Annotated in this window: 52 protein-coding genes (1 of these 52 running past the window's edge); 14 read left to right on the top strand and 38 right to left on the bottom strand. The window is 42.3% G+C overall.

Annotated elements, in window-relative coordinates:
• The 3 genes from nagE to HHO41_RS07135 form a co-directional block, all read right to left on the bottom strand.
• Positions 1 to 1188, bottom strand: partial view of an N-acetylglucosamine-specific PTS transporter subunit IIBC gene (gene nagE, locus HHO41_RS07145; protein WP_169096955.1) — the 5' portion only. It extends 273 nt beyond the left edge of the window; 1188 of the gene's 1461 nt are visible here — the first part of the coding sequence; it begins with the start codon at positions 1186 to 1188; its stop codon lies beyond the left edge, outside the window.
• A 114-nt stretch (positions 1189 to 1302) separates the two neighbouring features.
• On the bottom strand, positions 1303 to 2121 hold the full coding sequence (locus HHO41_RS07140; RefSeq protein WP_169096953.1) for a PRD domain-containing protein: 819 nt from the start codon (positions 2119 to 2121) through the stop codon (positions 1303 to 1305).
• A 40-nt stretch (positions 2122 to 2161) separates the two neighbouring features.
• Complete coding sequence (locus tag HHO41_RS07135; RefSeq protein ID WP_169096951.1) at positions 2162 to 2647, bottom strand: PTS sugar transporter subunit IIA; 486 nt, start codon at positions 2645 to 2647, stop codon at positions 2162 to 2164.
• Between the two features lie 376 nt (positions 2648 to 3023).
• Here HHO41_RS07135 and nagA point away from each other — a divergent pair, with 376 nt between their 5' ends.
• The 4 genes from nagA to nagB all read left to right on the top strand — a co-directional run bounded on the left by nagA (position 3024) and on the right by nagB (position 6857).
• The gene (nagA, locus tag HHO41_RS07130; RefSeq protein ID WP_169096949.1) at positions 3024 to 4214 is read left to right on the top strand and encodes an N-acetylglucosamine-6-phosphate deacetylase; all 1191 of its coding nucleotides are present in this window, start codon (positions 3024 to 3026) and stop codon (positions 4212 to 4214) included.
• 19 nt (positions 4215 to 4233) lie between these two features.
• On the top strand, positions 4234 to 4956 hold the full coding sequence (gene phnF / locus HHO41_RS07125; RefSeq protein WP_169096946.1) for a phosphonate metabolism transcriptional regulator PhnF: 723 nt from the start codon (positions 4234 to 4236) through the stop codon (positions 4954 to 4956).
• A gap of 178 nt (positions 4957 to 5134) precedes the next feature.
• Entirely contained in the window at positions 5135 to 5872 is a 738-nt protein-coding gene (locus HHO41_RS07120) for an SIS domain-containing protein (RefSeq protein ID WP_169096944.1), read from the top strand.
• 250 nt (positions 5873 to 6122) lie between these two features.
• Entirely contained in the window at positions 6123 to 6857 is a 735-nt protein-coding gene (gene nagB, locus HHO41_RS07115; protein ID WP_169096942.1) for a glucosamine-6-phosphate deaminase, read from the top strand.
• 62 nt (positions 6858 to 6919) lie between these two features.
• On the opposite strand, the gene HHO41_RS07110 is transcribed toward nagB, so the two are convergent.
• The 5 genes from HHO41_RS07110 to prfA form a co-directional block, all read right to left on the bottom strand.
• Positions 6920 to 7972, bottom strand: coding sequence for an L-threonylcarbamoyladenylate synthase (locus HHO41_RS07110; RefSeq protein ID WP_169096940.1), 1053 nt, complete (start codon positions 7970 to 7972; stop codon positions 6920 to 6922).
• Between the two features lie 155 nt (positions 7973 to 8127).
• The gene (locus HHO41_RS07105) at positions 8128 to 8571 is read right to left on the bottom strand and encodes a GNAT family N-acetyltransferase (RefSeq protein WP_169096938.1); all 444 of its coding nucleotides are present in this window, start codon (positions 8569 to 8571) and stop codon (positions 8128 to 8130) included.
• 70 nt (positions 8572 to 8641) lie between these two features.
• Entirely contained in the window at positions 8642 to 9583 is a 942-nt protein-coding gene (spoIIR, locus tag HHO41_RS07100; protein WP_169096936.1) for a stage II sporulation protein R, read from the bottom strand.
• A gap of 288 nt (positions 9584 to 9871) precedes the next feature.
• Complete coding sequence (gene prmC, locus HHO41_RS07095) at positions 9872 to 10765, bottom strand: peptide chain release factor N(5)-glutamine methyltransferase (RefSeq protein WP_169096934.1); 894 nt, start codon at positions 10763 to 10765, stop codon at positions 9872 to 9874.
• Positions 10758 to 11831 carry a peptide chain release factor 1 gene (gene prfA / locus HHO41_RS07090; protein ID WP_169096932.1) on the bottom strand — a complete coding sequence of 358 codons (1074 nt, stop codon included), beginning with the start codon at positions 11829 to 11831 and terminating at the stop codon, positions 10758 to 10760. Before prfA ends, prmC begins: the two co-directional genes overlap by 8 nt.
• A 464-nt stretch (positions 11832 to 12295) precedes the next feature.
• Between prfA and HHO41_RS07085 the strand changes: the two genes are divergently transcribed.
• The 5 genes from HHO41_RS07085 to HHO41_RS07070 all read left to right on the top strand — a co-directional run bounded on the left by HHO41_RS07085 (position 12296) and on the right by HHO41_RS07070 (position 16986).
• Positions 12296 to 12946, top strand: a complete 651-nt coding sequence (locus tag HHO41_RS07085) for a TorD/DmsD family molecular chaperone (protein ID WP_169096930.1) — start codon at positions 12296 to 12298, stop codon at positions 12944 to 12946.
• A complete protein-coding gene (locus tag HHO41_RS07080) occupies positions 12947 to 15112 on the top strand; it encodes a DMSO/selenate family reductase complex A subunit (RefSeq protein ID WP_348981233.1) in 2166 nt (721 codons plus the stop codon). It abuts the gene before it with no gap.
• On the top strand, positions 15063 to 15320 hold the full coding sequence (locus HHO41_RS22715; protein WP_348981232.1) for a molybdopterin dinucleotide binding domain-containing protein: 258 nt from the start codon (positions 15063 to 15065) through the stop codon (positions 15318 to 15320). Before HHO41_RS07080 ends, HHO41_RS22715 begins: the two co-directional genes overlap by 50 nt.
• A 108-nt stretch (positions 15321 to 15428) precedes the next feature.
• The gene (locus tag HHO41_RS07075) at positions 15429 to 16004 is read left to right on the top strand and encodes a DMSO/selenate family reductase complex B subunit (protein ID WP_169096928.1); all 576 of its coding nucleotides are present in this window, start codon (positions 15429 to 15431) and stop codon (positions 16002 to 16004) included.
• 67 nt (positions 16005 to 16071) lie between these two features.
• Positions 16072 to 16986, top strand: a complete 915-nt coding sequence (locus HHO41_RS07070; protein WP_248278396.1) for a 4Fe-4S binding protein — start codon at positions 16072 to 16074, stop codon at positions 16984 to 16986.
• 537 nt (positions 16987 to 17523) lie between these two features.
• Here the strand turns inward: HHO41_RS07070 and HHO41_RS07065 are convergent.
• From HHO41_RS07065 to HHO41_RS07025, 9 genes are all read right to left on the bottom strand, one after another.
• Positions 17524 to 17961 carry a hypothetical protein gene (locus HHO41_RS07065; protein ID WP_169096924.1) on the bottom strand — a complete coding sequence of 146 codons (438 nt, stop codon included), beginning with the start codon at positions 17959 to 17961 and terminating at the stop codon, positions 17524 to 17526.
• Positions 17962 to 18130: 169 nt separating this feature from the next.
• Entirely contained in the window at positions 18131 to 18760 is a 630-nt protein-coding gene (locus tag HHO41_RS07060; RefSeq protein WP_169096922.1) for a thymidine kinase, read from the bottom strand.
• Positions 18761 to 18957: 197 nt separating this feature from the next.
• On the bottom strand, positions 18958 to 19158 hold the full coding sequence (rpmE, locus tag HHO41_RS07055; RefSeq protein WP_169096920.1) for a 50S ribosomal protein L31: 201 nt from the start codon (positions 19156 to 19158) through the stop codon (positions 18958 to 18960).
• Between the two features lie 274 nt (positions 19159 to 19432).
• Positions 19433 to 20698: a transcription termination factor Rho gene (rho, locus tag HHO41_RS07050; protein ID WP_211171071.1), complete on the bottom strand. Its 1266-nt coding sequence runs from the start codon at positions 20696 to 20698 to the stop codon at positions 19433 to 19435.
• A gap of 406 nt (positions 20699 to 21104) precedes the next feature.
• Positions 21105 to 22064 carry a class II fructose-bisphosphatase gene (gene glpX, locus HHO41_RS07045; protein WP_169096918.1) on the bottom strand — a complete coding sequence of 320 codons (960 nt, stop codon included), beginning with the start codon at positions 22062 to 22064 and terminating at the stop codon, positions 21105 to 21107.
• A 110-nt stretch (positions 22065 to 22174) separates the two neighbouring features.
• Positions 22175 to 23461 (bottom strand): UDP-N-acetylglucosamine 1-carboxyvinyltransferase, encoded by a 1287-nt coding sequence (locus tag HHO41_RS07040; RefSeq protein ID WP_169096916.1) that lies wholly within the window; start codon positions 23459 to 23461, stop codon positions 22175 to 22177.
• Between the two features lie 375 nt (positions 23462 to 23836).
• A complete protein-coding gene (gene fsa, locus HHO41_RS07035) occupies positions 23837 to 24478 on the bottom strand; it encodes a fructose-6-phosphate aldolase (protein WP_169096914.1) in 642 nt (213 codons plus the stop codon).
• Positions 24479 to 24651: 173 nt separating this feature from the next.
• A complete protein-coding gene (locus tag HHO41_RS07030) occupies positions 24652 to 25509 on the bottom strand; it encodes a class II fructose-bisphosphate aldolase (RefSeq protein ID WP_169096912.1) in 858 nt (285 codons plus the stop codon).
• Positions 25510 to 25786: 277 nt separating this feature from the next.
• A complete protein-coding gene (locus HHO41_RS07025) occupies positions 25787 to 26158 on the bottom strand; it encodes a response regulator (RefSeq protein WP_169096910.1) in 372 nt (123 codons plus the stop codon).
• A gap of 233 nt (positions 26159 to 26391) precedes the next feature.
• Between HHO41_RS07025 and HHO41_RS07020 the strand changes: the two genes are divergently transcribed.
• Entirely contained in the window at positions 26392 to 26916 is a 525-nt protein-coding gene (locus HHO41_RS07020) for a DUF2529 domain-containing protein (protein WP_169096908.1), read from the top strand.
• Positions 26917 to 27024: 108 nt separating this feature from the next.
• On the opposite strand, the gene HHO41_RS07015 is transcribed toward HHO41_RS07020, so the two are convergent.
• From HHO41_RS07015 to HHO41_RS06970, 10 genes are all read right to left on the bottom strand, one after another.
• A complete protein-coding gene (locus tag HHO41_RS07015; RefSeq protein WP_169096906.1) occupies positions 27025 to 28629 on the bottom strand; it encodes a CTP synthase in 1605 nt (534 codons plus the stop codon).
• A 437-nt stretch (positions 28630 to 29066) separates the two neighbouring features.
• On the bottom strand, positions 29067 to 29630 hold the full coding sequence (rpoE, locus tag HHO41_RS07010) for a DNA-directed RNA polymerase subunit delta (RefSeq protein ID WP_169096904.1): 564 nt from the start codon (positions 29628 to 29630) through the stop codon (positions 29067 to 29069).
• Between the two features lie 102 nt (positions 29631 to 29732).
• Positions 29733 to 29945, bottom strand: coding sequence for a hypothetical protein (locus HHO41_RS07005; protein ID WP_248278395.1), 213 nt, complete (start codon positions 29943 to 29945; stop codon positions 29733 to 29735).
• Between the two features lie 274 nt (positions 29946 to 30219).
• Positions 30220 to 33489, bottom strand: coding sequence for a fused isobutyryl-CoA mutase/GTPase IcmF (gene icmF, locus HHO41_RS07000; protein ID WP_169096902.1), 3270 nt, complete (start codon positions 33487 to 33489; stop codon positions 30220 to 30222).
• Entirely contained in the window at positions 33486 to 34136 is a 651-nt protein-coding gene (locus HHO41_RS06995; protein WP_169096900.1) for a TetR/AcrR family transcriptional regulator, read from the bottom strand. The genes icmF and HHO41_RS06995 overlap by 4 nt, the downstream gene beginning before the upstream one ends.
• A 304-nt stretch (positions 34137 to 34440) precedes the next feature.
• Positions 34441 to 35580: an acyl-CoA dehydrogenase gene (locus tag HHO41_RS06990; protein WP_169096898.1), complete on the bottom strand. Its 1140-nt coding sequence runs from the start codon at positions 35578 to 35580 to the stop codon at positions 34441 to 34443.
• Positions 35581 to 35813: 233 nt separating this feature from the next.
• Positions 35814 to 36950: an acyl-CoA dehydrogenase gene (locus HHO41_RS06985; RefSeq protein ID WP_169096896.1), complete on the bottom strand. Its 1137-nt coding sequence runs from the start codon at positions 36948 to 36950 to the stop codon at positions 35814 to 35816.
• 34 nt (positions 36951 to 36984) lie between these two features.
• The gene (locus HHO41_RS06980) at positions 36985 to 37836 is read right to left on the bottom strand and encodes a 3-hydroxybutyryl-CoA dehydrogenase (protein WP_169096894.1); all 852 of its coding nucleotides are present in this window, start codon (positions 37834 to 37836) and stop codon (positions 36985 to 36987) included.
• Between the two features lie 514 nt (positions 37837 to 38350).
• Complete coding sequence (locus HHO41_RS06975; RefSeq protein ID WP_169096892.1) at positions 38351 to 39538, bottom strand: acetyl-CoA C-acetyltransferase; 1188 nt, start codon at positions 39536 to 39538, stop codon at positions 38351 to 38353.
• A gap of 385 nt (positions 39539 to 39923) precedes the next feature.
• Complete coding sequence (locus HHO41_RS06970) at positions 39924 to 42035, bottom strand: (Fe-S)-binding protein (RefSeq protein ID WP_169096890.1); 2112 nt, start codon at positions 42033 to 42035, stop codon at positions 39924 to 39926.
• A gap of 222 nt (positions 42036 to 42257) precedes the next feature.
• Here HHO41_RS06970 and HHO41_RS06965 point away from each other — a divergent pair, with 222 nt between their 5' ends.
• Entirely contained in the window at positions 42258 to 43589 is a 1332-nt protein-coding gene (locus tag HHO41_RS06965; RefSeq protein WP_248278394.1) for a phospholipase D-like domain-containing protein, read from the top strand.
• A 64-nt stretch (positions 43590 to 43653) separates the two neighbouring features.
• On the opposite strand, the gene HHO41_RS06960 is transcribed toward HHO41_RS06965, so the two are convergent.
• The 5 genes from HHO41_RS06960 to speE all read right to left on the bottom strand — a co-directional run bounded on the left by HHO41_RS06960 (position 43654) and on the right by speE (position 48238).
• Complete coding sequence (locus tag HHO41_RS06960) at positions 43654 to 43833, bottom strand: XapX domain-containing protein (protein ID WP_169096888.1); 180 nt, start codon at positions 43831 to 43833, stop codon at positions 43654 to 43656.
• Between the two features lie 193 nt (positions 43834 to 44026).
• A complete protein-coding gene (gene argS, locus HHO41_RS06955; protein ID WP_169096886.1) occupies positions 44027 to 45697 on the bottom strand; it encodes an arginine--tRNA ligase in 1671 nt (556 codons plus the stop codon).
• On the bottom strand, positions 45694 to 46158 hold the full coding sequence (locus HHO41_RS06950) for a YwiB family protein (RefSeq protein ID WP_169096884.1): 465 nt from the start codon (positions 46156 to 46158) through the stop codon (positions 45694 to 45696). Before HHO41_RS06950 ends, argS begins: the two co-directional genes overlap by 4 nt.
• A 292-nt stretch (positions 46159 to 46450) precedes the next feature.
• Entirely contained in the window at positions 46451 to 47323 is an 873-nt protein-coding gene (speB, locus tag HHO41_RS06945) for an agmatinase (RefSeq protein ID WP_169096882.1), read from the bottom strand.
• Between the two features lie 84 nt (positions 47324 to 47407).
• Positions 47408 to 48238 carry a spermidine synthase gene (gene speE, locus HHO41_RS06940; RefSeq protein WP_169096880.1) on the bottom strand — a complete coding sequence of 277 codons (831 nt, stop codon included), beginning with the start codon at positions 48236 to 48238 and terminating at the stop codon, positions 47408 to 47410.
• 299 nt (positions 48239 to 48537) lie between these two features.
• Here speE and HHO41_RS06935 point away from each other — a divergent pair, with 299 nt between their 5' ends.
• A complete protein-coding gene (locus tag HHO41_RS06935; protein ID WP_169096878.1) occupies positions 48538 to 50619 on the top strand; it encodes a transglycosylase domain-containing protein in 2082 nt (693 codons plus the stop codon).
• A gap of 252 nt (positions 50620 to 50871) precedes the next feature.
• Here the strand turns inward: HHO41_RS06935 and HHO41_RS06930 are convergent, their stop codons facing one another.
• Entirely contained in the window at positions 50872 to 51384 is a 513-nt protein-coding gene (locus HHO41_RS06930) for a YwhD family protein (protein WP_169096876.1), read from the bottom strand.
• Positions 51385 to 51458: 74 nt separating this feature from the next.
• Entirely contained in the window at positions 51459 to 52124 is a 666-nt protein-coding gene (locus HHO41_RS06925) for a site-2 protease family protein (RefSeq protein ID WP_169096874.1), read from the bottom strand.
• 253 nt (positions 52125 to 52377) lie between these two features.
• Between HHO41_RS06925 and HHO41_RS06920 the strand changes: the two genes are divergently transcribed.
• Positions 52378 to 52563, top strand: coding sequence for a 2-hydroxymuconate tautomerase (locus tag HHO41_RS06920; protein WP_169096872.1), 186 nt, complete (start codon positions 52378 to 52380; stop codon positions 52561 to 52563).
• Between the two features lie 79 nt (positions 52564 to 52642).
• Here HHO41_RS06920 and HHO41_RS06915 read toward each other — a convergent pair whose 3' ends face one another.
• The 3 genes from HHO41_RS06915 to HHO41_RS06905 form a co-directional block, all read right to left on the bottom strand.
• Positions 52643 to 53149: a YwgA family protein gene (locus tag HHO41_RS06915; protein WP_169096870.1), complete on the bottom strand. Its 507-nt coding sequence runs from the start codon at positions 53147 to 53149 to the stop codon at positions 52643 to 52645.
• Between the two features lie 49 nt (positions 53150 to 53198).
• Positions 53199 to 54497: an HD domain-containing protein gene (locus tag HHO41_RS06910; protein WP_169096868.1), complete on the bottom strand. Its 1299-nt coding sequence runs from the start codon at positions 54495 to 54497 to the stop codon at positions 53199 to 53201.
• Between the two features lie 140 nt (positions 54498 to 54637).
• Positions 54638 to 54862 (bottom strand): YuzB family protein, encoded by a 225-nt coding sequence (locus HHO41_RS06905; protein WP_169096866.1) that lies wholly within the window; start codon positions 54860 to 54862, stop codon positions 54638 to 54640.
• 381 nt (positions 54863 to 55243) lie between these two features.
• Here HHO41_RS06905 and HHO41_RS06900 point away from each other — a divergent pair, with 381 nt between their 5' ends.
• Positions 55244 to 56047 carry an RsfA family transcriptional regulator gene (locus tag HHO41_RS06900; protein ID WP_169096864.1) on the top strand — a complete coding sequence of 268 codons (804 nt, stop codon included), beginning with the start codon at positions 55244 to 55246 and terminating at the stop codon, positions 56045 to 56047.
• 503 nt (positions 56048 to 56550) lie between these two features.
• Here the strand turns inward: HHO41_RS06900 and lipL are convergent.
• The gene (gene lipL, locus HHO41_RS06895) at positions 56551 to 57399 is read right to left on the bottom strand and encodes an octanoyl-[GcvH]:protein N-octanoyltransferase (protein ID WP_169096862.1); all 849 of its coding nucleotides are present in this window, start codon (positions 57397 to 57399) and stop codon (positions 56551 to 56553) included.
• Between the last annotated feature and the right edge of the window lie 272 nt (positions 57400 to 57671).

Raw genomic sequence — 57671 nt, 5'->3', positions numbered from 1 at the left:
CACTTTTGCGGTAGCATCTTCATCTGCATCTTCATCGCGTCCTGGTGTCATTAAGTTAAACTTAGTAATCAAGAAGCGGAATCCGAAATAATAAATGACTGCAAACACTAAGCCTTGAACGATTAACATAAATGGCTGATTGGCAATCGGTATTTTTAAACTTAACACAAAGTCTACCAAACCAGCGCTAAAGCCAAACCCAGCTGTCCAATGGAACATCGCCGCTACAGCTAGAGAAAGACCTGTTAATAAAGCATGGATGAAATATAATAATGGCGCAGCAAACATAAAGGCAAATTCAAGCGGTTCTGTAACTCCCGTAAAGAATGACGCAACCCCTGCGGCAAGCATCAATGCGGCTACTTGCTTTTTCTTTTTGGTTTTAGCAGTATGATACATCGCTAATGCTGCTGCTGGTAAACCAAACATCATCACAGGGAAAAATCCTGCTTGATACATACCAGTAACGCCTTGTTCACCTTTACTTGCCCAGAAATTACCGATATCGTTAATTCCGGCGACATCAAACCAGAATACGGAGTTTAAGGCATGGTGTAATCCAATTGGAATGAGTAAGCGGTTTAAGAAGCCATAGATACCTGCACCTACTGCCCCTAAATCACTGATTGTTTTACCGAAGCTTACTAAACCTGAGAAAATCGCCGGCCATACAAAGTACAATACAAATGATGCAGCAAGCATAGCCAAAGCGGTCATAATCGGAACAAGTCGCTTACCACTGAAGAAAGATAAAGCATCAGGCAACTTCACATGGCTGAAGCGATTGTACATGATCGATGCGATAATCCCTGAGAAAATTCCAATGAATTGTGTACCGATTTTTGCAAAAGCAGGATTAACTGCTTCTGGCTCAATCCCTTGAAGCAATGCCACTGAATTGGTTGATAGTACAGTCGTTACAACAAGATATCCAACCAACCCGCTCAATGCCGCGGAGCCATCCTTGTCCTTCGACATTCCAAGTGCAACCCCAACGGCAAATAAAATTGCCATATTATCAATAATTGACCCACCTGCTTTGATTAAAAATGCAGCAACAGGGCTGTCTGCTCCCCAGCCTGTTGGGTCAATCCAATAACCAATCCCCATTAAAATTGCCGCTGCAGGCAATACTGCAACTGGCAGCATTAAAGAACGTCCTAATTTTTGAAGATATTTCATTAACATTTATGATTCCTCCTAACGTTTTGTTAAGATGTAATACGAAAAAATATAAACAGATAAATGCTTTAAAAAAATAAGTATGATTTTAAAAATGATGATGGTAAAAATATGAATCCATTAATGTTTCCGTAATCTTTCAATATGGAGCGTGATAAAAGCTAGTTCATGATCTGGTAGTTCTACTCCATGCATTTCCGCCAAATCCTTTGCCACACTTAAGGTACATTGATGAGAATGATGGAACTTCTTTATAATCATCTCTTGCATTTCACGATCCATCGTATGGTGTTCGTATTGGTTCACCCTCGTTAAAGCAAACCGCAAGTGGGTAATAAGGCGTTGATACGATAGGTCATCTTCATTCACCTTGATGTTCATGAATTCCATAATCCGATGAACCATATCTCTAATAATGGTGGTTTGTCTGACTGTTTGCCGCAGGTCACCTCCTTTAAGCTTCATCGTATGAATATGAAGGGCAATAAACGCTGCCTCGTCAACCGGCATCTCAATATTTAATGCCTTTTTGATATGCCCGATTGCCCAAATACCTACTTCGTATTCTTTTGGATATAAAATCTTAATTTCTTGGAGCAGCTTATTTTTTATGTGAATTCCATCCCGTTCTCTTTCAATCGCAAAAGAGATATGATCGGTAAGGACAATATGAATATGTTCATTTAATTGGGTGCCGAGAAACTCCTCAGCGTAAGAAATGATTTGCTCTGAAATAATAAAATGCTCGCCTGGAATTCGGCTAAGTAGCTGGCCTAGCTTTTCGTTTTCCTTCAATACAAATAACTTTTCAATTTTCTGGGGGTTAACGATATCATTTCTACTCTTTTGAAAAGCAACGCCTGCACCAATCGCAATTTTCTCTTCATTTCCATCAATTACGACCACAGCGTTGTTATTTAGTATTTTTGTAATTTTCATCGGTAGATCTCCTCGTATGAAATCGTCGTTCAATCCATTATTAACTGGAGGCTGTCAAGATGACTGACTTCCCGTGCTGGACCTCTTTTTCAGCGGTAACAGCATACGTTTTTTCGCTATTTTGGCTATTTGTAATCACAATCGGTGTGACGATATTTTTTCCATTAGCCTTCAAAAATTCCCAATCAACTTCTATTAATAAGTCGCCCATCGATACTTCGTCACCAAGCTTGACCGGCACATGAAAGCCTTGCCCCTTCAACGAAACCGTGTCCAAGCCGACATGAATGAGAATTTCTGTCCCATCCTTTGTTAAAATTCCTACGGCGTGCTTTGTATTCGCGATTTGAATAATGGTTCCGTTTACAGGAGCATACACATTTCCAGTTTCAGGAATAACCGCTACGCCCTCTCCCATCATTTTTTGACTAAAAACAGGGTCTGGAACTTCCTCAAGCGGAATGACTTTTCCATCAACAGGTGTGAATATTTGTAATTGGTCCTTTTTAAAAAATTTCCATGCCATTGCTGTTTACTCCTTATTATGAATTTATTCGTGAGGATTCAGTCACAAGTTTAAAATGAACACAAAAAGGCATGGGGTAAAATAAAAAGTCTACGAGCAACTTTTATTTACCACCATGCCTGATCGAATCAGTAACATGTGATCAATATTATGTTTATATAACATATTCTATCATCTAGTTTCGAAAATGCAAGGTGAAAAACGATTTATTTTATAGATATCTATACCAATCTTATCTTATTAAAGAAGAGAGTAATGGCTAAACACCAGTATATCAACGTTCAGCATCACCATACCTTTACTCTCTGTATTGGTATAGACAACCATACGATGTCAATGCTACTATAGGAATAGTTCAAGAAAGGATGGAATTCGAATGGGGACTCTTCACAATCATCGTACTTTATTCAAGAATGTCCAAATATATACGGAAACAAACATGATTGTAAATGGTTATATCAAAACAAATAACACGAAAATAATCGAAATAGGCAGTATGAACGACCTCAAAGACGAGGATGAATTTGAAATCGTTGAACTGCCTTCCAATTATACAGCCATTCCCGGGTTGATTGATATGCATATTCACGGCGTAAGTGGTGCCGATACGATGGATGGAACTTACGAAGCACTCGAGACGATGGTAACAGCACTTCCACAGGAAGGTACGACTAGCTTCCTCGCAACAACCATGACACAAGCGCAAACTTTAATTGAAAAAGCATTATTAAATGCCGGTCAATATATAAATGCGCAACCCGCACAGGGCTGTGCAGAGATCCTCGGGATTCATCTTGAAGGCCCATTCGTGAATCCAAAAATGGCTGGGGCGCAACCGATTCAGCATATCGTTGACCCTAACCTTTCATTATTTAATAAATGGCAGGATTTATCCAGGCAAACCATCAAGCAGGTTACAATTGCACCGGAACAATCAGGTGGCTTAGAATTAATACGTCATTTTAAAAAAACTGGCATTATCGCTTCAATTGGACACTCCAATGCGACGTATGATGATATGGATGAAGCCATTGCCGCCGGTGCCAATCAGCTAACCCATCTATATAACCAAATGCGCCCCTTGCATCACCGTGAACCAGGGGTCGTTGGTGCTGCCTTCTTACGCAAAGAATTAAAGGCGGAAATAATTTGCGATGGAATTCACGCTCGACCAGAGATGGTTAAGCTTGCCTATCAGCAAAAGCATAGTGATGGCTTAATTTTGATAACAGATGCCATGCGCGCAAAATGCCTTAAGAACGGTCAATACGATCTCGGCGGACAAACGGTTACCGTAACGGATGGAAAAGCTGTCCTTCATGACGGAACAATTGCTGGTAGTGTTTTAAAATTAGGACAAGCTTTGAAAAACATCATCGGCTTTACCGGTTGTTCACTGGCTGAGGCGATTGAGATGGCTTCGGTCAATCCAGCTAAGCAATTAAACCTATTTGATCGAAAAGGCAGCCTTGCCGTTGGAAAAGACGCTGACATCGTCATCCTTGATGATCAATTAGAAGTGTTTATGACTTTTTGCCGCGGCAAACTCGGCTTTAAAAAACAATAGAAAGGAGCTGTCCCTAGAAATGATCGATAAAAACTCTCCGATTCCAATATATTTCCAACTAGCAGAATCGATTAAAGAGCTAATCGAAAAAGGTGAGCTACGTCCCGGTGATGCACTTCCAGCCGAAAGAGAATATGCAGAGCAGTATCAAATTAGCCGGATGACCGTCAGACAGGCCTTCACCCAGCTTGTTAACGAAGGATATTTACATCGTTTACAAGGTAAAGGAACCTTTGTGTCTGAGCGAAAAATTGAACAGCCGCTTCAAGGTTTAACCAGCTTTTCCGAAGATATGAAACAAAGAGGCTACGAGCCAGAAAGCAGATTGCTCCATTTTGAAATTATCCCTGCTACCAGTAAGATTGCAGGTCAACTGTCGATTCAAGAACACGGACCAGTATATGAAATCAAACGGATTCGCCTAGCTGACGGGGTCCCCATGGCTTTAGAAACGAATTATATTTCTGCCAATCTCGTTAAGGGTCTAACCGAGCAAATTGTGAATCAATCACTTTATGAGTACATTGAAGGCCAATTACATTTACAAATCGACCGAGCTCAGCAAGTAATCGAATCATCGATTGCGATAGAAAGTGAAGCTAGCCTATTAAACATCAACAAGGGTGCTCCCGTCATGCTGATTCAAAGACAAACCTTTCTTCATGATGGCACCCCTGTCGAATTTGTAAAATCAACCTACCGTGCCGACCGCTATAAGTTCATGATTGAGATGAAGCGGTAATACGAAAAGCGGAAGCGGCTTGCCCAGGGGCGACAGGCATAAGACGAATCACGTAAGAGGCGTTAGCCTCTGAAGTGATTTGGCTTATGACCCCGAGCCCCTAGCCGCTGGAGCTAGACAAAATAGAAAAGCGGAAAGCGCCTAAGCTAGATACTAACCTATTCTCGGAGGCAACCCTATGTTTAATCTTTATTTTCAAAAACTTCAGGAACTATTAAGCATCGTTGAAAAAGAAGAAAAAGAGAAGATTAACAAGGCAGCAGCGGCAGTTTCAAGCTGTATTCAGCAAAATGGAATCATTCATATTTTTGGCTGTGGCCATTCTCATATGTTAGCAGAAGAGCTTTTTTACCGAGCTGGCGGACTTGTACCGATTAATCCAATTTTAATTGAAGATTTAATGCTCCATAAAGGCGCCGTTCGCTCTTCACAATTAGAAAAAACCAATCGATTTGCCGAGACATTTCTTGAGAATGTTTCCTTGAACAAAAATGATATCGTCATTGTTGTCTCAACATCCGGCCGCAATCCTGTTCCAATTGACGTCGTTGAATTCGCACGAAGCAATGGTGCTTATACCATCGCGATTACATCGTCGGCCTATGGTGCGAATGTTTCTTCACGCCATGAGAATGGGAAATTTCTATATCAAGCAGCTGACATGTACATTGATACTCATATTATCGTCGGTGATGCGTTGATGACCCACGATAATCTTAACGTTTCATTCGGCCCTGGCTCTACGGTGGTCGGGACAGCAATTGTGAACGGGATTATGGTTGAGGCAGTTAAATTGATGGTTAAAAATCAGTTTGACCCCCCCATCTTCAAAAGCGGTAATACCGATGGAGCGGAAGAACATAATCGGGAGCTCATCAATAAATATAAAAATCGTATTCCAATGCTAGAGCGATAATCGAATGAAGTATATTTTTAACCCTGGAGTATCTTTTCTCCGGGGTTTTTATTTGCTTTTCGTAAGGTTTCAGGGATTTTCTCTGGCTCTCAACTTTGGTATATACAAATATTTATATTGGTATAGACAACTAGTCCCAAACGATGATACAATACATACAGAAACAAACTAGCTAGAATTTGAATCCGTTTGAAGGCGCATCCTATTAACTTAGGGTAACGGCTTTCTGATCAATAGGAGGGAGCACAAAATGAACATCATTGAAGTAAACGACTACCAACACATGAGCCAACAGGCGGCGAAATATATCATTGAAAAAGTACGCAGTTTCCCTAATATCCACTTAGGTCTGGCAACCGGAGCCACTCCGATTGGAACTTATGAGGCGTTAATTGAGGACCATAAACACAACAGGACTTCCTATAAAAATATTAAAACCTTCAATCTTGATGAGTATGTTGGGCTTTCGGGAGAAAATCCGAATAGCTACCGATATTTCATGGATGACAGGCTGTTTAATCATATCGATATTAACCATGCTAATACCCATGTTCCACACGGTATTGCCAAGGATTTCGCTAAGGAATGCGCTCGTTATGAACGATTAATCGAGGCAAATGGCGGTATTGATTTGCAAATTTTAGGAATCGGCAGCAATGGTCATATCGGCTTTAACGAACCTGGGACCTCCTTCTACTCCAAAACACATATCGTCAATTTATCTCAATCGACCATCGAAGCTAATTCGAGATTTTTCAATACGCTTGCGGATGTTCCAACCCAAGCCATTACTATGGGAATTTTCACGATTATGAAAAGCAAAGAAATCCTTTTGTTAGTTTCCGGTGAAAGCAAAAGCGATGCTTTGACTACGCTTTTGACCTCAGATGTGAATGAAAGCTTTCCTGCATCGATTTTGAAAAATCATCCGAACGTTACGATCATTGCCGATAAAGCAGCCTTGGCTGCAGCAGTTCATCAATAATTAAAATCTCCCCTTAAAAATAAAACTGGGACAGGGTCTAAACACCCTGTCCCAATTTGTATTTAATAATCCGTTTCACTAATAACTTGGTGTGCAGCGGCTTTGGTTAGGCGGTTCATGATGGCGACACCGACACCTTCGTCCGGGAAGGTTTCGCTAAAAATCACGTCAACGTCCGAATCATTAAAGGCACGCAACGTTTCATATAATGCGGTGGCGACCGTTTCGAGCTGGTTGCGTCGCCCGCAGGCCAAGACTAAGTCTGCTTGGTAATCGCCCGCTGCTTCAGCGGTGGTCAATACACCAACTTTTCGACCTTCCCGTCTTTTTTCATCGACGAGCTTTTGCAAAAAGGCATGGCTGCCGCGAACCAAGTAAAACGGCGCATCTGGCGCATAATGCCGGTACTTCATCCCTGGTGACTTCGGCGCTGCTTCACTATTTTTCAAAGCGGGGTCAACGGACACTGAACCAATCACAGCTTCAATTTGTTCCTTTGTCACTCCGCCCGGGCGCAAGATTACCGGAACCTCGTCGGTGCAATCGATAACAGTTGATTCCACGCCGACTCCGGTCGGGCCACCGTCAACGATTCCAGCAATTTTGCCATCTAAATCCTCGTATACGTGGCGAGCTAAGGTTGGACTAGGTTTTCCGGATGTGTTGGCGCTCGGTGCTGCGATTGGAAGACCACTTGCCATAATAAGTGCTAGCGCCACGGGGTGGTTGGGCATGCGCACGGCCACTGTGGATAAACCGGCCGTCGCTAGTTCCGAAAGCTTTCCGTCTTTCTTTTTAAAAATAATCGTTAACGGGCCTGGCCAGAAATGCTCCATAAGGCTTGCTGCTTTTGCAGGAACCTCTGTGACAAAATCGGCAAGCTGGCTCGGCTCAGCGATATGAATAATTAGCGGGTTGTCGGATGGACGCCCTTTCGCTGCAAAAATTTTCGCAACGGCGTCACTGTTTTCGGCATTGCCACCAAGTCCGTACACGGTCTCGGTCGGAAAAGCCACGACTTCATTATTTTTTAAAAAAGTGGCCGCTTGTGTAATTTGTGGGTAACTTTCTAATTTATCCACAAGCTTATCCACTGACCAAACATTCGTTTTCATTTTCATCCACCTTTAAAAATAGGTCTATTTATCGAGATTTTGACCATATTTCCTTTGAAAGTATAAAAGAAGATCGGTGGGAATACAAGATTTTATCCACAAATTGTGTATAAAAGATGGCATTCCGTGGATAACTTTGTGGATATATCCACATTTTAAAGATTTAACTCCATAAAAAGTGAGTTATCCACAGTAAAAATGTGTTTGGCGTGTTTTAATCCTGCTAATGGCTCAGGTACAGCCTCGGATTCTAGCAATTCAAAGCCTAAAACTTTAAAAAAGGCGATTGATTGCGGTTTATTGGTTGCCAAATACAATGTGGATAACGACTTTTCACGGGCGAGCAGAAACATTTGATTAAATAATAAAAGGATGTCCGCTTCAGTGAGCTTGGCGGACATCGCCAGTGACCGGAGGAGTCCGACTTCGCCGCTATGCTCGATGCCGAGCGTTGCGAGAATTTCCAGTCTTGCATCCTCCATAATTAAAAAGTAGTCAATTGAGTCAGCGATTCCTTCAGTAGCAAGGTTCGCACGGTTTAAATAAGCGATGATTTTATCAAGATCCTGATTCGTTGCAAATCGGATGTTTGGTTGCATGCGTTCCACCTCTTCTTTTCATATCAAGTCTATTATTATCAATATGAAAAAAGAGAGAAAGTAGAACTGGCTAGAAGAATTTTGTCCACAGCTCTACTACGAAAAATTTCACTTCAACTTCCTGCTCGTCTTGAGCTGTATACATGGGCTTTTGCGATTTTTTAGCTGGTTTTTTAGCGGTTTGCTTGTCTTCGTTATTTTTATTAGATTTTACTTCTATCTTGTCTTTTTCAGCTTGCGGTGTTTCCTTTGCAGTTTCCGGTTGTACTGGTGCTTGCTGTTTTGCCGAAGCTTTTGGTTCAGCTACTTGTTTTTGTTGTTGCGGTTGCGGTACGGGTGCTTTAGTTTGCGGTACTGGTTCAGCTGCTTCTGTTGCATCTGGCTGTACTTGTTCGTCTGCTTGTGCCTGGGCAATTTTCTCCGTTTCGGCTTTTGCAGTTGCTGGTTTCTTATTGCTAGTTTTGCCTTCGTTACCATCGAAACCTTCACTTACGGCTACGCCATTTGAAAAATCAAGAAAGCATAGCGGTGGGAATAGAACACACCACCAGTTGGCGCCTTCGCCTTTACCAAGCGTAATTAAGATGGCTTCGTACTCACCAGCCGGATATAAAAATTGACCGTATAACTTTGTTGGAAACTCAACTTTTCCAAAATCAACTTTAACAGATTGTGTTTCGTTTTCGGCAGCGACAACCTGCTCAGCGATTTTTTGGATTTTCGGAAGTCCAGTTTTGATCGTGGTGCGTGCTTCTTCTAATGATGTTAAGTCTTGAACCCATTCAGTGATTTCGGCGTTAACTGCATCGCGGACTTTGCGTTTAAGCGCTTGGTCTTCCTCGGAATCGCTGTTTGCTAGAATACGTAAACGGATTGCTTCGTTCGGAATGACTGTTTCCTCTTGTGCGGTTGCTTCATTCTTCGGCATATATAAACTAAAGATAGTTGCGAATGATAATAATAGTAGGTATACAGTTATTAATGTTTTTCTATATTTTGTTTTGTTTGTCATCTCGGCCACCGTCCCCTCACTAACAATTGTGGACAGCGGTAAAGAATCTTAAACTAGTAAAATTAAAAAATTTTCACAACGGATCTTTTCTTATTAGCCGATTTTGTGGTTCTATTAGCGGATTCATCGATTCTATTAGCGGATTTCACAGTTCTATTAGCCGATTCTGGACTTCTATTAGCGGATTTCACAGTTCTATTAGCCGATTTCATACTTCTATTTGCCGATGCCACATTCTAGACACAAACAAAACAAAAACCGCAGCACTCAAAGTGCCACGGAAAGTATTTATCCAAGCGTCGCAAACACCATGCGATCCTTGCCATTTATATCAAAGACGATTTCGACATGAGCAGTGGGGAAAGTGGCGCGCAGCATCTCGGCAACGGCCTCACTTTGACCGGCACCGACTTCGAAGCCGACAATAGCTTTATTTTTCAAAATAAAAGGAAGTTCTTCCATAAACCGGCGGTAGAGGTCCAAGCCGTCGGCACCTGCAAACAGGGCGCGGTGCGGCTCATGCTCGGTGACGATGTCGGACATCCACTCCATATCTGAAACCGGAATATACGGTGGATTGGAAATCACGACGTCAAACTTTCGGCCAGCAGAAATAAACGGTTGGAGCAGGTCACCGTGAATAAATTCTACTAAAGCACCAAGCCGTGATGCATTTTCCTGTGCCACAGCAAGTGAGGTTTCAGCCAAATCAGTTGCCGTCACCGCTAATTCTTGCATCTCTAGCTTTAAAGAAACAGCAATGGCGCCACTGCCGGTGCCAATGTCAACTAATTCAATTGAATCTCGTGCATTTTCGTGTTCAGCCCATAGATCTGCTTTACTTTTACCAAACAGCTTCTCGATGCGCTGCAAAGTTCCATATACGAGTTCCTCGGTTTCCGGGCGAGGAATCAAAACCTCCTCGTTTACGATAAAGCGGTGTCCGTAAAATTCCTCGAAGCCGATGATGTACTGAACCGGGCGGCCGCTGACGTGCTCACTAACCGCTGCCCGAAACGCTGCCTCAACCTCCCCATCAAGCTCGTCGTGATAGCTCGCGAACAGTTCTGCTCGCGACATTCCCGCAAAATGGCGCAAGAGCAATTCGGCCGCCTTTTCTTCACGACCCTGTTCCTTTAAAAAAGAAGAAGCCCAGTTGAGGGCTTCGTAAATTTTACTCATTTGATGCAGCTTCCAGTCTGCTTGATTGGTCGGCAATAATTAACGCATCAATGATTTCGTCAAGCTTGCCTTCGATGATTTGATCGAGCTTTTGCAGCGTTAAACCAATGCGGTGGTCGGTCACGCGGTTTTGCGGGTAGTTATAGGTACGGATACGCTCGGAGCGGTCACCGGTACCAACGGCAGATTTACGAACTTCATCGTACTCTGCTTGGGCTTCCTGCAAGAATTTATCGTAAACGCGGGCGCGCAATACTTTCATTGCTTTGTCCTTGTTTTTGTGCTGCGATTTTTCATCCTGACATGTTACCACGATGCCCGTTGGGATGTGGGTTACGCGGATGGCTGATGCAGTCGTGTTAACGGACTGACCGCCGGCACCACTTGAACAGTACGTATCAACGCGAACGTCTTTATCATGGATTTGGATTTCAACTTCCTCTGCTTCTGGTAAACAGGCTACGGTTGCGGTAGATGTATGAATACGGCCGCCAGACTCTGTTTCAGGGACACGTTGAACACGGTGGGCACCGTTTTCAAATTTTAATTTTGAATAGGCACCTTTACCTGTAATCATGAAGCTGATTTCTTTGAAGCCGCCAAGACCAGTTGGGTTGGCATCGATTAACTCAGTCTTCCAGCCTTGCGATTCAGCATAACGGCTGTACATGCGGTAAAGTGAATTCGCAAATAGGGCTGCTTCCTCCCCGCCCGCTGCACCGCGGATTTCAAAGATAACGTTTTTGTCATCATTCGGGTCTTTTGGAATGAGCAAGAATTTCAGTTGGCCTTCTAGCTCTTCTTTTTGGGTTTCAAGTTCGGAGAGTTCTTCTTTTACCATTTCACGCATGTCTGCATCAAGTTTTTCCTCAAGCATGGCTTTGGCGTCCTGCAGCTGTTCTTTAACGTCCTTGTATTGACGGTATGTTTGTACGGTATCTGCTATATCGGCCTGCTCTTTGGAAAAATCGCGCAGTTTCTTCGGATCATTTACTACCTCGGGATCGCTCAAAAGCTCATTTAGCTTTTCATAACGGTCCTCAACGGCTTGAAGACGATCAAACACGGTTCTTCACCTCATCTAAATTTTTTATAAAAAAAGCGTAGTCACGCTGCTTAAATTAACCTGTTGAACAAAGATAGATTTCAACCCATAACATTCTAATTATAGTATAGTCAATCATTACAGTCAAAAATATTTACTGGTAATCGATATAAGGACAAAACAAGTAATTCTTAAAATTATCTTAAAAAAATATAAAAAAATAAATTCGTCCATATTTTGTCTTAGCATTTTGAATTCTATGTGAAAAATGCCCAGCCATAATTACGCTAATATAGCGATACGGTACAATCAAATTAATTAGGGTAAATCTATTAATATTGTATTTTGTGAAGGGAATGATGTGAAAATTCACCTGCCCTAACTTAAGGGAGGAGTCTAGCTATATATATTGTGAATGATTTCACAATATCTTTTCATCCCCACATCTAGATCAAACAAAAAATAAATACAACAGGAGTGGTCTTATGCAACAGACGATCGCACTGCCATTGGTTGATATTTTTAAGGCCAGACAGTATTTTTATCAGTTTATTCAAGTTTTATTTTTCGAACCGGTAACAAAGGAAACGCTAGCACAGCTTCAAAACAGCAACAGTTTAGACGATTTGAGGAATATCGAAGAGGCTGGCGAGCATCTTTATCAGTTTTTTGCACATACCACAGAAGCTGAGCTTCATGATGCGAAGGAGGAATTCTATCGACTTTTCATTGGGCCAGAGACCATTCTTACTCCTCCTTGGGAATCAGTATATCGCAGCAAAGAAGGGTTACTTTTTGAAGAAACAACCTTCCAAGTTCGCGAACATTACCACCGTCACAACTTAGAATTCATCAAAGAAAATCAAGAGCCTGATGACCATATTGCGATTGAACTGGAGTTTATCCTTCACTTGAATCAATTATGTTTACAAAATGTTGATAACTACCGCTTGAAAAAGCTCGTTAACCATCAAATTGAGTTTCACGAGCAGCATATGCAGCAATGGATTCCTGCGTTCACAACGAAAATATTAAACCATACCGATCATTCCTTATATAAGGGGGCAGCCCTTCTGTTAAGAGAATTTACGGTATCTGATTATCACACTTTGCTTGACCTAAAGGAGGCATTATAGATGAAAGAGAAAAAGCCGATTACAAACATGAAGCGTCGTACCTTTCTAAAATGGACAGGTGCCGCTGCTGTGCCAGTCATTGCCGGAGGCGTTGGCGTAAAATTGTTAGTTGACCGTGACCCAGCGAAAAGTCCAGCAGTTGATGATACACCAGAAACGATTGTCACAACCTGTAGTGTCAATAACTGTGGCGGACGTTGTTTAATTAAAGCCCATGTTAAAGACGGCGTTGTCGTTCGTGTTAGCACAGACGGCCCAAGTGATGATCTATCGACTCCATCGTTAAAGGCTTGTGTGCGTGGACGCAGTTACCGCTCGATGCAGTACCATCCTGATCGCTTAAAGTATCCGCTGAAACGAGTCGGCAAGCGCGGCGAAGGAAAATTCGAGCGCATCACCTGGAAAGAAGCCGTTGATACGATTGCTTCACAAATGAAGCGCATCGGTGACACTTATGGACCTGAAGCTCGCTATGTAAACTACGCTTCCGGAAACCAGGGCATTTTGGCAGGGCGCAACATGGCGCGTCGCTTACTGAGCATGACCGGCGGCTTCCTCCATTATCGCAATGATTATAGTTCAGGCTGTAGTAACGTAGCTACACCTTACACATATGGCACAAACAATACTGGCAGCAGCTATGACAGCTTGCTTCATTCAAAATTAATCATCCTTTGGGGCCAAAACCCTGCCGAGATTATTTTCTCAACACCTTATCGTGATTTCTTAATGAAAGCAAAGCAAAACGGCGCTAAATTCATCGTGATTGACCCTCGTTATTCAGATACAGCTGTTGCTTATGCTGATGAATGGATTCCGATTTTACCAACAACCGACACTGCGCTAATGGATGCGATGGCCTATACGATTGTAACCGAAAATTTACATGACCAAGCCTTCCTTGATCAATTCTGCGTGGGCTTTGATGCCAAAACCATGCCTGCAGGCGTTCCAGCGAATGAGTCTGTGAAGAGCTACTTGCTTGGTGAAAAAGACGGCGTCGCCAAGACACCGGAATGGGCTGAAAAAATTTGTCGTGTACCAGCCGAAAAAATCCGTGAAATTGCACGCCTTTATGCAACAACAAAGCCAGCTGCATTAATACAAGGTTGGGGTCCGCAGCGTCAAGCATACGGCGAACAAATCATGCGTGCAGGCGCACAGCTAGCTTGTCTTACCGGAAATGTTGGGAAACTTGGTGCTTGGGCAGCTGGAACTGGCTATTATTCTCGTAAAGGCATTGTTTCACCAGTCGGCTTTACTAATCCAATTAAAGCGACGATTCCTTGCTTCTTATGGACCGATGCTGTTGAACGCGGCACGGAAATGACTGCTGCTGACGGCCTAAAGGACGCGGAGCGTTTACCAACCAACATAAAAATGATCTTTAACATGGCTGGAAATATGCTCGTCAACCAGCACTCTGATATTAATAAAACAACTAAATTGCTCCAGGATGAAAGCAAGGTTGAATTCATTGTCGCCAGCGATATCTTTATGACGCCGAGCGTGAAATTTGCTGATATCGTACTGCCAGGAACCACTTTCTTCGAGCGTGATGATATCGGAACACCATGGTCAAATGGCGACTATGTCATTTTAGGAAATAAGACGATTGAGCCGCTGTATGAGTGCCGCAATGAATATGACGTGTTTGCGGAAATCGCTGAAAAATTAGGCGTAAAGGAGCAGTTTACTGAAGGTCGCTCCATGCTCGATTGGGTGAAATACAGTATTGAACAAACTCGTGCGACAATAGACCCTGAATTCCCAACCTACGAGGAATTAAAGAAAAAAGGCGTTCACTATTATAAATACAATGAACCGCATATCGCCTTTAAAGCACAAATTGAAGACCCGGCCAATAACAAGTTCGAAACGCCATCTGGAAAAATCGAACTGTTCTCAAAGGCCTTGTACGATATGAAAAATCCAGAGGAAATTCCGGCAGTTGCCAAGTATATTACCTCTTGGGAAGGTCCAGAGGATCCATTAATTCAAACCTATCCACTGCAGTTAATTAGCTGGCACTACAAGCGCCGCTGCCATTCAACTCATGACAACAATGAGTGGCTTGAAGAAGCTGCAAAGCAGGAAATGTGGATGAATCCAGTTGATGCGAAGAAACGCTCGATTAAGGATGGCCGACCGCGTGAAGGTATTTAACGGTCGGGGCGAGCTGGAAATGGATGTGAAGGTAACGGTACGGATCGTGCCAGGTGTTGTGGCGATTCCACAGGGCGGCTGGTATTCTCCTGATAAAAACGGAATTGACCAGCGTGGGGCAGCGAATGTGCTGACATCACAGCGCCCGACGCCACTTGCGAAGGCGAATCCGCAGTTGACGAATCTGGTTGAGGTGGAGCGAGCTTAATTGAGAGAGTTTCAAGGGGCGCGGTTTGAGGCGTAACGCCCCTTAATACCCGCTAGACTGTCTTTATTTTAATAAAAATATTTCCTTATTGTTAAAGGAGTGAATGGTATGCCACAATTGGGTTTTTATATAAATCAGGCGATTTGTATCGGCTGTAAGGCTTGTACGGTGTCTTGTAAGGATAAGAATGATTTGAAGGTTGGGATGAATTTCCGCCGGGTGTATTCGTATGAGGAAGGTAGTTATGATCAGACCGGGAATGGCTTTACGCCGCATATTGCTGCGTATACGTTTTCGATTGCTTGTAATCACTGCGATTCACCGGCTTGTGTGAAGAATTGCCCTACTGGTGCGATTGAGAAGCGGGCTGAGGACGGGGTTGTGATTATTAAGCAGGATGTGTGTATTGGTTCGAAGTATTGTATTTCGGCCTGTCCTTACGGGGCGCCGCAGTTTAATGAGGAGATTAAGAAGGCGAATAAGTGTAATCTCTGTATTGATTTGTTAGAAAAGGATGAGGATCCGGTTTGTGTGGCTGGTTGTACGATGGGCGCAATCGAGTTTGGTCCGATTGATGAGTTGCGGAAGAAGTACGGCAATGTTGCTCAAATTAAAGGAATGCCGAGCGCGAAAACAACGAAGCCGAATTTGGTGATTAATCCGCATCGGGATGCTAAAATTTAGGCTTTTTGTAAAATAAAGATTAGATTTTCAATGTCCTTGGAAAAGTCTGTTTAAGGCAGGTGTGACGATGTCGCTTATTTTTAAATGGTTGGAGAGTCTTTCAATTGATTTAACGATTACTGATCGCTGTTCGCGCCAGGTAAGTCCAAAATCCACCTGTACGACTTGTTTGGAGCATTGCGATGTTGAGGCTTTAAGCTTGATGAATAATAAAATCGTCATTGATGCGAGTAGATGCGATTCGTGTGGTGAGTGCATTACTTCTTGTCCGGTGTCTGCGGTCAAAGGAAATGTGCCGAATCGAACTGTGAAGAACGGCCTGCTTTATTATGAGCCGCATTACTGTCCAACTGTGAAAGAACTGTTGGTGTTTAAGAAGCGTGGTGTGAAGGGTATTGCTGTGCCGAGCGGCTGGGATGATTCCCAATGGGAGAAGTGCGTTGCGGAGGCGAATCAATGGCTTGCGAAGCTTTCGATGGAGCCGCTGATTATTGAGGAGGCTGCAGCTGTCGCTGACCCGGTAATGTCGCGGCGCGAATTGTTTCTTTCAGCGCGGAAGAAGAGCGAGCACGTTGCGAAGGAATTGGCACCGGCAGTGTGGCGCCAAAATCCAAATGCCTGGTCCCTTCCCCACCACTTTAAGGATGTTCAGTTCTATGAAGTGAGTTTGGATATGGAGAAGTGCTCCCTTTGTCAGGGCTGCTTTAAGCTGTGTCAGCAGGACGTGTTTACGCTCGGTGAGGGCGAATTAGTGATTGATCACCAGAAGTGTACGAATTGCAGGCTTTGTGTGGATGTTTGCCCTGAGGATGCAGTTGCGGTGATGGAGAAAGTCGGTGTTAAGTCGGTTGCTACCGTTGTTGCGATTGAGGAACACGTTTGTGGTCGTTGTAAGCAGTCGTATGTAGCGTTTGGCGATGACTGTGATGATGGTGTTTGCCAAGTGTGCGCTCGGATTCCGTCCGACTGGCTGATGCCTTGATGAGTTTGCTTTGTTATATATGAGTGTGGTGGGTCCCCGGTTTTAGCGATTGGGGACCTTTTTGATTTGTTATTTTTGGTGGGGTGGGTGCGGGAAAACGCGAAATCATACATCAAATGGCTTTATCGTTACCCCCGGCTTGGTTTTTCGACGCCTGAGGGTACGATTTCGGCTTTATCGTTACCCCTAGCTTGATTTTTCGCCGCTTAAGGGCACGATTCCTACTCTATCGTTACCTCTAGCTTAGTTTTTCGATGCTTGAGGGCACGATTCCTACTCTATCGTTACCTCTAGCTTAGTTTTTCGATGCTTATGGGCACGATTCCTACTCTATCGTTACCTCTAGCTTAGTTTTCCGCCGCTTGAGGGCACGATTCCCGCCTTTTCGTTACCCCTGGCTTGGTTTTTCGATGCTTATGGGCACGATTCCCGCCTTTTCGTTACCCCTAGCACGTTTTTTGGCCGTTTGAGGGCACGATTTCGACTTTATCGCCCTATTATAGCGCCCGCACCACACCCAAATCCAAAAATAACAAATTAATCTTCCATGACACGGACTTCAATTTGGTAGCGTGGCAGGGCTTGGGTTAGCTGCGTATGAAGCTTCGTTCGCGCATCACGCTCTTCCGTTTCGGTTAGCCTTCCATTTGTATAAACATTGGCCCAGAGACCGTTGCCGTCAATCCAAATTCGGCCCGGGCGTAGATTACCAGATTGATTAATAACCGTTCTGGCATGTTCAATATCCTTTCCGCGAGAATTACCACCGCCATTAGTGTTTAACAGGTTTGGATTCTGGTCACTCATCGTCCGCCCTGGCACAGCTCGCGGTCCCTCATCGGCGTTCGGTCTTGTATCAATAATATTCACTTTTTCATTTTGATCTCCAGCAGTTTGAACGCGCCGGTCATTGTTCATTGCACAACCAGCTAAAATCGTACTAGCCAAAAAGCTCAATAGGATGAATTTTTTCATTTTGACATACCTCCTGCCGATAGTATGTCCTAAAGATTTGCATGGATTTATGGGTAAAATTTGGATAGGATATGCTTTGAATAGATTTGCAGGATTTGGGGTTGAAGGATTAGAGTCCTGAACCAAAAAAACCTGCCCAGGTCTGCCGGGCAGGTTCGTTATATTATATTTATTTTTCAAACAAAAAAGTTTCTTCTTTAATTAAATCCGCACGAGTTTCAGCATTTTTTGGAACCTCATGATGGTGGCGGCATCTTGCTTCATAAGCCTCTGATGCACCGACTAATATGACGGGATCGTGGTAAGAGGCCGGTCTGCCATCGATTAAGCGCTGGGTTCGGCTAGCCGGTGAGCCGCAAACTGCACAAACGGCTTGGAGCTTTGTCACCTGCTCGGCAATCGCCATTAAAGCTGGCATTTGCCCAAATGGTTCACCACGGAAATCTTGGTCCAATCCGGCCGTTATGACGCGATAACCGCTATCAGCGAGCTGTTGAATGACTGCAACAATATCCTCATCAAAAAATTGAACCTCATCGATTGCAATAACATCGATAGATTCTTCAATATGCTGAAAGATTTCACCTGAATTGGCAATTGGGTAAGCGACAAAGGACGACCCATTGTGCGATACGACTGCCTCTTTGCTATAGCGTTTATCAATTTTCGGTTTGAAAACAACAACTTTTTGCTTGGCAAATTGGGTTCGTTTAACACGGCGAATCAGTTCCTCTGATTTCCCTGAGAACATGCTGCCGCAAATAACCTCAACCCAACCACTTTGTTTCATTACATACATGAACGGCCTCTCCTTCCACGTCCATCAATAAATCAATGATTAAATGAGTAGTTTTTCTTTTATTATGATTATGAGTTCCCGACAATAACCTTAGAATAAATCAAATTATTGAAAAAATCCCTTTATAAAAAACAAAAAACAGGCAAGGGGTATTATACACTTTGCCTGCTTTTATGCATTTTGAAAATTTCGCTTTATTACTTAAGTCCGTATTTTTTGTTGAAACGGTCAACACGTCCGCCAGCTTCAGCGAATTTTTGACGACCTGTATAGAATGGGTGGCATTCAGAACAAGTTTCAACTTTAAGCTCAGGCTTAACTGAACCAGTTTCGAACTCGTTACCACAAGCACATTTCACCATTACTTTTTTGTAGTTTGGATGAATTCCTGCTTTCATTCTTTTCATCTCCTTCCGCCCTGAATCTTTCGAAACAGAGTTATATATTACAGGTTAGAAATACTCTAACTCCGTAAACTTCTAAAACACACTGAAATCATTATAACAAGGTGCCCTTCGATTTGCAACAGAGGAATTAAGGCAAATTGGACAGAAACACCTATTGTAAACTATTACCAAACTTTAACGCAGCAAAGCAGTGGGGGACAGTCCCCCGCCACTTCACCGCAGTACAGCATCGGGGGACTGTCCCCCACTACGTTAATGTACTAAATTAGCCGCGTTTTGCTTTCATTTCTTCGCCGAGGATGTTGAAGAATTCTTCGTTTGATTTGGTTTGGCGAAGCTTTTTCAAGAACTTTTCAGCAAAGTCAGGTGAGTCCGTCATCGACTTGCGAATTGCCCAAAGCTTATCCAATTGATCTTTCGGAAGTAGAAGTTCTTCTTTACGTGTGCCAGAACGGCGAATATCAAGAGCAGGGAAAATACGACGTTCAGCAAGGGAACGGTCAAGATGTAATTCCATATTACCTGTTCCTTTAAATTCTTCATAAATGACATCATCCATGCGCGAGCCAGTATCGACGAGTGCAGTTGCTAAGATGGTTAAGCTGCCGCCCTCTTCAATATTACGGGCCGCCCCGAAGAAACGCTTCGGACGATGAAACGCTGCCGGGTCAATCCCCCCGGAAAGTGTCCGACCACTTGGTGGGATAACTAGGTTATAAGCTCGCGCCAAACGCGTAATGCTATCCATTAAAATAATCACATCACGTTTATGCTCAACAAGCCGCATCGCCCGCTCAAGCACAAGCTCGGCTACCTTAATGTGATTTTCTGGAACCTCATCAAAGGTTGAGCTTACAACATCACCCGCAACAGAGCGCTCGATATCTGTAACCTCTTCCGGACGTTCATCGATTAACAGTACGATAAGCTCTGCTTCAGGATGATTCGTTGTAATGCTATTTGCAATTTCCTTTAATAACATTGTTTTACCAGCTTTAGGTGGGGCAACGATTAAACCACGTTGACCAAAACCGACTGGTGCAAGGATATCCATAATTCTTGTTGAGAGATGTCTTGGAGTAGTTTCAAGCTTCATTAAGCGATCAGGATATAAAGGTGTTAAGGCTGGGAAGTGAACCCGTTCTTTTGCTGTCTCAGGGTCATCACCATTTACGGCTTCAACGTGGAGCAAACCAAAATAGCGCTCGTTTTCTTTCGGAGGGCGAACCTTTCCGGATACTTTATCCCCGTTTCTTAAATCAAAACGACGAATTTGTGAGGCAGAAATATATATATCTTCAGAACTTGGCGAGTAATTGATTGGACGTAAAAAGCCAAATCCTTCAGATTGAATAATTTCAAGAACACCTTCCATAAAGAAATAACCTTGTTGCTCGGCACGAGCTTTCAATATTGCAAAAATAAGTTCTTTTTTCGTTAATTTACTGTAATATGACACCTTTAAACTGCGAGCATGCTCGTACAGTTCCTTGAGTTTCATATTCTCTAAACTGGCAATCGTCAGTTCCATGATTACACCACACTTTACAGATTCGTATATTCCCCCATATTAAGTATGGAAAAAAGTTAATTTTTCAAATGATATGGATGGAAGATTGATAAGATTTGTTTTTCGAAGGTTTCTTGAAGTATAGGAAGAGTAAATATTCTTTATGTAGATAACATAAATAAAAGGAAAACAATTAATATTTTACCCATATTTTTAAATAATAATCAACAACATTTTTTAAGAAAGGACTGTTTGGTAGGACAAAAATGTGGTTATTAAAAATAGGGCTGACTCAAACGGAAATAGCATTGTCCACACCATACTATATCTAGCTTTCATCATAAAGATAACTACCAAATATTGATATAAACGAACTACTCCTGGGATATGAGCCAGCCAATTTTTATTTTTTAAAAATAAATCAATATTAAAGCACTAAATTTGGCTTTCTTGTTAGGTAATGGCGTCCGTCAATGAAACGAACTGTACCTGTTTTGGCACGCATAACAACTGATTGTGTTGTACCATGAGAGCCTTTAAATTGTACACCGCGAAGTAGCTCCCCATCTGTAACACCTGTTGCCGCAAAGATGCAGTCATCACCTTTAACTAGGTCTTCCATTTTAAGAACCTTATTTACTTCGATTCCCATTTTGTGACAACGAGCAATTTCTTCGTCGTTTGATGGTATAAGCTTACCTTGGAGTTCTCCACCTAGGCATTTTAACGCAACTGCTGCGATTACACCTTCTGGTGCGCCACCAATACCGAACAGGATATCAACACCAGTGTGTTCGAAAGCAGTATTGATTGCTCCCGCTACGTCTCCGTCATTGATTAATTTAATACGAGCACCAGCTGCACGAATTTCGTCAATGATATGTTGATGACGTTCACGGTTTAATACAGTTGCCACAACGTCACATACGTCTTTATTTTTAGCCTTGGCTACAGCTTTAAGGTTTTCAGTTACAGAAGCATTAATGTCCACTTTGCCAACCGCTTCTGGACCAACTGCAATTTTATCCATATACATATCTGGAGCGTGAAGTAGGTTTCCTTCATCAGCAATGGCGATAACAGCCAATGCGTTCCAGCTGCCTGCAGCAACGATATTGGTTCCTTCTAATGGATCAACGGCAACATCTACGCCTGGGCCATGGCCTGTTCCAAGCTTTTCACCAATATAAAGCATTGGCGCTTCGTCCATTTCGCCTTCCCCAATTACTACCGTTCCTTGCATCGGAATGGAGTTAAACTCATTTCTCATCGCAGTTGTTGCTGCATCATCTGCTTCGTCTTTTTTGCCGCGACCCATCCAACGAGCTGACGCAAGCGCAGCTGCTTCTGTTACACGGACTAACTCCATTGTTAAACTTCTTTCCATCGGTTTCCCGCCTCCCAATTGCTTTGGTGTTCTCTCTAGGAAGTCTTTCTTTTCTAAAAAATAATGATTAATTTAAGTCTACGCTTTTACAAATTGTTTGTACATATAACTTACGTGTTTTTTAGTTGCTCTTTTTCTTCCTTTGTCATCTCTTCACGCCAAATGGTTGCGCCAAGTCCTTGTAATTTTTCAACAATATGACTATAGCCACGATCAATATGCTCGAGACCTGTTACCTCGGTAACTCCTTCAGCCATTAATCCAGCAATGACTAGGGCTGCCCCGGCACGTAGATCGCTCGCTTTAACCTTTGCCCCATTAAGTTGAACGGCACCATTAATAATCGCCGTACTGCCTTCGACTTTAATGTTGGCGTTCATGCGACGCAGTTCATCGATATGCTTAAAGCGCGCTCCATAAATGGTATCGGTTACAACAGCAGATCCTTCTGCCCTTGTTAATAGTGAAGTAAACGGTTGTTGCAAGTCGGTCGGAAAACCTGGATAAACCAAGGTTTTGATATCGACAGCTTTTAATTTTTCAGCAGGATTAATAAACACCTGCTCATCGCTTTCCTCAATCTTTACGCCCATTTCTCTAAGCTTAGCAATCAATGATTCCAAGTGTACAGGAATAACATTATCAATCAGGATGCCTTGACCAACAGCGGCTCCTAAAATCATATAAGTACCTGCTTCGATTCGGTCAGGGATAATCGTATGACGACAGCCATGTAAATGATCAACGCCGTCAATACGGATGACATCGGTTCCAGCACCTTTAATGTTGGCGCCCATGCTTGTTAACAAAGTGGCAACATCAATGATTTCTGGTTCTTTTGCGGCATTTTCTATAATCGTACGACCTTTTGCTCTAACAGCTGCCAGCATAATATTTATTGTGGCACCTACGCTGACTACATCAAGATAAATGCGCGCACCTCGTAGTTCGTCTGCTCGCAAATAAATAGCTCCTTGCTCATTGGTTACTTTTGCACCAAGAGCTTCAAAGCCTTTAATGTGTTGATCGATTGGACGTGGACCAAGGTGACAGCCTCCCGGTAATCCGATGACAGCTTTTTTGAATCGACCAAGCATCGCCCCCATTAAGTAATATGAGGCTCTCAGCTTTTTCACCTTTCCATTTGGCAAGGGCATGGAAATCATTGAGGTCGGGTCTACGGTCATTTCATTGTTCGAAATATCAACTGTGCCGCCAATTTCTTCTAAAAGCCCTTTTAAGATTTGAACATCTGAAATATCTGGTAATCCTTCAATTGTAACAGGAGATTCTGCCAAAATTGTTGCTGGAATCAAGGCAACCGCACTGTTTTTGGCACCACTAATTCGAACGGTACCTTTTAAAGGATATCCGCCTGCAATCTTAAGCTTTTCCATTATTTGCTCCCTTCTAAGCCTAAAGTGAAGAATGATCGATTTTAAAAAACATCTGTAAAGGCTTGAAACGCTTATCAACACCTTTAAGGCTTGTCTTATTTTCGTGTCTAGTATAAGCCCCTATCGGCTATGCAAAAAAGGCCGAGATTCGGGCAGCTTACACTTTTCCAACCTATATATAAATATAAAGCTTTTCCCATTCCCTATTATACAGGTATCATTTTCCATTCGCAAAAGGCATAGTGTTTTTACTAGCATTGTGTACAAAATATTGACTAGTTTATACCGATAAAATAGGAAAGATGACCTATTTTGTAACTAGCTTCGGCTCCAAGGGGCTCGGGTCACAAGCCCTTTGGCGAGCCGCCTCTGCTTTTATTTATTATTCCAGTCATTTATGAACGCTTCAATCCCTTTGTCAGTTAGCGGGTGTTTTGTTAATTGTAAAATGACTTTGTATGGAATTGTTGCAATATGTGCTCCGCGAAGAGCTGCTTCCGTTACGTGCATTGGATGGCGAATTGACGCCGCAATAATTTGCGTATCCAAGCCATGAATCGTAAAGATATCGGAAATAGTTGAGATTAAATCTAAGCCATTTTGGCCGATATCGTCCAAACGACCAAGGAATGGTGAAACATAAGTAGCTCCGGCTCTAGCAGCTAGCAACGCTTGGTTTGCATTGAAAATAAGCGTTACGTTCGTTGTGATGCCTTCTTGAGTAAGGGCGTAGCAAGCTTTCAATCCGTCCGGAGTCATTGGAAGTTTAATGGTAATATTCGGAGCGATAGCTGCAAGCTCTTTTCCTTCTTTAATCATTCCTTCAGCGTCAAGGGCGATTACTTCAGCACTAACTGAACCAGGAACGACGGCGGCAATTTCCCGAATCCGATCATGGAAGGATACATTTTTTTCTTTGGCAACAAGGGATGGATTAGTCGTAACTCCTGCTAACACGCCAAGTGCATGCGCTTCTTTAATTTCCTCTAAGTTCGCTGTATCAATAAAAAACTTCATTATTTTTTTCCTCCAGTCATGGTGGTTTGAACGAATAAATTAGGCAAACGCTTTCTGTTTTTGCCAAAATAGAACGGTTGATTTCTGCTCCAACCAACCTTAAACAACATATATAAAAAATACAGCGAAACCGCTCTCTAGGAGGGCGGTTTCACAAGATCAATGCATCAAAGTTACGCTCTGTTTGATGAACCAAATTCACGAATTTTGCCGATAACTGTTTCTTTAATTGCATCGCGAGCTGGACCTAAGTATTTACGAGGATCGTATTCATTAGGCTTCGCTGCCAATACTTCACGAACAACTTTCGCAGAAGCAATTTGGTTTTCTGTATTCACGTTAATTTTAGCTGTACCAAGAGATACAGATTTTTGGATATCCTTTAATGGAATACCAGTTCCACCATGTAGTACTAGAGGTACACCAGTAGCAATCCCGATTTCTTCCATTTCTTTGAAGCCTAATTTTGGCTCACCTTTGTAAGGACCGTGAACTGATCCAAGCGCAGGAGCTAAGCAATCAATTCCAGTACGCTTAACTAAATCAACACACTCGTCTTTATCAGCATAAATAATACCGTCAGCAACAACATCATCCTCTTGTCCACCAACTGTTCCTAATTCAGCTTCAACTGAAACGCCTTTTGAATGAGCGTATTCAACAACTTTAGAAGTAATTTCGATGTTTTCTTCATATGGATGATGAGATGCATCAATCATTACTGAAGTAAATCCAGCATCGATTGCTTCTTTACACTTTTCGAGGCTTGAACCATGGTCCAGGTGAATAGCAACAGGAACTGTAATGTTAAGGTCTTCCAATAAGCCTTCAACCATTTTAACAACTGTTTTAAAACCAGACATATAACGAGCTGCACCTTCAGAAACACCAAGGATAACTGGTGATTTTTCTGCCTCTGCTGCTTGAAGAATGGCTTGTGTGAACTCTAGATTATTAAGGTTGAATTGACCAACTGCATAGCCCTCTGCTTTTGCTTTTTTTAACATTTCTGTCATTGAAACTAAAGGCATTCTTTACTTCCTCCTTCTTGATGATCACAGTTCTTTTTTCATAAGCAATATTTCTTTTAAAGGGTAACCCTCAAAACTCATGATTATGTATCTTAGCATTGCTTTTTGAAAAAAGTCACGCGACCTATCGAACTCCTTTGTATAATACCAAAAAGAATTTAGAAATGCTACGGTTCCGACATCGATTTACACTTTGTTCATAAAGCAAACGTTTTCTTCTTGATAATTGTAAAAAGAGCTCGAAAAACCGAGATTTTTCGAGCCCTAATTGCACATATTAATTTGAAGAAACTGGGATATATTTTCTGACAGCCGCACGAATATCATCAATATCGAATGGCTTCGCAAAATGAGTTAACGCACCCAAATCCTTTGCTTCTTGAATCATATCTAATTCACCGTATGCTGTCATAATGATCACGCGAATATCCGGCTCAACGACTTTCATGCGCTTAAGAATTTCAATTCCATCCATACCAGGAATTTTCATATCAAGTAAAACTAAATCAGGCATATTTTTATTAACAATTTCAAGTGCCTGGACGCCATTAGCAGCCTGAAATGTTTGATATCCTTCCTTTTGCAATACTTCGTTCAGCAAAATACGAATTCCAAATTGATCGTCAACGATTAAAACTTTGCCTTTCATGAATCCACCCTCTTCGTTTTTTATATAAACATAGTTAATCTATTAATTTGGCTTTTTATGGTTGGAATGCACATAATCCAATTGTTATATTTCGATTATGGTCTTAATTTTTCCTGCTTATCCTATTCACAATCTTCTATTTCAGCAAAATTTGTTTCGACAGATTTTTTGCTATTTCGCAAATTCCTACTATAATTCTAAATAGAATTTCCGATTTGGAGGGCGTTTCATACATGTTAAAAATGTTTTCAACTCAATTATTTGGTTTGTTTAAAAAAATTTCTGAGCACAACGAATTTAGTTTCGAGGACGGAGCACGCCTGATTGCCCAAGCAGCTGTCAGCGATGGTCATGTGTATATTTGCGGATTCGGCGAGATGGCGGCTGTTACGCTTGAGGCAACAGAGGGTGCCGAGCCGTTGAGCTTTGTTGCGCCTTGGCCTGGGCCCGATGAAGTTACCGGCGCAGACCGAGTAATTTTATTTTCGCGTACTTCTGTTGATGCCGAGGCAGTGGCGGTTGCTCGTGAACTAACCGAGCGCAATGTACCTTTTGTGGCGGTCTGCACCGTGGTGGACGAGAATTCTGCGGAGAATCTCACCCATTTAGCGGATGTGGAGATTGATTTGAAGCTTGAGCGTGGGCTGATCCCTAATGAGGCAGGAAATCGCGTTGGCTATCCAGGCGCGATGGCCGGCTTATTTGCCTATTACGGTTTGCGTTTCACACTGGAAGAAATTTTGGCGGATTATGAATAAGGATAGGGTATGTTAGTCGTTATTTTTCAGGGAAAAGAATATATTGCTCGATTACTTGTTTATTTTTATAAAAAAACGAAAAAACCTCGCCGCAGCGAGGTTTTTTATTTATTTTTCTCCGAACTGAAGGGTAGCTTTGATAAAGTCACGGAATAATGGCTGCGGACGAGTTGGTCTTGATTTGAACTCTGGGTGGAACTGAGATGCCACAAACCAAGGGTGATCGTTTAGCTCAATTACTTCTACTAGACGGCCATCCGGGCTTGTCCCTGAGAAGATAAAGCCAGCAGCTTCCATTTCTTGACGATAGTGATTGTTAAATTCATAACGGTGACGATGACGCTCATACACAACCTCTTCGCCGTATGCTGCAAATGCCTTTGAACCGGCAGTAAGCTTACATGGATAAAGGCCAAGGCGTAATGTTCCACCCATATCCTCAATATCCTTTTGCTCAGGAAGCAAGTCGATGATTGGGTATGGAGTTTCTGGATTTAACTCGGAAGAATGCGCATCTTTCAAGCCAAGCACATTGCGCGCATATTCGATTGAAGCTAATTGCATACCTAAGCAAATTCCAAGGAAAGGAATTTTTTGCTCACGAGCAAATTGTGTTGCCAGGATTTTTCCTTCAACACCACGATCGCCAAAGCCACCTGGTACAAGGATGCCGTCAGCAGTTTCCAATAATTCACGTACATTTTCTGCTGTCACGTGTTCTGCGTTAATCCAGTCAATTTCGATGTCTGCATCAAATGAGTAACCAGCATGTTTTAATGCTTCAACAACGGAAATGTAAGCATCTTGAAGCTCAACATATTTTCCGACTAAAGCAATTTTTGTTTTGCGAGATAAATTCGTTACTTTTTCAACAAGAGCCTTCCACTCAGTCATCTCCGCATCTGGAACAGCAAGTTTTAAGTGGTCACAGACGATTTGGTCCATGTTTTGCTCTTGTAAAGATAAAGGAATCGAATATAACGTATCGGCATCTTGCGCTTCGATTACTGCATTCTTATCGATATCGCAGAATAGAGCAATTTTATCCTTCATATCTTGAGAAATCGGCATTTCCGTACGAACAACAATGATATTTGGTTGAATACCAAGGCTGCGCAGCTCTTTAACGCTGTGTTGTGTTGGCTTTGTTTTCATTTCTCCAGCAGCTTTAATGTATGGTACAAGCGTACAGTGAATGTACATTACATTGTGGAATCCAATGTCACTTTTGATTTGGCGAATTGCTTCAAGGAATGGTAGTGACTCAATATCACCAACAGTTCCTCCGATTTCGGTAATGACAACATCTGCGTTCGTTTCATGACCAGCACGGAAGACGCGCTCTTTTAGTTCGTTGGTAATATGTGGAATAACCTGCACTGTACCACCAAGATAATCACCACGACGTTCCTTTTTCAAAACAGATGAGTAAACTTTCCCTGTTGTTACGTTGCTGAACTTATTTAGATTAATGTCAATAAAACGCTCATAATGTCCTAAGTCAAGGTCAGTTTCCGCGCCATCATCCGTAACGAAAACCTCACCATGCTGGTATGGACTCATTGTGCCTGGGTCCACGTTAATGTATGGGTCAAATTTTTGAATCGTTACGCTCAATCCTCGATTTTTTAACAAACGTCCCAGTGATGCTGCGGTAATCCCTTTTCCTAACGATGACACAACACCGCCCGTAACAAAAATATACTTTGTCATAAAGTTTCCTCCTCTTAAAAACAGTTTGTACAATTTTTTAGCCTTTATTTAAAGACTTGCATCGCAATTTTGTAGGTGGGGTGAAAGACCTTTGGAGCATATCGTTTTACTTTTTTAAAAATCAAAAAGAGTATAAGGATATGTATGATTTCTTTTATAAAAAAATAAAAAACGCTCCGCCTACCATAATGGTAAGGGAGCGTTGTAAGAATCAAACGAACGTCGTCCTTTTTTAAGGAGCCCAAAAAGTATTCTACAAGCGCCTGTCGAAAAAGTCAAGATAATATCGAAAAGTGGAGGGCGCCTGGGTATCGGCTTATGACCCCGAGCCGATGGCGCCCGGAGCTAGACATATCGAATGGTGGCGAGTGACTTCTTAAGTTCCCCCATCATACAAAAAGGCGCCAAACTCTTGCTAGGCGCCTTTCGATATAAAACTATTTTTCTTCTTCATCTTCGTCGAGATCTAAATCCTCGTCGTCATCTTCGTCCAAATCGGCATCTTCATCTAACTCGATGTCTTCAATATCGTCATCATCATCATCAAGGTCTAAATCGTCGTCATCGTCGAGATCTAAATCCTCGTCAAGAATATCTTCATCATCATCGAGTTCATCAATATCGTCAAAGCCGAGATCTTCGTCTTCCTCTACTTCATCGAAGTCCTCGAATTCGTCCTCATCGACAACCTTCTTCGCCTTCTTCTTCTTCGTCTTCACAGGTGTTACAATCTCTTCCTCAACCTGATCAACTGGATACCAAACGCGAAGTCCCCAGCGACTTTCACCTAAAGACAAGAAGCGTCCATCTATGTTTATGTCAGTATAAAATTGGGCAATTCTACTTTTCACTTCTTCATCAGAGAGGTTTAAAATCTTTTTAATTTCATCCATAAGCTCCTGAAACGCAACTGCTTGCCTCTTTTCAGCTAAAAGTTCGTAAGCAACTTCGATTAAGGACATCTCTTGCAATTGCTCTTTTGAGAATTGTTGAAGACTCAAGTTCAGCACTTCCTTTCACTATTAAAACCCCTAAAGGGCATATCCTCGAAAAATACATATTCTTCATTATAAACAAAATCCTACCGTTTATGCTAGTTCTATCTATCGTTCCTTTACTTTTTTCTCATACTTAAGAGAGTCATCGTTCTCTTCCGGGCTCCCTTTTAATTTTCGCAACTGCTTAAAGGCGATATAAAAGAGAAATACAGAAATAAGTAGAAATGCGATAGAACCAAGCTGTTTCGAATATAAATAATAAGTCCCAAATACTGCCATAATCGCAAAAATCACATACATGACCTGTTTCAATCGCAATTGCTTCACATCCAAACGAAATATGTATAAATAAAATTTGACTGCATAAAAATCTGAAACAGCCACAATCCTAAATCCAATTATATTAGAAATAGTCAAATAAAAATAGGTCTGAACGCGTCAGACCTATTTCTTTTATTTGAAAAATGTGTCTAGCTGCAGCGGCTAGGAGCTCGGGGTCACAAGCCAATCCGTCCAGAAGGTTAAACTGCAACCTTCTAGCCGGCTCGTCTTGTGCCTGTCGCCCCTGAACAAGCCGCCTCCGCTTTTCGTTCTACATATTACGTCTATACTGCCCGCCGACTTTGTAAAGTGCTTGTGTAATTTGACCAAGACTAGCAACCTTGACCGTTTCCATAAGCTCAGCAAACACGTTGCCTCCGCTCATTGCTACTTGCTGCAAGCGAGCTAAAGCGCTAGCCGTTTCGTCTTGATTTTTAGCTTGGAATGCTCTTAGGTTTGTGATTTGTAATTCTTTTTCCTCATTAGACGCACGAGCTACTTCCATGTTATTGATCGCGTCATTTACTTGGGCATTCGGGTTCAAGTAAGTGTTTACGCCGATAATTGGAAGCTCCCCAGTATGCTTCTTCATTTCATAAAGCATAGACTCATCTTGGATTTTGCCGCGTTGATATTGAGTTTCCATTGAACCAAGTACCCCGCCGCGGTCATCCATGCGCTCAAACTCTTTAAGAACAGCTTCTTCCACTAGATCAGTTAACTCTTCAACAATGAATGAACCTTGAAGCGGATTTTCGTTTTTAGACAAGCCTTGCTCTTTTGTGATAATCATTTGAATCGCCATCGCCCGACGCACTGATTCCTCAGTTGGAGTCGTAATTGCTTCATCGTAAGCATTTGTGTGAAGTGAATTACAGTTATCCTGCAAGGCCATTAACGCCTGAAGCGTTGTCCGGATATCGTTGAAGTCGATTTCCTGTGCATGCAATGAACGACCGGAAGTTTGAACATGGTACTTCAACTTCTGGCTGCGCTCATTTGCGCCGTACTTATCGCGCATCGTTGTCGACCAAATCCGACGAGCCACGCGACCAATAACAGTGTACTCAGGATCAAGACCATTTGAGAAAAAGTAAGACAGATTTGGTGCAAAATCATCTATGTTCATACCACGACTTAAATAGTACTCAACGAAAGTGAATCCATTCGCAAGCGTAAAGGCAAGCTGCGAAATTGGGTTTGCGCCAGCTTCGGCAATATGGTAACCAGAAATAGATACTGAATAGTAGTTACGTACTTTATGATCGATAAAATATTGCTGAATATCACCCATCATTCTAAGGGCAAATTCTGTTGAGAAGATACAAGTGTTTTGACCTTGATCTTCTTTTAAAATATCCGCCTGTACAGTACCGCGAACTACTTGTAAAGTTTGTTCTTTCACTACAGCTAATTCTTCTGCAGTAAGCGCACGGCCTAGCTCAGCTTCATTTCTTTCAACCTGTTGGGCAATCGCGGTGTTCATGAACATTGCCAAGATGATTGGTGCTGGGCCATTGATTGTCATTGATACAGATGTAGATGGATGGCAAAGGTCAAAGCCAGCATAAAGCTTCTTCATATCATCCAATGTACAAACGTTTACACCACTCTCACCAATTTTTCCGAAAATATCCGGACGGTGGTCTGGATCTTCACCATAAAGAGTAACGGAGTCGAATGCCGTACTTAAACGCTTCGCTGTATCATCCTTTGATAGATAGTGGAAACGACGGTTTGTACGCTCAGGAGTACCTTCTCCGGCGAATTGACGCTTCGGATCTTCACCTTCACGCTTGAATGGGAATACCCCAGCAGTGAATGGGAACTCACCTGGAACGTTCTCACGATATACCCAGCTTAAGATTTCTCCGTATTCTTTATAGCGTGGTAACGCCACTTTCGGGATGTCTGTACCAGAAAGTGATTTTGTTTTTAAAATCGTAACGATTTCTTTGTCGCGAACCTTTGTTACAAACTTATCAGCTGAATACTTAGCTTTCTTTTCTTCCCAAGTATCTAGGATTTGTTTTGATTCACGAGTTAGCTTCGCTTCAGTGTCAGCTTTAAGCGCCTCTAATGAAGCAAGTACTTCAGGATTTGCATCCCCTTCTTTAACTGCTACGATTGCACCTTCTAATTGGAACAAGCGACGAGCTACTTCAACCTGCTGCATACCTTTTTTGTGATAGCCACGAACAGTGTCAGTGATTTCGCGCAAGTAGTAGCGACGGTCGTTTGGAATGATTACGTTTTGTTTTTCAACTTTTGCTTCTTTAGTGAAAGAAGTCTCCCAGTCTGTGCCTGCTTTTTCATTAATTTTTTCAATTAAAGCTGCAAACAGAGCATTGGTACCTTTATCATTGAATTGGCTGGCAATTGTTCCGTAAACTGGCATTTCCGTATAATCACGGTCAAATAGCTCACGGCTACGTTGGTATTGCTTTTGAACTTGGCGAAGAGCATCTTCAGAGCCTTTACGCTCAAATTTGTTGATGACAACGAGATCCGCATAGTCAATCATATCGATTTTTTCAAGCTGTGACGGCGCACCGAATTCGCTTGTCATAACGTAAAGTGCAACGTCACAGATTTCAGCGATTTCTGCATCCCCTTGGCCGATACCGCTTGTTTCAACAATGATTAAGTCAAATCCAGCTGCTTTAACAACCGAAATCGCATCCTTAATCGCTAAAGAAAGCTCACTTTTTGAATGACGAGTAGCTAAGCTGCGCATGTAAACGCGTGCATCAAAAATCGCATTCATACGGATTCGGTCACCAAGAAGCGCACCGCCTGTTTTTTGTTTAGTTGGGTCAACTGATAAAATCGCTACCCGCTTTTCAGGAACTTCGTTTAAGAAGCGACGGATCAATTCATCCGTTAATGAGCTTTTTCCAGCACCACCAGTCCCGGTGATACCGACAACTGGTACCGTTTTTTGAAGGGTTTTGATTTCTTCTAAAACAGATTCAGCTGCAGCAGCAACTTGAGTTCCTGCTTCAACATGCTGTTCAGCAAGTGTGATTAATTTGGCAATAGAATTTGTATCACCTGTAGGAAGTTGTTTGATGGCATCAGCAGTATTGATATCTACTGTTGAAAAATCACTCTTTTCAAGCATGTCATTAATCATGCCTTGAAGACCTAATTGGCGCCCATCCTCTGGAGAATAGATTGCAGCAATTCCATACTCTTGAAGCTCGTCGATTTCTTTTGGCAGGATAACGCCACCGCCGCCGCCAAAAACACGGATATGGGAAGCGCCTCTTTCTTTTAACAGGTCATACATATATTTAAAATATTCAACGTGTCCACCTTGGTAGGAAGAAATGGCAATCCCTTGGGCATCTTCTTGAATCGCTGCATTTACGACCTCTTCAACGGAACGGTTGTGTCCAAGGTGAATAACCTCTGCACCACTTCCTTGAAGAATTCGGCGCATGATGTTAATCGAAGCATCATGGCCATCAAATAAACTGGATGCGGTTACAAATCTAATATGATGTTTTGGCTTATAGTTATTTTCATGTGCACTCATTTTTTCCCCTCCGGTTCTTTAACGATATATCCTTTTAATCCTTCAAATATCCAATCTGTTTGCATTTTTATATAGTCTTCAAGTTGATACTTCTTTTGGATGGACCAGCGCCGGAATCCCCACATTTGGCCCTGGACGACGATATTATGGGCTAGAAGGTTCACCTCTTGTGGCGTCATTGCTAATTCCCCATTATCAACGACAAGTTGGATGACATCTTCAAGCATTCTGACCATCCCGATTTCCTTCTTTAGTACATAGGGCAAGGCATCCTTTGAAAGCGATTTGGCTTCCTGGTACATGACCAGGACCTCTTCTTGCACACCATCCATAATCCGGAAGAAATTTTCAATCCCATGTCGCAGGCTTTCAAGGGTTCCTTGGTGTGAGGCCAAGTCCTTTTGTAATTTATCCTGAACTTCATCGTAAATATTGTCACAGACGAGGTACAAAATATCTTCCTTTGATCTGATATATTCATAGAGGGTGCCGATACTAAAGCCGGCTTCCCTGGCAATTTCTCTTGTCGTGGTTCGGTGGAAGCCTTTTTCTTTAAAAAGAGCAATAGCGCTTTTTATCATTTGGTTCCGCCTTATCTTAACAAGACGTTCATCCTTCACAGATGCATGCACTTCACGCTTTTTCATGATTCCACCGCCTTTATACCGTCCTATGCAGTTTTTGGGTAGGCTTTTGTGTTGGTTTTTTACTGTGACTTGGTTAGAGTCTACTATTTCGAGGTCATACGGACACTTTTTGTTTTTTCGTCCTGTTTTTGTCCTTATAACTGGGTCATACGGACATTTTTGGTTGTTTTCGTCCTGTTTTTGTCCTTATGACTGGGTCATAAGGACACTTTGACTTATTTTTACAAGGATTGTGTCCCTATGAAAGATTCATAGGGACACTTTTAAGTAATTGATCCCCTGTTTTATCCCTTAAAAATCTAAATTACTTCGTTACCATACGTGAAATAACTAGACGTTGGATTTCTTGAGTTCCTTCGTAGATTTGAGTGATTTTTGCATCACGCATGAAACGCTCTACTGGGTAATCTTTTGTATAGCCATAGCCACCGAAGATTTGAACTGCATCAGTCGTTACCTTCATTGCAGTGTCGCCAGCAAATAGCTTAGACATTGCCGATTCTTTACCATATGGAAGACCTTTAGATTCTAACCATGCAGCTTGGTAAGTTAATAGTCTTGATGCCTCAACGCTAGTAGCCATGTCAGCTAATTTGAAGCCAACACCTTGTTGCATTGCGATAGGCTTACCGAATTGAACACGCTCTTTTGCGTAATCGATTGCTGCATCAAGCGCACCTTGAGCGATACCAACCGCTTGCGCTGCGATACCGTTACGGCCGCCATCAAGAGTCATCATCGCAATTTTGAAGCCATCACCTTCTTGACCTAGTAGGTTTTCAGCAGGAACACGGCACTCTTCGAAAATGATTTCAGTTGTAGGTGATGAACGAATTCCTAATTTCTTTTCCTTTTTACCTACTGAGAAGCCTTTGAATCCAGCTTCAACGATGAATGCGCTTGTGCCTTTTTGTTTGTTTTCTGGATCTGTTAACGCAAATACAACATAGATGTCAGCTACGCCGCCATTTGTGATGAAGATTTTTGAACCGTTTAATACGTAGTGGTCGCCATCACGACGAGCTGTTGTTCTCATTCCACCTGCATCAGAACCGCTGCCTGGCTCAGTTAAGCCGTAGCCGCCAATGCTTTTACCTTCAGCCATTGGGCGTAGGTATTTTTGTTTTTGTTCTTCGTTACCGAATTTGAAGATTGGCCATCCAGCTAATGATGTGTGAGCTGAAAGTGTAACCCCTGTTGAAGCACATACGCGAGATAGTTCTTCTACAGCGATACAGTATGCTAGGTAGTCACTACCGATTCCGCCGTATTGTTCTGGCCAAGGGATACCTGTTAGGCCAAGCTCAGCCATTTTGTCAAAAATTTCACGGTCAAAGCGCTCATTTTCATCACGTTCTGCAGCACTTGGAGCTACTTCATTGCGAGCAAAGTCGCGTACCATTTTACGAATCATTTCATGTTCTTCAGTTAATTGGAAATTCATTGTTACTTCCCCCATTTGGATAAAATTATTTGATGTATGTTAAATGTGAACTATGTAGCTACTTAGGTTTCGCATTGAAATTGGCCGTTGATTTCCGCTTCAGGCGCTCGCTTTCCGCGGGCGGCCCGTGAGCCTCCTCGGCGCTTTGCGCCTGTGGGGTCTCACGAGACCTTTGCTCCCGCAGGAGTCTCGCACCTTCCGCTCCAATCAACTCTAGGCAAATTCAACTTCCCTTATTTCGTTAAATGTTTGCTGATTACGAGGCGTTGGATTTCGCTTGTGCCTTCGTAGATTTCGGTGATTTTGGCATCACGGAAATAGCGCTCAACTGGATAGTCCTCGGTGTAGCCGTAGCCACCAAAAACTTGGATAGCTTCAGTTGTGACTTCAACTGCTGTTCTTGAAGCAAATAACTTCGCCATTGAAGCCTCTTTGCCACATGGAAGGCCTTTCGCCCGCAAGTCAGCAGCGCGATAGACTAATAATCTTGCAGCTTCAACGCTTGTTGCCATGTCAGCCAACTTAAAGCCTAAGCCTTGTTGGGCCGCAATTGGCTTACCAAATTGGTAGCGTGTTTTTGCATACTCAGTAGCTGCTTCCAAAGCCGCTTCAGCGATTCCAAGCGCTTGAGAGGCAATCCCAATCCGGCCGACATCTAGGTTGGACATGGCAATTTTAAAACCTTCGCCCTCCTTGCCAAGCAGGTTGCTAGCTGGCACTCTCATATTTTCAAACGTTAGCTGAACAGTTCTTGAACCATGAAGACCCATTTTATGCTCATCCTTGCCAACGATGAAGCCTGGTGTATTTTTTTCAACAATAAAGGCGCTGATACCCTTAGTGCCGAGGGTCGGGTCGGTTACCGCAAATGTGATATAAACGTCGGCTTCCCCGCCATTTGTAATGAAAATCTTTGATCCGTTCAGGACGTACTCATCGCCGTCCTTGACTGCGCGCGTCTTAATTCCGCTCGCATCGGACCCTGCTTGTGGCTCAGTTAAGCAAAATGCGCCTAAATATTCGCCCGAAGCCAGCTTCGGTACAAATTTTTGCTTTTGCTCGTCTGTGCCAAAATAAACAATTGGATTGGTTCCTACCGATGTATGAACTGAAAGGATAACACCAATTGTAGCGCTTACTTTTGATAGCTCATTAATCGCAATAATATAGGAAATAAAATCCATTTCCGCGCCACCTAAGCTTTCAGGGACAGGAATTCCCATTAAGCCCAGCTCGCCCATTTTTGTTAAAATTTCACGCGGAAAGTGGCCTTGTTCCATTTTTTCAATAAAGGGAGTGATCTCTTGTTTGGCAAAATCGCGAACCATGCTGCGCATCATTTCCTGCTCGTCGGTAAACTTCAGGTTCAACGCCATTCCCTCCTGATTTAATGTAACGACCGCCTTACTCATAGACGTAGAAACCGCGGCCGGATTTCTTACCATACCAGCCAGCCTTTACATATTTGCGTAACAATGGACAAGGGCGATATTTGTCGTCACCGAAGCCTTCGTGCAATGTTTCCATGATGTAAAGACATGTATCTAAGCCGATAAAATCAGCAAGTGTAAGTGGTCCCATTGGATGGTTCATACCGAGTTTCATAACCTCGTCAATCGCCTCAACTGTAGCGACGCCTTCATGAAGGGCATAAATCGCTTCGTTGATCATTGGTAATAGGATACGGTTTGAAATGAAGCCAGGAGCATCATTTACTTCAACTGGAACCTTTTCCAAAGTTTTTGTCATATCTTCGATTGCTTGGTACACTTCATCAGCTGTAGCTAAGCCGCGAATGATTTCAACAAGTTTCATGACAGGAACTGGATTCATGAAGTGCATGCCGATTACTTTCTCTGGACGCTTTGTTGCAGCAGCGATTTCAGTGATTGGTAGAGATGATGTGTTGCTCGCTAAGATCGTGTGAGCTGGTGTGATTTCATCAAGTTGAGCGAAGATTTTTGATTTGATTTCCATATTTTCTACCGCTGCTTCGATGACAAGGTCAACTTTGGCTGCGTCTTGTAGATTAGTAGATGGAGTGATGTTTGCTAGGATGCCGTCGCGTGTTTCAGCTGTGATGCGTCCTTTTTCGACGTTGCGAGAAAGGTTTTTGCTGATTCCGCCAAGACCGCGCTCAACGAATTCTTGTTTTAGGTCATTTAGGAATACTTTGTAGCCTGCTTGGGCACATACTTGAGCAATCCCTGAGCCCATTTGGCCTGCTCCGATTACCATAATTGTTTGAACGTTCATTTGTATCCTCCTTAATTCGATATGCGCTTAGGCGCGTAGTGTGATTGTTATTTTAAAAATAAATTTATTTTGTGCATGGTTGATTTCCGCTCCGGGCGCTTCGCTTTCCTCATAAGTTCATTTCTAAGAATTCTGTATGTGATTTGAACTCATAAGCCCTTCATAAGTTCATTTCTTCGAATTCCTGTATGTGTTTTGAACTCATAAGCCCTTCATAAGTTCATTTCTTCGAATTTCTGTATGTGTTTTGAACTCATGAACTCTTCATAAGTTCATTTCTTCGAATCTTTGTATGTGATTTGAACTCATGAGCTCTTCATAAGTTCATTTCTTCGAATTTTTGTATGTGTTTTGAACTCATAAGCCCTTCATAAGTTCATTTCTTCGAATTTCTGTATGTGTTTTGAACTCATAAGCCCTTCATAAGTTCATTTTTTTCGAATTCCTATTCGTATTTTGAACCTATGCAGGAGTCTCACACCTTCTGCTCCAATCAACTTAAGCAAATATCTTATTATTGTTTCGGTACTTCAATTAACACTGCATCGCCTTGGCCGCCGCCTGAGCAAATGGAGGCAATTCCTAGGCCGCCACCGCGACGTTTTAGTTCATGGACTAGTGTTAGGATGATTCTGGCACCGCTTGCTCCGATTGGATGACCTAAGGCAACGGCACTTCCGTTAACATTAACCTTTTCTGGGTCTAGACCTGCGATTTTGTTGCTAGCCAAGCAAACGGCTGCAAAGGCTTCATTAATTTCGATTAAGTCAATTTCTTCTAAGCTTCTGCCAGTTTTCTTAAGCAATTCATTGATTGCGATACCTGGGCTAATTGGAAATTGCTGAGGCTCTATCGCTAGTGCGACATGGCCAAGGATGTATGCTTCAGGTGTGATCCCCTCTTGGCTAGCACGGTCTTCACTCATTAATACCAAGGCACAAGCGCCATCATTTACGCCCGGTGCATTTCCAGCTGTGATCGTACCAGCGTTATTAAAGGCCGGTCCAAGCTTAGCTAATTTTTCTAAAGAAGTATCTCGGCGTGGACACTCATCGTGCTCGACAATCTTTGGCTCGCCTTTCTTTTGTGGAACTTCGACGGTAACAATCTCTTCTGCAAATCTTCCTGAATCAATCGCTTCGAGCGCTCTCACATGGCTGCGGTATGCCCAAGCATCTTGTTCTTCACGGCTAAGGTCGTAGTCGATTGCTGTACCGTTTCCGTATGATCCCATATGTACACCGGTAAAGCTGCAAGTTAGACCGTCATGGACCATTAAGTCCTTGACTTGGTTGTCATTCATGCGAAGGCCCCAACGTGCTTCCGAGAGAAAATATGGTGCATTGCTCATTGATTCCATTCCACCGGCAACGATTACTTCAGCGTCACCTACGCGAATGATTTGATCAGCAAGTGTTACGGCTCTCATTCCTGATGCACAAACCTTATTGATTGTTTCTGTTTGTACTTCCCATGGTAGTCCTGCCAATTTCGATGCCTGGCGTGAAGGAATTTGTCCTTGCCCGCCTTGAAGAACTGTTCCCAAGATCAATTCATCCACTTGCTCTGGGCTAACGCCTGCATCCTCTAGCGCTGCTTTGACAGCGATTCCACCAAGTTCTACAGCTTTTAGTCCGCTTAAGCCGCCACCGAATTTTCCAAATGGAGTTCTTTTTCCACCAACGATAACTGTTCTTGCCATATTTCTTTCCACCCCTTATTTCCCAATTAATTTTCTATTTCTCTTGTCTATACATTTCATTAATCCGTTAAAGCGACTGAACGCTCGCTCGGCTGCTTGTCAAAAAAAATATCCTTGCTAGTGGAGCTCTTGAAATATTTCCTTACAACTATCTTATTTTGGGAACAAGCCAAATTATATCACTTACCTAAAAATTCTAAATATTAAGTATTCGACATTATTTTACAGTTACTGTGGAAAAGGAAGGAAGGCAGCTGTATCATGCTATGATTTTCAGGCCTTCCCTTCATTTTCACATTAAAAATCTTGTTACACTTTCAAACATTCTGTCGAAAACTTGTTCCGCCAAAAAACAATTTAGTTGCTCTAGAAATCTTTCAAAGGTTTAATGAACCAATTCTTTTTCATCGCCGCAGACTGCTTTTTCGAGTAGTTCGGCAACATCGTATGTTTTAACGGTTTCTTCAACTTCTTTAGCCTTTGTTCCGTCTGTAAGCATGGTTAAGCAATATGGACAACCAGCACTGATAACAGAAGGATTCACAGCTAATGCTTGCTCCGTTCTGGCAACATTGATACGGTGACCCGTTTCTTCCTCCATCCACATTAAGCCGCCGCCAGCGCCACAACACATACCTGTTTCACGATTACGTTCCATTTCGACAAGCTGTACGCCTGGAATCGCTTTAAGGATTTCCCGTGGCGGATCGTAAACGTCATTGTAACGACCTAAATAGCATGAATCATGGAAGGTAATTTTCTCGTTCACTTCAAATTTAGGTACCAATCGGCCTGCTTTTACAAGCTCAGCAAGCACCTCGGTATGATGGTACACTTCTGCTTCCAGACCGAAGTCAGGATATTCATTTTTGAAAATATTGAATGCATGCGGGTCAATCGTCACGATTTTCTTCACATCATTCTTTTCGAACTCATCGATATTGGCTTGAGCTAATTCTTGGAATAAGAACTCGTTACCAAGACGACGTGGTGTATCACCAGAGTTCTTTTCTTTGCTACCCAAAATCGCAAATTTAACGCCAGCTTCATTCAATAACTTTGCAAAAGATAGAGCAATCTTCTGGCTGCGGTTGTCATAAGAGCCCATTGCGCCTACCCAGAATAAGTATTCGAATTCTTCGCCTGCTTTTTTCATTTCTTTAACTGTTGGAACGACAACATCCTCGCGAACGTCGCGCCAGTTTTCGCGCTCTTTGCGGTTTAATCCCCATGGGTTACCTTGACGCTCGATATTGGTCATTGCTCGCTGAGCATCAGCGTCTAATTTACCTTCTGTCAGTGTCAAATAACGACGAAGGTCAATGATTTTTTCAACATGCTCATTCATAACTGGACATTGATCCTCACAGTTACGGCAAGTTGTACAAGCCCAGATTTCTTCTTCAGTAATAACCTCGCCGATTAAACTTGGTGAGTAGGCAAGTGATGCCGCAGCTTCTTCAGCACCTTGACTGCCAGCAGCTAACGCTAATTGATTCCCTTTTGTATTAGAGAAGGCAAACGATGGAACCCATGGCTGTTTTGATGTCACTGCAGCGCCATGGTTTGTTAAATGATCGCGTAATTTTAACATGAGATCCATTGGTGATAGCATTTTACCTGTTCCGGTTGCCGGACACATATTGGTACAGCGACCACATTCCACACAAGCATATAGGTCAACTAGTTGTAGTTGAGTAAAGTCTTCGATTTTTCCAACTCCGAATGATTCCTGTGACTCATCTTCAAAGTTGATTTTTTTCAATTTGCCCGGCTTATCAAGACGGTTCAAATAAACATTTGCAGGTCCTGCGATTAAATGCATGTGTTTACCTTGTGGTACATAAACAAGGAATGTTAGTAAAAATAATAAATGTGCCCACCATGCAATATAAAACACGACGATCGCAGCGGTCTCACCGATTCCAGCGAGAACTGTTCCAATTGACGAAGCAATTGGCTCGGACCAAGAAGCCTCATGGCCATGCCAGATCATTCCCATTCCATTTCCAAGTAAAACAGATAACATTAATCCACCGATAAAAATTAAGACAAGTCCGTTTTTAAACCCGCGCTTTAAGCGCACAAGCTTTTCAATATAACGACGATAAAACGCCCATACCACCGCAACTAAAATAATTAGGGTGACAACTTCCTGGAAGAAGTTAAATGCAGGATACAGGGGTCCTAGTGGAAGATGTGCACCTGGCGTGATCCCCTTAATAATAAAATCAATTGCTCCAAGTTGGACAAGTAAGAACCCATAAAAGAACATAATGTGCATGATTCCACTTTTCTTGTCCTTCATCAATTTTGTTTGTCCAAATACATTGACCCAGATTTTGTCGAGTCTTGCTTTGACATTGTTATCAAACTCTTCTTTTTTACCGAGCTTGATGTAGGTAATTCTGGTCTTAACAACGTAAACAAACAAGCTCACAGCGTAAGCGGTTACGGCTAAGAAGGCAATTAAGTTTACCCAAAGCAGTCCGTTCATTACCTTTTACTCCCCTTTCTGAAAAATAAAATTATGGCATTTTTCGACAGAATATTACATTATTTTTGAATATTCTGAATTTATTCTTAATTCTATTATATTGTGAATGAGCGTTCAGTCAACATTTATTTTTAATTAAAAGGAAATATTTTTAAAAAAATCATTCATAGCAGAAATGATTTCGGAAAAACTATGTGGAAATGAGTTGAGGAGAGAATGGATATGAAATATGTCTTGATGGGGATTGCTCTTTTATTCGTTCTTTTCATTTTACTTTATATTGATTACAAGTTTGGGCGCAAAAGTCACATGGCTAATAGTGAACGGAAGGATTATCCTGCCCGCACTTGCCAGCTTTACATGTTCAACGAAGGACCAGATTTATTTAAGAATATGCTTCAGGAAATAAAAAATGCCAAAAATCATATTCATGTTTTATTTTACATTGGACGGAATGATGAATTTAGCAGGGAATTTTATTCACTACTAGAGGTCAAGGCGCGCGAAGGGCTTGAGGTCCGCCTCCTTCTCGATTGGATTGGCTCGTTCAAGCTTTCTAAGCAGATCATCGCCGAGCTTGAGGCAGCCAATGTTCAGTTTGCCTATAGTCATGTGCCGCGCTTTCCATTTTTATTTTATAAAATGAATGTCCGGAATCACCGCAAAATCGCTGTGATTGATGGGAAGACTGCATACATAGGCGGCTTTAACATCGGCAAGGAATACGTGAATCAGGACCCGAAATTATCACCATGGCGCGATTATCATTTGAAATTATCCGGAGATATCGTTTCGGACTTGCAATCCCAATTTTTGTTGGATTGGGGTAAAGCAACAAAGGCGACGATGCCAAAGCTGTCACGTTATTTTCCTCAGCCAAGTCAGGGGTTGTTGTCGAAACCGGCCCTTCAAGATGTTGAAATGTCGAAAGCGCTCGATTTACCTAATCATGGTTCACACGCTGCTGATTCAGTAAACACTCAGGGAGCGTTTACTGAAAATGATGTTTTGCAGCAACAAACAAAGATTCAAATTGTCGCTTCAGAGTGTGCTTGGATTGAAGGGTTAGTTTCCAATCGTATACGTGAGGCACAGGAATCCATATTTATTGGGACCCCCTACTTTATTCCCACAAAGCAATTAATGAAGGATTTGTTGGCAGCAGCAAAGCGCGGCGTCAAAATCACGATTTTGGTTCCTCATGCCGCTGATCATTTGCTTGTCCAGGAGGCCTCCTATCGATTTTTACGCCCATTGCTCAAAGCCGGCGTTGAAGTTTATCAATTTATGAATGGATTTTATCATGCTAAGGCCCTTGTTTTTGATGATTTGGTTTGTGATATTGGTACGACAAATTTCGACCAACGCAGCTTGTTATTGAATAATGAAGTTAATTGTTTTATTACTGACAAACAGTCCATTATAAAAATAAAGAATGTCATCGACTGTGATTTGCGTGATTCAAAACGACTGCAGCTGTCCGATATCACCAATGTCAGCATGAAGACGAAGATCAAAGAATGGCTCGCCCGGCCAATCGCCAGTTTTTTGTAAAAGTCGATATTAAAAAAACTCGTCAAAGCTGCGGAACTTGACGAGTTTCTTTATATTGATATCATTATTTTATTAAATTTGAAAGCCAAGGAGAGATTTTAGCAAAAAGCTGGAAACCTAAATAGATCCCGACGATTCCAATGACACCCTCAAGTGCTGGTGGAGCTGGAATCGGCAATTTAAATAAGGCAAAAATAAAGCCAACAAGGAAACCAGTAAATAACGATAATAAAACGATATTCAAGATAATCCTCCTCTAGCAGATGTCAGACGTCTGCTCTATTTATTATCCTACCATAAAGTTAGCTTTCCCCGCTAGAGTTTGTGCATGAATGAAAATTTTACAAAATTAGCAGATATTTACCGTAAATAATGACAAAAAAACGCATGGTCATCATCACAACGATGGTCCATACGTTTTTGTATTTCAGTTATAATTACATTTTTTCTGGTGCGGAAACGCCGATGAGCGCTAACGCATTGCGTAAGGTAATTTGAACTGATTTTATTAAAGCAAGACGAGCTTGTGTCTTTTGTTTGTTTTCCGGATCAAGCACCTTCTCAGCATTGTAGAAGCTGTGGAAGGCTGATGCTAGGTCATAAATATAGTTCGTGATGCGATGTGGAATCCGTTTTTGGGCTGCTTCTGCAATTGCCTGCGGGAATTCGCCAAGCTTTTTCAAAAGCTCAACTTCCTTCTCAGCACCGATTAAAGAATAATCTGCTGCGTCGCCAGCAACTAAGCCTTGCTCCGCGCCTTGACGCAGGATGCTAGAAATCCGGGCATGAGCATATTGCGCATAATAAACAGGGTTTTCATTCGATTGTGACACTGCTAAATCCAAATCGAAATCTAAGTGCGTATCGGCTGAGCGCATTGCGAAGAAGTAACGAACGGCATCTAAGCCCACCTCTTCAACAAGCTCACGCATCGTTACTGCTTTACCGGTACGTTTACTCATTTTCATTTTTTCGCCATCTTTGTAAAGATGAACAAGCTGAATAATTTCAACTTCTAACGCATCACGTTCATAGCCTAGCGCTTCAATCGCCGCTTTCATCCGCGGAATGTAACCGTGGTGGTCAGCACCCCAAATATTGATGAGCTTTTCAAAACCACGCTCAAGCTTGTCCTTATGGTAAGCAATATCCGGAGTTAAATAAGTATAAGAACCATCCTGCTTGATTAAAACACGGTCCTTGTCATCGCCCATTGGTGTTGTACGGAGCCAAGTCGCACCGTCTTCTTCATAAATGTGGCCGTTATCTCTTAGTGCTTTTAAGGCCTGATCGATTTTCCCATTATTGTAAAGTGATGTCTCTGAATACCAAACATCAAACCGGACGCGGAAGTTTTCAAGATCCTGTTTTAATTTTTCCATTTCATACTTTAAGCCGTATTCGCGGAATGTGTCGAAACGTTCTTCGTCGCTAAGTGCTGCAAACTTATCACCGAACTCTTCAGCAAGTCGCTTCCCAATGCCAATAATATCTTGACCATGGTAGCCGTCCTCCGGCATTGGCTTGTCAGTGCCTAATGCTTGGAAATAACGGGCATCAACAGAAAGAGCGAGGTTGTTGATTTGGTTACCGGCATCATTGATGTAGTACTCTCTTGATACATCATAGCCTGCTTTGTCTAAAATATTGCAAAGTGAGTCGCCGACAGCCGCACCACGAGCATGACCAAGGTGCAAGTCACCAGTTGGATTCGCTGAAACGAATTCCACTTGAACCTTTTGGTGGTTGCCGATTGTTGTTTCACCATATTTTTCACCAGCGTTAATAATCGTTGGAATCAACTCAGTTAAATAACTATTGTTCATATAAAAATTAATAAAGCCTGGCCCAGCAATTTCTAATTTTTCAATTGATGCTTTTGATTGATCGAAGTTTGCAATGAGCTCTTCGGCAATCGCACGTGGCGCTTTTTTGGCGATGCGGGCTAGTTGCATTGCCATATTTGTCGAATAATCACCATGAGCTTTATCTCTTGGTGTTTCTAAAAGACACATCGGAATGTTTTCTTCTGTTGCCAGATTTGCTTTAATGACAGCTTCTTTAATCGCTTCTTTAAGCTTTGTTTGAACTTGCTCTGCAATGTTCATTTTCGTTCCTCCTTGTATTTAATTTCGAGATTGTATGTACCGGCAAGAATTTCTTGCATCGATAAGTCGTAGGTTAGGTTGATGGTGCCTTCGTTTGTTTGATCATTGTGTTGGTAAGCGAAGGATTTAGCTTCGGTGACGATTTCCATGTAACCATTTTCCGTATGGTACGCACCTGATACCTGTTTGTTTGGTCGGAACACCATGCGCATTTTCATCGCACCATTTCGTAAAATAACCATTTCATCGTCGTTGTGAGAAAGTTTAATAGTGGTGTTGACTGTGCCAACATCCATGACCTCCTGATAGCGGAGATAAGTCGCATTTGCGGTGTGCTGATAATGACCAAAAAGAATAAGCTCAAAGTTTTCCGGCTCTTTGGATTCTGGATGGTAAACGACTGTTTTTATGTAAAATTTTACAGGTATTTGAGTCTGTGTAGCTCGGTGTGCTTCAGACATCGGCAACACTTCCTTTTTTGTTCATCTATTATAACCTTTTTAGTATAAGTTTACTGATTGGAAAGCGCAAGATTACGGGGTGATTTTAAAATAGTAATTTGGATTGTGGAAGAATTTGGCGATACTTGCCAAATTCGTGATTTACTTGCCATTTCGATTGAAATACTTGCCAAAATCCTGATTTACTTGCCATTTCCACTAAAATACTTGCCAAAATGCATATGAACCTATTTAAAACGAACTTAAGAAAAACGGAGACCGCAAAGAGTCCCCGTTCCATAACCAACCTGATTTATTTTATCCAACCTAAAATCATTTCTCGGATGAGCTTACTCGCTGTGTTTGCGGTTTGCTCTGAAGGATCGTAAATTGGTGCAACCTCTACTAAATCGCCACCAACAACGCGTACATCAGATTTAGCGATTTCATGGATTGAAGCAAGGAGCTCACGTGACGTGATACCGCCTGCATCAACAGTACCTGTGCCTGGTGCATGGGCTGGATCTAACACATCGATATCAATTGTTACATAAACTGGACGACCTGATAGCTCAGGAAGAATTTCCTTCAATGGTTGATGAACTTCGAATTTAGAAATGTGCATGCCGACTTCTTTCGCCCAATCAAACTCTTCCTTCATACCGGAACGAATTCCGAATGAAAACACATTCTTTGGGCCGATAAGCTCAGCAGCTTTACGGATTGGCGTAGAGTGCGAAAGCGGCTCACCCTCGTAGCTTTCACGCAAATCTGTATGAGCGTCCATGTGGATAATCGCTAAATCGGGGTATTTCTTGTACATCGCCTTAATAACCGGCCAAGTTACAAGATGTTCACCACCCATACCTAGCGGGAACTTGCCATCAGCAAGGATTTTATCAACGAACTCTTCAATCAGGTCAATACTCTTCTGCGGATTTCCGAATGGTAGTGGAATATCACCTGCATCAAAATACTTTACGTCCTCAAGTTCGCGGTCTAAATACGGGCTATACTCTTCAAGCCCTGGTGAAACCTCGCGAATTCTAGTTGGGCCGAAACGTGAGCCCGGGCGGTAGCTTACCGTCCAGTCCATCGGCATCCCGTAAATAACCGCTTGGCTTTCCTCATAATTTGGATGACTCTTAATAAACACATTACCTTGATAAGCCTCATCAAAACGCATAAAAATAAATCCTCCCTCTCTCTTTGGGGACAGTCCCCCGGCACTTCACCGCAGCACAGCGGCGGGGGACTGTCCCCCACTGCTTTATTGCACTAAATCGCGGACGAATTTTGGCAGGACGAAGGCTGCCTGGTGAAGTTCTTTTGTATAGTATTTTGTTTCAATTTCTTCGCCGAAGCGATCTTCGTTTACTGAAAGCGGATCATACTTCTTCGAGCCAATCGTAAATGCCCACATACCACTTGGGTAGGTTGGGATATTTGCTATATAAAGACGTGTAATCGGAAAAATCTCGCGCACATCCTTTTGAACGCTGCGGATTAGTTCCGACTTGAACCACGGATTATCAGATTGCGCGACAAACAAACCATCTTCCTTCAAAGCCTTAGCAATCCCAGCGTAAAAACCCTTCGTGAATAAATTAACTGCCGGACCAACAGGCTCAGTGGAATCGACCATAATGACGTCATATTCATTATTACTGTTGGCAATATGCATAAACCCATCATCGACTCGCACATCGACACGAGGGTCATCAAGCTTCCCGGCAATTTCCGGGAGATATTTCTTTGAATACTCGATAACTTTGCCATCAATATCAACGAGCGTCGCCTTTTTTACGCTCGGGTGTTTCAACACTTCGCGAATCACTCCGCCGTCGCCACCACCGACAACGAGCACGTTTTCAGGATTGGGATGGGTAAACAATGGTACGTGCGCAACCATTTCATGATAAACGAACTCATCACGAACAGATGTCATCACCATGTCATCTAACAGTAGCATATTGCCCCATTCAGCTGTTTCCACCATCTCCAACTTTTGAAAATCAGTTTGTTCTGTATGTAAGGTACGGATCACTCTCATCGTAATTCCAAAGTTTTCCGTCTGCTTCTCGGTAAACCAAAGACTCATTACAATATCACCTCGTAAGAATTCCCATTTCCTGATATTGTACCCTAACTCAATAATTACAAACCTTAGAAAAGTATAGTAGAAAGTCGTGAAAATGCAAAGCAAAAAATGAGTAATTTTGTCGAAAATCGATCCAAATCTCATTACAAAAACACATAAAAATATTCATGATTTTATGTATGAGAATCTACCAAATATTTCATACTATTAATATTGCTCTTATTGATTCTTCTTTTACCAATTCCGATTCAAATTTAAATTCCAGTTCGAAATTTACAGATTAAGTGAGGTGACTTCAAATGGAATTAATAACGGACCAACGCTTTAAGAGAACGATTAAATATTTACGTGCCCTGTTCATTATTAGTTTAATCGGCTTCATTCTTATTTCGTTAATGTTCTTATGTGTATTGGGCTATGCGAAAATCCTTGGAGCACCACCTCTCGTTGTTCCACAATCAACACTTTACTATGCCGAGGATGGAACGATTATTGGCGAAAGCAATTCCGGGCAGAAACGATACTGGTTGCCACTTAAGGACATATCACCAGCTTTTATTGATGCTATTATTGCAGTGGAAGATAAAAATTTTTACGACCATCACGGCTTTGATGTCAAACGGATTGGCGGGGCAGTGCTCGCTGATGTTAAGGCAATGGCAATGGTTCAAGGGGCAAGCACCATTTCCCAGCAATACTCACGGAACTTATATTTAGATCACGGAAAAACGTGGAAGCGGAAGCTTAATGAAGCGTTTTACACGATTCGCTTAGAGATGAACTATTCCAAGGATGAAATCTTGGAGGGGTATCTGAACACGATTTATTTTGGCAACGGTGCTTATGGTGTTCAAGCAGCAAGCCAGTATTATTTTGGCAAGGATGCCTCAGACTTAACGCTTGCCGAGGCATCGATGTTAGCCGGTATCCCAAAGGGACCCGGTGTCTATTCCCCGCTTGTCTCAATGGAAAATGCAAAGAAACGTCAGCAGATTATTCTTGATTCAATGGCAAACAATGGGCTGATTTCGAAAAATAAAGCCGTGGCAGCGGTCAAAGAACCAATGAAGTTGGTCGGTAAACATCAGCACACGAAAACGGGAATTGCTCCATATTTTCAAGATGCAGTCCGGCAGCAGCTGAAATCCGTGTTAAAAATGGATGAGCGCACGATTGAGCTAGGCGGGCTGAAGATTTATACGACGCTCGACTTAAAACAGCAGGCAATTGCAGAGAAAACAGTCAAGAAGCTGATTTCCGACGAATCGGAAATCCAGGCTGGGCTTGTGGCGATGGATCCGCGCAACGGACATGTCAAAGCGATGATCGGGGGCCGCGATTATCAAAAAAGTCCGTTCAACCGGGCAATTCAAGCGGTGCGCCAGCCGGGTTCAACGATGAAGCCGTTTGTTTATTACGCAGCACTCGAGCATGGTTTTACCCCGTCGACAACGATGAAAAGTGAATTAACGACATTCCGATTTGAAAATAATCAACCGGAGTATACACCGCATAACTTCAATAACCAATATGCGAATAAGGAAATTACGATGACTCAAGCACTTGCAGTGTCTGACAACGTCTTTGCCGTGAAAACTCATTTATTTTTAGGCGAAGACACTCTCGCAGAAACAGCGGAGCGCTTCGGAATTCAGTCACCAATCGAAAAGGTACCATCGGCCGCACTCGGCACGTCAGGTGTGAGAATGGTGGAAATGGCCAACGCCTACAGCCTACTTGCCAATGGTGGCAGAGAGGTTGAGCCGGTCTTGATTGAAAAAGTCATCGATCGCGATGGCCACATCCTTTATCAAAAGGAAAACAGTGAAGACCAAGTGCTCAAGCCTGAGCTCGCTTACGTGATGACACAAATGATGACAGGGATGTTTGATAAAAAGCTAAATGGTTACACAAGCGTAACTGGCAGTACAATCAGCAACAAAACGACGCGACACTACGCCGGCAAATCAGGCACAACCGAGTCTGACAGTTGGATGGTCGGTTATACACCACAGCTCGTGTCCGCAGTTTGGACTGGCTACGATAAAGGCAAACCACTTGAGCTAACCGTGGAGAAATCGTACGCCAAGAATATTTGGATCAATTTTATGGAAGAGGCTTTGGCAGATGCGCCGAATAAGAAGTTTAAAGCGCCAAAGGGCGTCGTCGGTGTGTATGTCGATCCTCAGAATGGCTTATTAGCGACAAAGGATTGTCCTGTTAAAAGAAAGACCTATTTTGCCGAGGGCACAGAGCCAACCGAGTACTGTCTCGATCACATCGACGAGCCAGAAGGCGGCAAGCTGAAAAAAGACAAACATCAGAAGCCGGCAAAGGAAAAAGAATCAGAACCATGGTATAAGCGGATTTGGGGCTCGTAGGCATCGTGCCACGAGCTTTTTTTTTTGGCCTTATTCTGATAAATTTGATGTTTTGCACCCATTCATAAGTCCATTTCGCTGGTTTTCTAACCTCGTTTTGGTCTCATGAGTCCTTTAATCTATAGGTACAAAAAACCCCGAGACGGATTGTCCCGGGGTTTTTCGTGTCCTAGCTTCACGTTTCTCGTAACGTTTGAGACTAGTTTACAATTTTTATCAAAAACTCGCAAGATATTTGTGCAAAAAAATTTCTTAGACAGAAAGGTCCTGTTTCAGTTTCTCGGAAGCCAAATCCCACATTCCTTTGTTATGATTTTGCAAAAATGATGCAAGGATTAGTTTTGCTTTTTCATCCATATGATCAACGATGATGTGACGCTTTAGCGACTTATCCATCCGATTGACATGTTCTGGTAATGACTTATAACCGCGGCGGATTTCGCGGTCGACCGTCATTTCACAGGCAGTCACGCCGGCATAATAAGGGCCTTCCTCCGCACGATCAATCGTGACCCAAACGAGCCAATAAGGCTTTCCATTTGGCACTTCATCGCGGTTTTGCAGAAACTTAATTCCTTTCTCGACTGCACTTCTAGCATGCATCGCTCCAACATCGACCTCGGCTACCCCTGCCTCAACGTCGATAATGACTGGTGAAATGTTATCAAGACTCAGCACTCCAGCCCCGTAACCACCATGGCCTTTCATCGGATCTTCCTTTTTAATTATGTTAAAGCCAATTGGCTTCTTTTTATTTTCCTCCATCCAAAGTTCCTCCTTTGTTCTAGGTAAAGTTGATTTCCGTTCCAGGCGCTTTGCTTTCGGCTTTAGTTATTCTTTTAGAAAAATAACCCCGAGAAGAAGTTGTTCATTCCGTTTGCGAAAAATGGAATGATTGTGTTCATAATCGGATGAATCGTATAACGATCCAGTGGTGTAATGACTAAAATTAAAAAGATCAGCGAGCCGTAAGATTCATATTGCGTCAAGCGCGGACGGAAATCTGCAGGCACTAAGTCCTCAATAATACGGTAGCCATCCAACGGTGGAAACGGCAATAAATTAAACACAAACAATACCATGTTTAATTGGATGAATATGTTGAAAAAACTAAGCAAGTTCTCTTCAGCCATACCTCCAAGTCCGAACCGGAGCATCCCGTACCAAGCCAAGTAGGCTAATGAAGCCAAAAACAAATTACTAAGCGGTCCGGCAACAGAGACGAGAATGCCAGCCAAGCGCGGTTTTTTAAAGAAGAAGCGATTAACAGGCACTGGGCGAGCCCAACCGAAACCGGCTATAAAAATCAGGATTGTACCAAATGGGTCAAGATGCTTTAGTGGATTTAACGTCAATCTACCTTGATTTTTCGCGGTTGAGTCTCCAAATTTATAAGCAACAAGCGCATGGGCAAACTCGTGCACTGAAAAGGCAATAATTAACGTGACCACAACGTAAGGCAAATCCTGTAAAGAATATCGTAAAAATCGCTCTAATCCCTCCACTGCTTCAACTCCTTTTTATAAAAATAAATATATATTAAGCTTTGGATTTAGTTATAATCGCACCACTACTACCATTAAATAATGTTAAGCATAATAAGAGTATAACTGAAACAAGAAAAAAAGTGAAAAATGATGGATATGTCCTTGCGTAATGATTGAAAATATGAAAAACTACATACGATATAGTAACGCTTTCATTTGCGGAGGCGTTGCTGTCCCCAGCTTTGGGAATACGCAAAAGGAGAGAATACATATGCCATACGTAACTGTGAAAATGTTAGAAGGTCGTACTGAAGAACAAAAACGAGCTTTAGTAGAAAAGGTAACAGAAGCAGTAAGTGAAACAGCAAATGCTCCAAAAGAAAATATTGTTGTATTTATTGAAGAAATGCCTAAAAATCATTATGCAGTTGCCGGAGTACGTTTAAGCGACAAGTAATCTCCGCCACGAAGGTTATCTGAAGCAAAAGCAACATATCATATTCACGAAAAATTAAAACGAAAGCTAAGCACATTTTTTAGTGCTTAGCTTTTTCTGTTAGGGCTGCAATATAAGCATATGCCTCATCAATTTCTTCTATCGTATAACGCTGTTTACTTTTTAACGTGAAGACCTTTTCCTGAACTTCCTGTTTCGGAAGATTATTAAAATATAAAACCGTTGAAACTAACTCCAAAAATCTAGCATTCTGTTCATTCATATCGGTCAGGCAATCCGGAAGCGCCGGCATATTAACCTCACTTATTCCAAGAAACTCCTTGCCGGCATCAGTTAATTGGTAACGGTATTGATAGTAGCCGCCCTTTTTCTCTTTTACTTCATTAATAAAGCCCATATTACACAACTCTTCGACTCGCAATGTAAGTTCCTCAGAATACGGACCGTAAAAATGGAACTGAAACCGCTCTTGGAACGGAAACGATATCTTTTTTGCGATATAGATCATTTTTTGCAGTTTCTTCCGCCCGATAATCTCTCCGGAAACGGAAATAGCGTAGATTATTTTTGCATGGTCTTTTAACAAAACAAGTCAGCTCCTATTGATCTTAGTGGAGAGTATATTTGTTCATAAATCACTGCTCAAGCAGTGCTTTGATTTGTAATTTAACGTCAGCATGAGTTGATAAATCATCTAGGAAATCAGCTGGATAATAGAGCTTATGATCCGTTCTTCTTTTTCCAGAAATCGCATCGACAATGTCTGATTCCCGTGACAGTTCGCGTAATTCACCTGATTTCATCAAGAGGTGAATCGGCAAACGCTCCTCTTCCTCACCTGGCCGATAAAAATCATACGGCAAATCGGATGAAGAATCAACGACCAAATAATAGTCAGGATCAATGCCAGCCGCTTTAAACAGCTCCGATAATTGCGTGAGCTTGCGGTATTCCTTGGCCGGATCAAATTCAACATATTTTAGTAAATTGCGATTCATAAAACGACGGGATAAATCACTGAGGATCACATCCTCCTCATCCTGCCATAACTGGAAATAAAAGAGAATCACAGCTTCATCTAATTTTAAATAGTCTTCTAATGTTATTTTATTTTCAAACAATGACACAAAATGAACGAGATCATACTTAAATGAATAATGATTTTCATAAAGTTCTTTGGCTCGATGAAGGATTTTGGTTAAGATCACTTCGGCACTGCGGGTGACCGGGTGGAAGTACACCTGCCAATACATTTGATATCGGCTCATAATATAGTCCTCAACCGCATGCATTCCACTATGCTTGATGACTACCTGATCCTCGCGAGGACGCATGACGCGCAAAATCCGCTCCATGTCAAAATGACCGTAGCTTACCCCTGTAAAATACGCATCGCGCTGCAAATAATCCATGCGATCGGCATCAATTTGACTAGAAATCAAACTGACAACAAGCTTGCTAGAATACGTTTTGGCAATGACTTCGGCAACCTTGGTCGGAAAATTAGGATGGACCTTGGATAAGACCTTATTCACTTCCGTATTTCCTAAAATGATCGCTCTCGTAAACTCTTCATGGTCTGAATCAAACACTTTCTCAAACGAATGCGAGAATGGACCATGCCCCAAATCATGAAGCAGCGCTGCGCACAATGACAACAAGCGTTCATTGGGATCCCATTCCGGGCGACCTTCAAACACGTTATCAATGATTCTGCGAATAATTTCGTATACGCCAAGCGAGTGGTTGAAGCGGCTATGCTCAGCACCATGGAAGGTTAAATATGTGGTTCCCAGCTGTTTAATGCGGCGTAATCGTTGGAATTCCTTTGTGCCAATTAAGTCCCAGATTACTTTGTCCCGAACATGTACATAGCGGTGAACGGGATCCTTGAATACCTTTTCCTCATTTAATTTCTCCGCTGCATACTCCATTATTGACCCCTTTTCTTAAATATCATATTTCCATTATAGCCCGTTTTATTGCTTGATTCACGAATGTTTCCGTGACAATTTTTTATTAAATTTGAAAAATAAAAATCACCCCAGATATGGAATCGAAGGTGATTTTTGATTTATTTTTTTAATTTCGCTTCAATCTTTTCTATTAATGAATCCTCTGTGAGTGCCGATACGGGCCGGTTATTGACGAATGCAAAGGTCTTCTTACGGCCTGGGCCACAATAGGATTGACAGCCAATTTTTATATCTGCGTCTGGATCGATTTTCTTTAAACGCTCAATGAGCGTCTTTGTATTAACAGCCTGACAATCGTCGCAAACACGAAATTCGTTTGCCATTTAGGACAACCCTTTCTTCACACAATATTTGATTGCGATTTTACCTCTTTAGGTCAAATGTATTTTACAGTTAATCAACTGCTAATGCAAGTAGGCAAGTTCGGTGGGTCTATTTGGAATGCTGTGTTATTTGTGAATGTTGATTTCCGCTCCAGGCACTTCGCTCCAATCAACTTGCCAAAAATTAACACTAAGCTTTAACACAGCCTTTTGGGAAAAAATGTAAATTTCGGTTTCCGAATATTTCGGTTCCCTAACAAAGTTATGAAAATATGAGAAAAACTATTATCCTTTTATTAAATTGGTATATTACTTAAATTACCTGGGAAAGATATAGATAACAAATGTTAAGTTATCATAATTTTTCCGGGAGTTGAGGAAATGAAAGTACGTCAAGATGCATGGACGGATGAAAATGACTTATTGCTAGCTGAAACTGTATTAAGACATGTTCGGGAAGGTAGTACCCAGCTTAATGCCTTTGAGGAGGTTGGGGATAAATTAAATCGCACTTCTGCTGCATGTGGTTTCCGCTGGAACGCTGTTGTCCGCCATCAATATGAAAAAGCACTAGATTTAGCAAAGAAACAACGCAAACAACGCCAACGCGTTCTCGGTAAGGATCAGGGTGGCAAGAAAAAGCTGCTGTATACACCACCTACTGTTCAGGTTAGTGACCTTGAGCCGGTGTTGATTGGTGCAAATGGATTAGAAGAATTTGCTTCGGAATTTGACATTGACGAAATTGAATCTATTATTTCAACTGAGACAAGCCCAATTGAAGATGAATCTGCATCTGTAAGCACAGAAACCGTTTTGCCAAGTACACCAGCTATGCCTTCAAGCACTAACGCGATTCCGACACAGCCTGTCAGAACAATCACAATGGATATGATTATCGCATATTTACAAAACTTAAATCATTCTAATTTTCATGTTGATATACTAAAAAGTGAGAATGAAAGATTAAAACGTGAACTCGCTGACTTGAGAAAGCATAATGCCGAGTTACAAGGTAAAATCAATCACCTCGAGCAGGATACAGAAACGATTCAAGAAGACTATGAAACATTGATGAAAATTATGAATCGTGCCAGAAAGCTTGTCCTCTTTGAGGAAGAAGAGCGTCCGCAAACAACCTTCAAAATGGACCGAAACGGTAACTTAGAGAAAATGGCTGAGTAAATCGAAAAGCGGAGTTCGCTTGCTCAGCCCCGACAGGCATAGGACGAGCCGGCCGAAAGGTTGTTCTTTAACCTTTTGGACGGATTGGCCTATGACCCGAGGGGCTAGCGAACGGAGCTAGACATATCGAAAAGCGGAGGCGGCTCGTTCATGGGCGACAGGCACAAGACGAATCACGCAAGAGACGCTAGTCTCTGGAGGGATTTGGCTTGTGACCCGAGCCCCTTGCTGCCGGAGCTGGACAGATCGAAAACGCATGGAACGACATAAGTTCCATGCGTTTTTTTCTGGACATTGAGTGCGTTATTCTCGTAAAAAAAGCTAATTTGAGAATATTTATGGACATATAGGACCTTATTTTAATAAAAATCAGGCAAATGACGAGCTTTTATCTAAAATAAGGGAGCATATGTCCGATAAAACAAAAAATCATGTTTTTTTAATCAAATAACGGAATGTATGTCCGCTCCGCACAAATCCGCTCTTCTACAAAAGCAGCCTCGTTATGTCGTGAGCATTTTTTGATTCCGTAGGACGACACGATCGTAGTAGTCCGAAAACAGCGGAACCTCTTCTTCTGTTAATTGGCCAGAATAAATTTGTCCACCGAGAGCTTGGATTGATTTTAAAAAGCGCATCAAACAATCTGCAACAGTCAAGTTTACCCCGAACAATTCAGACAGGGAAGCCATCACGTCCGGACTAATATCAGGATACTTAATCTTGGTCGACTCACCCTTTTTGCTTTTCTCATAAAAATTCTTAATGAGCTCTGCCCGCTCACTACCGCTGCCCGTTACACAAAGATAGATTTGCACAGCGACACCATTTTTAAGTCGGCGCTGCGAAATACCAGCAAATTTCTTGCCGGCAATACTCAAATCATAGCTGCCAGGGCAATAGGATTCAGTAATTTCGTAGGCTTCAATTTTGTGTCCCTTGCTCATAAAATCAGCAAACATTTGCTTGATCAGTTGCCACATCGCTTCATAACCACGATTGATTTCGATTCCTTTTTCTTTTTCTGGAAGGGCAAGGGTCAGATTGAGCACTCCTTCGTCAAGGACGACTGCAAGCCCACCCGAATTGCGGACGATATAGGAGTAGCCTTGCTCTTCAAGATATTGGAGTCCATCTTGTAAAAATGGAAGCTTCGTGTCCTGGATACCCAGAACGACCGTGTTATGGTGAACCCAGGCCCGGGCCGTTGCTGGTTGAGCCCCTGTTCCCACTGAAGCGCATAGGGTATCATCCATGCCAAATGATTGTAATGCACCGAACTGCGGACCAAGACAAGTCTGATCGATGATGCGCCACTTCGCTTGGTGCAATAATTGCTGGGCTTCGTTCATGATCTTGCTCCTTTTTTTGAAAAAATTATACCATATTGTTGATGCTAGGGGATTTATCGGTCGTTTTCGAATATTTATCGGTCGCCTTTGAATTTTTATCGGTCGCTTTTTAAAATTTATCGGCCAATGTGAATAAAGTCACTTTGCTCTTTTTTTATGGTTGTGTTAAACACGAATGTTGATTTCCGCTGCAGGCACTTCGCTTTCCGCGGGGCTAGTTGGGAGCCTCCTCGGCGCATTCGCGCCTGTGGGGTCTCCCATACCAGCTACTC

Origin of the sequence: Bacillus sp. DNRA2, from assembly GCF_012843265.1 — a bacterium.
In the GTDB taxonomy this organism is placed as follows: domain Bacteria; phylum Bacillota; class Bacilli; order Bacillales; family Cytobacillaceae; genus Bacillus_BU.
The sequence above is the reverse complement of the archived record's forward strand: the minus strand, read 5'-3'. Positions and strand labels throughout refer to the sequence as shown.

Excerpts from the sequence above, each read along its gene's own strand:
- HHO41_RS07140 (WP_169096953.1), bottom strand. The coding sequence starts at position 2,121 with ATGAAAATTACAAAAATACTAAATAACAACGCTGTGGTCGTAATTGAT.
- HHO41_RS07135 (WP_169096951.1), bottom strand. The coding sequence starts at position 2,647 with ATGGCATGGAAATTTTTTAAAAAGGACCAATTACAAATATTCACACCT.
- nagA (WP_169096949.1), top strand. The coding sequence starts at position 3,024 with ATGGGGACTCTTCACAATCATCGTACTTTATTCAAGAATGTCCAAATA.
- phnF (WP_169096946.1), top strand. The coding sequence starts at position 4,234 with ATGATCGATAAAAACTCTCCGATTCCAATATATTTCCAACTAGCAGAA.
- HHO41_RS07120 (WP_169096944.1), top strand. The coding sequence starts at position 5,135 with ATGTTTAATCTTTATTTTCAAAAACTTCAGGAACTATTAAGCATCGTT.
- nagB (WP_169096942.1), top strand. The coding sequence starts at position 6,123 with ATGAACATCATTGAAGTAAACGACTACCAACACATGAGCCAACAGGCG.
- HHO41_RS07110 (WP_169096940.1), bottom strand. The coding sequence starts at position 7,972 with ATGAAAACGAATGTTTGGTCAGTGGATAAGCTTGTGGATAAATTAGAA.
- HHO41_RS07105 (WP_169096938.1), bottom strand. The coding sequence starts at position 8,571 with ATGCAACCAAACATCCGATTTGCAACGAATCAGGATCTTGATAAAATC.
- spoIIR (WP_169096936.1), bottom strand. The coding sequence starts at position 9,583 with ATGACAAACAAAACAAAATATAGAAAAACATTAATAACTGTATACCTA.
- prmC (WP_169096934.1), bottom strand. The coding sequence starts at position 10,765 with ATGAGTAAAATTTACGAAGCCCTCAACTGGGCTTCTTCTTTTTTAAAG.
- HHO41_RS07085 (WP_169096930.1), top strand. The coding sequence starts at position 12,296 with ATGCAACAGACGATCGCACTGCCATTGGTTGATATTTTTAAGGCCAGA.
- HHO41_RS07080 (WP_348981233.1), top strand. The coding sequence starts at position 12,947 with ATGAAAGAGAAAAAGCCGATTACAAACATGAAGCGTCGTACCTTTCTA.
- HHO41_RS22715 (WP_348981232.1), top strand. The coding sequence starts at position 15,063 with ATGCGAAGAAACGCTCGATTAAGGATGGCCGACCGCGTGAAGGTATTT.
- HHO41_RS07075 (WP_169096928.1), top strand. The coding sequence starts at position 15,429 with ATGCCACAATTGGGTTTTTATATAAATCAGGCGATTTGTATCGGCTGT.
- HHO41_RS07070 (WP_248278396.1), top strand. The coding sequence starts at position 16,072 with ATGTCGCTTATTTTTAAATGGTTGGAGAGTCTTTCAATTGATTTAACG.
- HHO41_RS07065 (WP_169096924.1), bottom strand. The coding sequence starts at position 17,961 with ATGAAAAAATTCATCCTATTGAGCTTTTTGGCTAGTACGATTTTAGCT.
- HHO41_RS07060 (WP_169096922.1), bottom strand. The coding sequence starts at position 18,760 with ATGTATGTAATGAAACAAAGTGGTTGGGTTGAGGTTATTTGCGGCAGC.
- rpmE (WP_169096920.1), bottom strand. The coding sequence starts at position 19,158 with ATGAAAGCAGGAATTCATCCAAACTACAAAAAAGTAATGGTGAAATGT.
- rho (WP_211171071.1), bottom strand. The coding sequence starts at position 20,698 with ATGGAACTGACGATTGCCAGTTTAGAGAATATGAAACTCAAGGAACTG.
- glpX (WP_169096918.1), bottom strand. The coding sequence starts at position 22,064 with ATGGAAAGAAGTTTAACAATGGAGTTAGTCCGTGTAACAGAAGCAGCT.
- HHO41_RS07040 (WP_169096916.1), bottom strand. The coding sequence starts at position 23,461 with ATGGAAAAGCTTAAGATTGCAGGCGGATATCCTTTAAAAGGTACCGTT.
- fsa (WP_169096914.1), bottom strand. The coding sequence starts at position 24,478 with ATGAAGTTTTTTATTGATACAGCGAACTTAGAGGAAATTAAAGAAGCG.
- HHO41_RS07030 (WP_169096912.1), bottom strand. The coding sequence starts at position 25,509 with ATGCCTTTAGTTTCAATGACAGAAATGTTAAAAAAAGCAAAAGCAGAG.
- HHO41_RS07025 (WP_169096910.1), bottom strand. The coding sequence starts at position 26,158 with ATGAAAGGCAAAGTTTTAATCGTTGACGATCAATTTGGAATTCGTATT.
- HHO41_RS07020 (WP_169096908.1), top strand. The coding sequence starts at position 26,392 with ATGTTAAAAATGTTTTCAACTCAATTATTTGGTTTGTTTAAAAAAATT.
- HHO41_RS07015 (WP_169096906.1), bottom strand. The coding sequence starts at position 28,629 with ATGACAAAGTATATTTTTGTTACGGGCGGTGTTGTGTCATCGTTAGGA.
- icmF (WP_169096902.1), bottom strand. The coding sequence starts at position 33,489 with ATGAGTGCACATGAAAATAACTATAAGCCAAAACATCATATTAGATTT.
- HHO41_RS06995 (WP_169096900.1), bottom strand. The coding sequence starts at position 34,136 with ATGAAAAAGCGTGAAGTGCATGCATCTGTGAAGGATGAACGTCTTGTT.
- HHO41_RS06990 (WP_169096898.1), bottom strand. The coding sequence starts at position 35,580 with ATGAATTTCCAATTAACTGAAGAACATGAAATGATTCGTAAAATGGTA.
- HHO41_RS06980 (WP_169096894.1), bottom strand. The coding sequence starts at position 37,836 with ATGAACGTTCAAACAATTATGGTAATCGGAGCAGGCCAAATGGGCTCA.
- HHO41_RS06975 (WP_169096892.1), bottom strand. The coding sequence starts at position 39,538 with ATGGCAAGAACAGTTATCGTTGGTGGAAAAAGAACTCCATTTGGAAAA.
- HHO41_RS06970 (WP_169096890.1), bottom strand. The coding sequence starts at position 42,035 with ATGAACGGACTGCTTTGGGTAAACTTAATTGCCTTCTTAGCCGTAACC.
- HHO41_RS06965 (WP_248278394.1), top strand. The coding sequence starts at position 42,258 with ATGAAATATGTCTTGATGGGGATTGCTCTTTTATTCGTTCTTTTCATT.
- argS (WP_169096886.1), bottom strand. The coding sequence starts at position 45,697 with ATGAACATTGCAGAGCAAGTTCAAACAAAGCTTAAAGAAGCGATTAAA.
- HHO41_RS06950 (WP_169096884.1), bottom strand. The coding sequence starts at position 46,158 with ATGTCTGAAGCACACCGAGCTACACAGACTCAAATACCTGTAAAATTT.
- speB (WP_169096882.1), bottom strand. The coding sequence starts at position 47,323 with ATGCGTTTTGATGAGGCTTATCAAGGTAATGTGTTTATTAAGAGTCAT.
- speE (WP_169096880.1), bottom strand. The coding sequence starts at position 48,238 with ATGAGTCTTTGGTTTACCGAGAAGCAGACGGAAAACTTTGGAATTACG.
- HHO41_RS06935 (WP_169096878.1), top strand. The coding sequence starts at position 48,538 with ATGGAATTAATAACGGACCAACGCTTTAAGAGAACGATTAAATATTTA.
- HHO41_RS06930 (WP_169096876.1), bottom strand. The coding sequence starts at position 51,384 with ATGGAGGAAAATAAAAAGAAGCCAATTGGCTTTAACATAATTAAAAAG.
- HHO41_RS06920 (WP_169096872.1), top strand. The coding sequence starts at position 52,378 with ATGCCATACGTAACTGTGAAAATGTTAGAAGGTCGTACTGAAGAACAA.
- HHO41_RS06910 (WP_169096868.1), bottom strand. The coding sequence starts at position 54,497 with ATGGAGTATGCAGCGGAGAAATTAAATGAGGAAAAGGTATTCAAGGAT.
- HHO41_RS06905 (WP_169096866.1), bottom strand. The coding sequence starts at position 54,862 with ATGGCAAACGAATTTCGTGTTTGCGACGATTGTCAGGCTGTTAATACA.
- HHO41_RS06900 (WP_169096864.1), top strand. The coding sequence starts at position 55,244 with ATGAAAGTACGTCAAGATGCATGGACGGATGAAAATGACTTATTGCTA.
- lipL (WP_169096862.1), bottom strand. The coding sequence starts at position 57,399 with ATGAACGAAGCCCAGCAATTATTGCACCAAGCGAAGTGGCGCATCATC.